Origin of the sequence: Bordetella sp. 15P40C-2, assembly GCF_009763235.1 — a bacterium.
Classification (GTDB): domain Bacteria; phylum Pseudomonadota; class Gammaproteobacteria; order Burkholderiales; family Burkholderiaceae_B; genus Bordetella_A.
The window spans coordinates 1-57671 of the sequence record NZ_WSJA01000034.1 but is presented as its reverse complement, the minus strand read 5'-3'; the positions used below and the strand labels follow the sequence as shown (position 1 = coordinate 57671).

At 60.2% G+C, this 57671-nt stretch carries 48 protein-coding genes and 2 pseudogenes (1 of these 50 running past the window's edge); 26 read left to right on the top strand and 24 right to left on the bottom strand.

The annotated features are described in order from the left end of the window. A protein-coding gene (locus GOQ25_RS14645; protein ID WP_160351221.1) for a phage integrase family protein crosses the window boundary here: on the top strand, window positions 1–1497 show its 3' portion. It extends 465 nt beyond the left edge of the window; the window shows 1497 of its 1962 coding nt (coding positions 466–1962); its start codon lies off the left edge, out of view; its stop codon occupies window positions 1495–1497. A gap of 201 nt (window positions 1498–1698) precedes the next feature. After that, window positions 1699–2436 carry a 5'-methylthioadenosine/adenosylhomocysteine nucleosidase gene (locus tag GOQ25_RS14640; RefSeq protein WP_160351220.1) on the top strand — a complete coding sequence of 246 codons (738 nt, stop codon included), beginning with the start codon at window positions 1699–1701 and terminating at the stop codon, window positions 2434–2436. A gap of 30 nt (window positions 2437–2466) precedes the next feature. Here the strand turns inward: GOQ25_RS14640 and GOQ25_RS14635 are convergent, their stop codons facing one another. From GOQ25_RS14635 to GOQ25_RS14625, 3 genes are all read right to left on the bottom strand, one after another. Beyond that, window positions 2467–2967 (bottom strand): flavin reductase family protein, encoded by a 501-nt coding sequence (locus GOQ25_RS14635; protein ID WP_160351219.1) that lies wholly within the window; start codon window positions 2965–2967, stop codon window positions 2467–2469. Next, window positions 2964–3650: a 3,4-dihydroxy-2-butanone-4-phosphate synthase gene (gene ribB / locus GOQ25_RS14630; RefSeq protein WP_160351218.1), complete on the bottom strand. Its 687-nt coding sequence runs from the start codon at window positions 3648–3650 to the stop codon at window positions 2964–2966. Before ribB ends, GOQ25_RS14635 begins: the two co-directional genes overlap by 4 nt. A gap of 126 nt (window positions 3651–3776) precedes the next feature. Further along, window positions 3777–4712: a LysR family transcriptional regulator gene (locus GOQ25_RS14625; RefSeq protein ID WP_370519959.1), complete on the bottom strand. Its 936-nt coding sequence runs from the start codon at window positions 4710–4712 to the stop codon at window positions 3777–3779. A 105-nt stretch (window positions 4713–4817) separates the two neighbouring features. Here GOQ25_RS14625 and GOQ25_RS14620 point away from each other — a divergent pair, with 105 nt between their 5' ends. The 10 genes from GOQ25_RS14620 (at window position 4818) to GOQ25_RS14575 (ending at window position 18276) form a co-directional block, all read left to right on the top strand. After that, on the top strand, window positions 4818–6179 hold the full coding sequence (locus GOQ25_RS14620) for an LLM class flavin-dependent oxidoreductase (protein ID WP_160351216.1): 1362 nt from the start codon (window positions 4818–4820) through the stop codon (window positions 6177–6179). A gap of 15 nt (window positions 6180–6194) precedes the next feature. Next, window positions 6195–7559: an acyclic terpene utilization AtuA family protein gene (locus GOQ25_RS14615; protein WP_160351215.1), complete on the top strand. Its 1365-nt coding sequence runs from the start codon at window positions 6195–6197 to the stop codon at window positions 7557–7559. An 8-nt stretch (window positions 7560–7567) separates the two neighbouring features. After that, window positions 7568–7891: a DUF4387 domain-containing protein gene (locus GOQ25_RS14610; RefSeq protein ID WP_160351214.1), complete on the top strand. Its 324-nt coding sequence runs from the start codon at window positions 7568–7570 to the stop codon at window positions 7889–7891. Window positions 7892–8032: 141 nt separating this feature from the next. Then, window positions 8033–8995, top strand: a complete 963-nt coding sequence (locus GOQ25_RS14605) for a tripartite tricarboxylate transporter substrate binding protein (protein WP_160351213.1) — start codon at window positions 8033–8035, stop codon at window positions 8993–8995. Window positions 8996–9184: 189 nt separating this feature from the next. Further along, entirely contained in the window at window positions 9185–10009 is an 825-nt protein-coding gene (gene panB, locus GOQ25_RS14600; RefSeq protein ID WP_160351212.1) for a 3-methyl-2-oxobutanoate hydroxymethyltransferase, read from the top strand. Between the two features lie 45 nt (window positions 10010–10054). Beyond that, window positions 10055–11089: an RNA methyltransferase gene (locus tag GOQ25_RS14595; RefSeq protein WP_160351211.1), complete on the top strand. Its 1035-nt coding sequence runs from the start codon at window positions 10055–10057 to the stop codon at window positions 11087–11089. Between the two features lie 162 nt (window positions 11090–11251). Then, a complete protein-coding gene (locus GOQ25_RS14590; protein WP_160351210.1) occupies window positions 11252–13462 on the top strand; it encodes an ankyrin repeat domain-containing protein in 2211 nt (736 codons plus the stop codon). 1061 nt (window positions 13463–14523) lie between these two features. Next, on the top strand, window positions 14524–15927 hold the full coding sequence (locus GOQ25_RS14585) for a replication initiation protein (RefSeq protein WP_160351209.1): 1404 nt from the start codon (window positions 14524–14526) through the stop codon (window positions 15925–15927). A gap of 148 nt (window positions 15928–16075) precedes the next feature. After that, the gene (locus GOQ25_RS14580) at window positions 16076–17275 is read left to right on the top strand and encodes a ParA family protein (RefSeq protein WP_160351208.1); all 1200 of its coding nucleotides are present in this window, start codon (window positions 16076–16078) and stop codon (window positions 17273–17275) included. Then, window positions 17272–18276, top strand: a complete 1005-nt coding sequence (locus tag GOQ25_RS14575; RefSeq protein WP_160351207.1) for a ParB/RepB/Spo0J family partition protein — start codon at window positions 17272–17274, stop codon at window positions 18274–18276. The genes GOQ25_RS14580 and GOQ25_RS14575 overlap by 4 nt, the downstream gene beginning before the upstream one ends. 753 nt (window positions 18277–19029) lie before the next feature. Here GOQ25_RS14575 and GOQ25_RS14570 read toward each other — a convergent pair. Continuing rightward, window positions 19030–19986, bottom strand: coding sequence for a zinc-binding dehydrogenase (locus tag GOQ25_RS14570; protein ID WP_160351206.1), 957 nt, complete (start codon window positions 19984–19986; stop codon window positions 19030–19032). A 17-nt stretch (window positions 19987–20003) separates the two neighbouring features. Continuing rightward, the gene (locus GOQ25_RS14565; RefSeq protein WP_160351205.1) at window positions 20004–20936 is read right to left on the bottom strand and encodes a LysR family transcriptional regulator; all 933 of its coding nucleotides are present in this window, start codon (window positions 20934–20936) and stop codon (window positions 20004–20006) included. 96 nt (window positions 20937–21032) lie between these two features. Here GOQ25_RS14565 and GOQ25_RS14560 point away from each other — a divergent pair, with 96 nt between their 5' ends. The 4 genes from GOQ25_RS14560 (at window position 21033) to GOQ25_RS14545 (ending at window position 24734) form a co-directional block, all read left to right on the top strand. Continuing rightward, window positions 21033–21827 (top strand): SDR family NAD(P)-dependent oxidoreductase, encoded by a 795-nt coding sequence (locus tag GOQ25_RS14560; protein WP_160351294.1) that lies wholly within the window; start codon window positions 21033–21035, stop codon window positions 21825–21827. 57 nt (window positions 21828–21884) lie between these two features. Continuing rightward, window positions 21885–22682 (top strand): SDR family NAD(P)-dependent oxidoreductase, encoded by a 798-nt coding sequence (locus GOQ25_RS14555; RefSeq protein WP_202109487.1) that lies wholly within the window; start codon window positions 21885–21887, stop codon window positions 22680–22682. A gap of 103 nt (window positions 22683–22785) precedes the next feature. Beyond that, complete coding sequence (locus GOQ25_RS14550; protein WP_160351203.1) at window positions 22786–23748, top strand: tripartite tricarboxylate transporter substrate binding protein; 963 nt, start codon at window positions 22786–22788, stop codon at window positions 23746–23748. A gap of 53 nt (window positions 23749–23801) precedes the next feature. Continuing rightward, window positions 23802–24734, top strand: a complete 933-nt coding sequence (locus GOQ25_RS14545) for a 3-keto-5-aminohexanoate cleavage protein (RefSeq protein ID WP_160351202.1) — start codon at window positions 23802–23804, stop codon at window positions 24732–24734. A gap of 100 nt (window positions 24735–24834) precedes the next feature. On the opposite strand, the gene GOQ25_RS14540 is transcribed toward GOQ25_RS14545, so the two are convergent. The 6 genes from GOQ25_RS14540 to GOQ25_RS14515 all read right to left on the bottom strand — a co-directional run bounded on the left by GOQ25_RS14540 (window position 24835) and on the right by GOQ25_RS14515 (window position 31296). Further along, on the bottom strand, window positions 24835–25359 hold the full coding sequence (locus GOQ25_RS14540; protein ID WP_160351201.1) for a carboxymuconolactone decarboxylase family protein: 525 nt from the start codon (window positions 25357–25359) through the stop codon (window positions 24835–24837). A 622-nt stretch (window positions 25360–25981) separates the two neighbouring features. Beyond that, window positions 25982–26896 (bottom strand): dihydrodipicolinate synthase family protein, encoded by a 915-nt coding sequence (locus GOQ25_RS14535; RefSeq protein WP_160351200.1) that lies wholly within the window; start codon window positions 26894–26896, stop codon window positions 25982–25984. A gap of 96 nt (window positions 26897–26992) precedes the next feature. Continuing rightward, window positions 26993–28141, bottom strand: coding sequence for a mandelate racemase/muconate lactonizing enzyme family protein (locus GOQ25_RS14530; RefSeq protein ID WP_160351199.1), 1149 nt, complete (start codon window positions 28139–28141; stop codon window positions 26993–26995). 75 nt (window positions 28142–28216) lie between these two features. Continuing rightward, entirely contained in the window at window positions 28217–29191 is a 975-nt protein-coding gene (locus GOQ25_RS14525; protein ID WP_160351198.1) for a tripartite tricarboxylate transporter substrate binding protein, read from the bottom strand. 112 nt (window positions 29192–29303) lie between these two features. Then, window positions 29304–30230 carry a LysR family transcriptional regulator gene (locus GOQ25_RS14520; RefSeq protein WP_160351197.1) on the bottom strand — a complete coding sequence of 309 codons (927 nt, stop codon included), beginning with the start codon at window positions 30228–30230 and terminating at the stop codon, window positions 29304–29306. Between the two features lie 157 nt (window positions 30231–30387). Next, window positions 30388–31296 (bottom strand): CoA ester lyase, encoded by a 909-nt coding sequence (locus GOQ25_RS14515; RefSeq protein WP_160351196.1) that lies wholly within the window; start codon window positions 31294–31296, stop codon window positions 30388–30390. Window positions 31297–31479: 183 nt separating this feature from the next. Here GOQ25_RS14515 and GOQ25_RS14510 point away from each other — a divergent pair, with 183 nt between their 5' ends. Further along, window positions 31480–33387: a phage integrase family protein gene (locus GOQ25_RS14510; protein WP_160351195.1), complete on the top strand. Its 1908-nt coding sequence runs from the start codon at window positions 31480–31482 to the stop codon at window positions 33385–33387. On the opposite strand, the gene GOQ25_RS14505 is transcribed toward GOQ25_RS14510, so the two are convergent. The 3 genes from GOQ25_RS14505 to GOQ25_RS14495 all read right to left on the bottom strand — a co-directional run bounded on the left by GOQ25_RS14505 (window position 33384) and on the right by GOQ25_RS14495 (window position 36077). Next, window positions 33384–33824: an Rrf2 family transcriptional regulator gene (locus tag GOQ25_RS14505; RefSeq protein ID WP_160351194.1), complete on the bottom strand. Its 441-nt coding sequence runs from the start codon at window positions 33822–33824 to the stop codon at window positions 33384–33386. The two genes, GOQ25_RS14510 and GOQ25_RS14505, sit on opposite strands and share 4 nt — an antisense overlap. A gap of 16 nt (window positions 33825–33840) precedes the next feature. After that, window positions 33841–35058 carry an NO-inducible flavohemoprotein gene (hmpA, locus tag GOQ25_RS14500; RefSeq protein WP_160351193.1) on the bottom strand — a complete coding sequence of 406 codons (1218 nt, stop codon included), beginning with the start codon at window positions 35056–35058 and terminating at the stop codon, window positions 33841–33843. Between the two features lie 161 nt (window positions 35059–35219). Then, window positions 35220–36077 (bottom strand): LysR substrate-binding domain-containing protein, encoded by an 858-nt coding sequence (locus tag GOQ25_RS14495; protein ID WP_160351192.1) that lies wholly within the window; start codon window positions 36075–36077, stop codon window positions 35220–35222. Between the two features lie 149 nt (window positions 36078–36226). Here GOQ25_RS14495 and GOQ25_RS14490 point away from each other — a divergent pair, with 149 nt between their 5' ends. The 4 genes from GOQ25_RS14490 to metC all read left to right on the top strand — a co-directional run bounded on the left by GOQ25_RS14490 (window position 36227) and on the right by metC (window position 40757). Further along, window positions 36227–36763, top strand: a complete 537-nt coding sequence (locus tag GOQ25_RS14490) for a hypothetical protein (protein ID WP_370519964.1) — start codon at window positions 36227–36229, stop codon at window positions 36761–36763. A 90-nt stretch (window positions 36764–36853) separates the two neighbouring features. Further along, on the top strand, window positions 36854–38425 hold the full coding sequence (locus GOQ25_RS14485; RefSeq protein WP_160351190.1) for a rhodanese-like domain-containing protein: 1572 nt from the start codon (window positions 36854–36856) through the stop codon (window positions 38423–38425). Window positions 38426–38485: 60 nt separating this feature from the next. After that, on the top strand, window positions 38486–39499 hold the full coding sequence (locus GOQ25_RS14480; RefSeq protein ID WP_370519958.1) for a Bug family tripartite tricarboxylate transporter substrate binding protein: 1014 nt from the start codon (window positions 38486–38488) through the stop codon (window positions 39497–39499). Between the two features lie 79 nt (window positions 39500–39578). Beyond that, window positions 39579–40757: a cystathionine beta-lyase gene (gene metC / locus GOQ25_RS14475; RefSeq protein ID WP_160351189.1), complete on the top strand. Its 1179-nt coding sequence runs from the start codon at window positions 39579–39581 to the stop codon at window positions 40755–40757. Between the two features lie 15 nt (window positions 40758–40772). On the opposite strand, the pseudogene GOQ25_RS14470 reads toward metC, so the two are convergent. Beyond that, window positions 40773–41026, bottom strand: a pseudogene (locus GOQ25_RS14470) (SDR family oxidoreductase); the annotation flags it as partial. 91 nt (window positions 41027–41117) lie between these two features. Here GOQ25_RS14470 and GOQ25_RS14465 point away from each other — a divergent pair. Next, entirely contained in the window at window positions 41118–42785 is a 1668-nt protein-coding gene (locus GOQ25_RS14465; RefSeq protein WP_160351188.1) for an isovaleryl-CoA dehydrogenase, read from the top strand. 36 nt (window positions 42786–42821) lie between these two features. Here the strand turns inward: GOQ25_RS14465 and GOQ25_RS14460 are convergent, their stop codons facing one another. The 8 genes from GOQ25_RS14460 to GOQ25_RS14425 all read right to left on the bottom strand — a co-directional run bounded on the left by GOQ25_RS14460 (window position 42822) and on the right by GOQ25_RS14425 (window position 50112). Continuing rightward, window positions 42822–43256, bottom strand: a complete 435-nt coding sequence (locus GOQ25_RS14460; protein WP_160351187.1) for a carboxypeptidase-like regulatory domain-containing protein — start codon at window positions 43254–43256, stop codon at window positions 42822–42824. A 193-nt stretch (window positions 43257–43449) separates the two neighbouring features. Then, entirely contained in the window at window positions 43450–43782 is a 333-nt protein-coding gene (locus GOQ25_RS14455; protein WP_160351186.1) for a carboxymuconolactone decarboxylase family protein, read from the bottom strand. Between the two features lie 23 nt (window positions 43783–43805). Next, entirely contained in the window at window positions 43806–44390 is a 585-nt protein-coding gene (locus tag GOQ25_RS14450; protein ID WP_160351185.1) for a cysteine dioxygenase, read from the bottom strand. Between the two features lie 9 nt (window positions 44391–44399). Further along, window positions 44400–45752, bottom strand: a complete 1353-nt coding sequence (gene purB, locus GOQ25_RS14445) for an adenylosuccinate lyase (protein WP_160351184.1) — start codon at window positions 45750–45752, stop codon at window positions 44400–44402. Between the two features lie 33 nt (window positions 45753–45785). Beyond that, window positions 45786–47156: an MmgE/PrpD family protein gene (locus GOQ25_RS14440; protein WP_160351183.1), complete on the bottom strand. Its 1371-nt coding sequence runs from the start codon at window positions 47154–47156 to the stop codon at window positions 45786–45788. Further along, window positions 47153–48655 (bottom strand): tripartite tricarboxylate transporter permease, encoded by a 1503-nt coding sequence (locus GOQ25_RS14435; protein WP_160351182.1) that lies wholly within the window; start codon window positions 48653–48655, stop codon window positions 47153–47155. Before GOQ25_RS14435 ends, GOQ25_RS14440 begins: the two co-directional genes overlap by 4 nt. Before the next feature lie 9 nt (window positions 48656–48664). Further along, the gene (locus GOQ25_RS14430; RefSeq protein ID WP_160351181.1) at window positions 48665–49120 is read right to left on the bottom strand and encodes a tripartite tricarboxylate transporter TctB family protein; all 456 of its coding nucleotides are present in this window, start codon (window positions 49118–49120) and stop codon (window positions 48665–48667) included. Further along, entirely contained in the window at window positions 49117–50112 is a 996-nt protein-coding gene (locus GOQ25_RS14425) for a tripartite tricarboxylate transporter substrate binding protein (RefSeq protein WP_160351180.1), read from the bottom strand. The genes GOQ25_RS14430 and GOQ25_RS14425 overlap by 4 nt, the downstream gene beginning before the upstream one ends. Before the next feature lie 351 nt (window positions 50113–50463). Between GOQ25_RS14425 and GOQ25_RS14420 the strand changes: the two genes are divergently transcribed. Both GOQ25_RS14420 and GOQ25_RS14415 read left to right on the top strand, forming a co-directional pair. Beyond that, window positions 50464–51618, top strand: a complete 1155-nt coding sequence (locus tag GOQ25_RS14420; RefSeq protein WP_160351179.1) for a CaiB/BaiF CoA-transferase family protein — start codon at window positions 50464–50466, stop codon at window positions 51616–51618. A gap of 13 nt (window positions 51619–51631) precedes the next feature. Continuing rightward, complete coding sequence (locus GOQ25_RS14415; protein ID WP_160351178.1) at window positions 51632–52351, top strand: enoyl-CoA hydratase/isomerase family protein; 720 nt, start codon at window positions 51632–51634, stop codon at window positions 52349–52351. Here the strand turns inward: GOQ25_RS14415 and GOQ25_RS14410 are convergent. Beyond that, complete coding sequence (locus GOQ25_RS14410) at window positions 52332–53111, bottom strand: IclR family transcriptional regulator (RefSeq protein WP_160351177.1); 780 nt, start codon at window positions 53109–53111, stop codon at window positions 52332–52334. The genes GOQ25_RS14415 and GOQ25_RS14410 overlap by 20 nt on opposite strands. 311 nt (window positions 53112–53422) lie before the next feature. On the opposite strand from GOQ25_RS14410, the gene GOQ25_RS14405 reads away from it, so the two are divergent. Together GOQ25_RS14405 and GOQ25_RS19415 are read left to right on the top strand one after the other, a co-directional pair. Beyond that, the gene (locus GOQ25_RS14405; protein ID WP_202109486.1) at window positions 53423–56281 is read left to right on the top strand and encodes a hypothetical protein; all 2859 of its coding nucleotides are present in this window, start codon (window positions 53423–53425) and stop codon (window positions 56279–56281) included. Beyond that, a pseudogene (locus GOQ25_RS19415) lies at window positions 56278–57671 on the top strand (autotransporter outer membrane beta-barrel domain-containing protein); the annotation flags it as partial. The gene GOQ25_RS14405 and the pseudogene GOQ25_RS19415, both read left to right, overlap by 4 nt.

Sequence of the window (57671 nt, the reverse complement as noted above, 5' to 3'; positions counted from 1 at the left end):
AACGCTATAGGTTATCTTTGGTACAAAAGCGTGCCACGCCTGGGTCCGACACGCGCCGCGCGCCTGAACGATTGGTTCAAACGCCATAACGAGGCGCTAGGCGATCTGTTTACGCCTTTCGCTCTCACGCCAAAGCGCTTGCTGCCCAAAGAGCAAAGGCAACCTTGGACCGGCTCCGCGGTGTCACGAGCGCCATACGGCGTCAAACCCCGATCACCGTTTCTTGCCAGTCGCGATGGGTTCTACCTGCCCCCGGCCGAACTCGATGGCTCGCGAGGAAGGAACCGGGCGCCGCTCGCGGAAAACCGCAGCGGCGCAGCCAACGACTACGAAGCAATCCAGGCCTGGCTCAACCTCTACAAAGAGCCACAGCATAAGCACACCCTGCGCGCTTATCGCACCTCGGCCGAACGCCTGCTGCTCTGGTGCGTTTTTGCCAAGCAAAAAGCCCTGTCGAGCCTGACCACGCAAGACGTGCTGGAATACAAGGCGTTCCTGGCTGACCCGAAGCCATACGATCTCTGGGTGAGCGACGTCATGCACCCGCGTTACGATCCGGACTGGCGTCCCTTCATTTGGCGCCGGCGTCCGAAGGCGCAGCGCTTTCACATCCCCAATCGTGCGATCGAGCCGCCAAACGCGCGCGTCAACGCCGCCGGCGAACCTTTGGTCGCCGGACTGTCTGCCGACAGCGTGAAATACGCCCTCACTGTCGCGGCAAAGCTCTGCACGTGGCTGGTGGGCCAGCGCTATTTGGACTACAACCCCTTTTCTGGCCTGGCGCGAAAAAAGGCCCGCACCCAAATCAACGTCGGGCGCAGTCTGACGCGGCAGCAATGGGACTACGTCATGCAATTCGCGGCGTCCCTGCCTGACGACAGTTTGAAAACACTACGTCTGAGGTTTGTGCTGCACCTTGCCTTCTCCACTGGCCTTCGCTTGTCCGAACTGGTGAACGCCAAGGCCGCCGACATCAGTATCCAGGATCTCGGCGACGATATGCGGCCGATGGTGCTTCATGTCGTAGGCAAGGGCCAAGAGCCCAGAGAAGTCTTCCTGCCGCAGTCGCTGCAGCGCACCCTGGCGCAATATCTCAGCGCCCGCGGCCTGCCCGACGATCCGCGTGCCTGTCCGCCCGAAACGCCTCTGATCGCCAAGCTTTACAGCACCCGTTGGGGCGATGCAATGACCGATTCCGCCCTATACCGTGTCTTGACGACCTTCTTCGAATCGGCCGCGAACGCTATTGCCGATGCGCAGACCTCAGTGCGCGGGCGCGAGGATCGCTATCGCCTGCTGCAAGCCAGCACCCACTGGCTTCGCCATACGCACGGCTCGCACGCTGCGGCACGCGGCACATCCCTGGCGGTTATCCAACAAAACCTCGGACACAAATCGCTCACTACGACGTCTGTCTACGTCAAGGCGGAAGCCCGATTACGCGCCGAGCAGATGGAGGCCTTTGACCAGGCTGTGTTCGGGCAAAAGGACGCATAGCATCCATCAACCGAAACTGCATGTCGCGCACTTCGAGCCTCAGCGGGCTCGCATCGCGCCTAGGTCCATCACTACAATCACTGGTTCAAGCTAATAGATGGCCGAGCCGGGCAAATTTCCTGCTCAGGTCCGCGCTAGATTCCGATTCACCCTACACATACCGCCTCTGTCGTGACTATCCTTGTTAAACGATTAGCCATCATGGCCGCGATGCCCAAAGAATTAGAGGGTCTGGTCACAGCGATGGGAGATTCGGTCTCGATCACGCGGATTGCCATGCGCGATTTTTACGTTGGGGAGATCGCAGGCTGCCCGTGTGTGGTGGTCTTGAGCCGTATCGGCAAAGTCGCGGCTGCCGCCACGACCACCGTATTAATTGAGACGTTCAAGGCAACATCGATCGTATTTGTAGGCTTGGCGGGCGGACTACATTCGAGCATCCGCGTGGGCGATATCGTCGTGGCCAGTCTCCTGATGCAGCATGATCTTGATGCACGCCCTTTATTTGCGCGCTATGAAGTGCCAATGTTGGGATTAAGTCGTTTCACGCCGGATGCCTCGCTGAGTGCCGCGTTGTTGTCGCACGCTCGGGCTTATCTCGCAGAACAATCGCGTTCTGGTAGTGCACATGGCGTAGCGAGCGTCGACAGACCTTCCACCGCCCATCACGGCCTTATCGTAACGGGCGATGTGTTCGTCAGCGAGCCATCACGTCACCGAGCCATCCAGCAGCAGCTGCCAGACGCACTGTGTGTGGAGATGGAAGGCGCAGCCATGGCTCAAGTCTGTTTTGAGTTCGGCGTTCCCTTTGCCGTCATGCGGGTCATCTCGGACCACGCGGATCACAACGCAGACGTGGATCTTTCGGACTTCTTAGAAAAAAAAGCGAGCCTCTATACCTGCGGTGTGCTGTTCAAATTCTTAGCGACGCTGCGCTGACCGATAAGATCCGTTGACGCGTCGCCAGCGTCAAGCCGCGGCGAGCATCTCATGCGCAACCGGCACGACATACCTGCCCTCTCCAAACGCCAACGGCCGGTTCTCGCTGCGATACATCCGTTCGACTTGTCCAATATAGATGTCATGATCGCCACCAGGATGGACCGCGACCTTGACACACTCCAGATACGCGCTGCAGTCATCGATAATCGGCACGCCACCCAAGCCCTCATTGACCATGACGCCCTGAAACTTATTGCCGCCTGACCGCGCGAACTGATTGGAAATATGGATCTGGTGGTCCGCCAGGATATTCACCACGAAACGCTCACAATTCTTAAACGCCGCGTAACTACTCGAGGTCCGTGCCTGGCTCCACAGTATCAAAGGAGGATCCAGCGACACGGAACTAAATGAATTCGCCGTCACGCCATACTGATTGCCGTCTTCGTCCACCGTCGTCATGATGGTGACGCCCGTCGTAAACGCGCCCAGGACGCGGCGAAATTCTTTGCTGTCAAAAGTGTTCATGCTTGGGCCTCGTTTACAGATTGAACTCGGGATTGGCGATAAGCGATCAAGTCCGCGATCGAAATGATGGTCAGATCATGGCTAAGCGCAAATGCAATCAGGTCCGCACGGCGCGCCATGCTGCCATCGTCGTTGACCAGCTCACACAACACGCCTCCCACGCCCCGCCCGGCGAGAGCCACCAAATCATGAGCGGCTTCGGTATGCCCGGGCCGTTCCAGCACCCCACCCGCCCTGCTGCGCAGCGGGAAAATATGCCCGGGACGCACGAAATCGTCTGCCTTGGCGGCCGGGTCGGCCAGGGCGCGCAACGTGGCGGCGCGATCGGCCGCCGAAATTCCCGTGCTGACACCTAGCCGCAGGTCCACGCTCACTGTAAAAGCCGTTCTGAAAGGATCGGCGTTGTTTGTCACCATCGGCGGTAACTCAAGACGGTCCAACACCTCGCCCGGCAACGAAACGCACACCACGCCGCTCGTATGACGCACCATGAAGGCCATCTTTTCCGGTGTGACCGCGTTCGCGGCGATGATAAGGTCGCCCTCGTTTTCGCGCGTCTCGTCATCGACCACCAGCACGAACTCGCCGCGGCGCATCGCGTCTATGGCCGTTTCGACGGAATCAAATGCGCGTTCCGACCGCGCTTGGGTAACACGCGAGACGGCTTGGGCTACGACAGACATAACCAACTCCTGTAATCAGACTAGCGACAGTCTAGGAGGGCTACCGTCTACAAACAATTTGCAGAATTGAATTTATCTATAACCAACGGGAATAAGTGGCGCGTGTGCACCGGCCCTGCCCCGCGATCACGCCAGTTTTGCGAGCTGGGTTTTAAAGTTTTTGCTCAGGAAGTCCTGGAAATTCTGTCCGGCCACATTTAATTCGGCGTTGCGCGCAACCACCATCCCGTAGCAGCGCATGATTGTCAGATCCTTGACGTCAATAGTCTTGCGTACCCCGCGCGCATTGTCATGCGCCATGGACTGCGGCAAAAACGTAATGCAGTTGCCGGCATCGACCATGCCAAGCAATGTCGGCAAGGTGATCGTGATCGCTGGATTAAATGGCGCGCCGCGACGCTCGAATTCTGCCTGCAGCTGTTTGCGCAGCGCCTGATAGCGATCCAGTAGCATGAGCGGGTACGGAAAAATCTGCTCTAAATCCACCGATTCGGCGTTCGCCAGCGGATGCCGGGCCGGTACGACCAAGGTCATTTTTTCTTCGGCCAAGGATTTAAAACCCACTCCGCGCGGCGCGCTATCCAGGGCAGCGACCGCCATATCCGCATTGCCTTCGACCACACTGCGTATGACCTGCTCATAGGGCAGATCCCGCAGCACAATGCTCACGTCGGGATAGCGCTCGTTATAGGCATGGATCAGGGCGGGCATGACGGTAGCCGCCAGCATGGGCGTGACCACGACGGTCACCCGATTGCGATCGACATCGGAGACCGCCTGAAATTTTCTCAGCACGTCGCGCAAGCCCGCTACCGCCTGCTCGGCGGCATCGCGCAGCAAGATGCCATCCGGTGTGGGTTCGACCCGGCGCGTGGTGCGCAGCAAAAGTTTGACGTGCAGCTTGTCTTCCAGACGACGCACCCGGTTGGTCACCGCGGGCTGGGACAAATGCAGCTTGCGCGCTGCCACGCTGAAACTGCCCTCTCGCACCACCCAAAGAAAGGTCTCGAGTTCGGCGATTTCCAGACGGGTCAACGAGGGGGGATCGATCAATTTATTCACGGTCGTTATGAATGTATCACAGGGCGGAAATTGTGCCGCAGGCAGTCTGCACCAATACTGGCGGTCAGTTTTTTGTTCGAAACCACGCAACGACATAGGCTAGACATGAGTAAATCCCCACGCCAAATGACCTTGGTTGCTTTTTTGCAAGCGCAAAACTGCTCGAACTATGCGGGCTCTTGGCGTCACGCCTCCAGTATGACGGACTACTTGTCGCCCGAATACTATCAACGTATTGCCCGTACCTTGGAAGCCGGCAAGTTCGACATGGCGTTCTTCGACGACCGGCTGGCCATGCCGGACATCTACGGCGATGGCCACCAAGACACGGTCAAGTACGGTGTGCGTCCCATCAAGTTGGATCCCACCACCGTGCTCATGGCCATGGCCATGGCGACCTCCAAGCTGGGTCTGGGGGCCACTTACTCGACGACTTACTACGAACCGTTCCACGTCGCCCGGCTGTTTGCCTCACTGGACTTGATGACCAAGGGCCGCGTCGCCTGGAACGTCGTCACTTCGATGAACAACTCCGAGGCGGCCAACTTCGGTCGCTCGGAACACCTGGAACATGACCTGCGCTACGATCGCGCCGACGAATTCATGGAAGTCGTCATGGGCCATTGGGACACCTGGCAAGAAGGCGCCATCATCGCCGACAAGGCCGCGGAAATCTTCGCCGACCCCGAGATGGTCAAGCGCCTGGATCATCAAGGACAGTATTTCAACTCGCGCGGTCCGCTGACGGTGCCGCGTTCCCCGCAAGGCCATCCGGTGATTTTGCAAGCCGGTCAAAGCGGCCGGGGTCTGGCCTTCGCCGCGCGCTGGGCCGAAGTGGTGTTCTGCAAATACCCCGCCCTGGAAAACGGCAAGAAACAGTACCAGGCCCTCAAAGACGGCGTGGCCAATGCGGGACGCGATCCCGACTCGCTGAAGATCGCGCCGGAACTCAAAATCATCGTCGCCGAAACCGAGAGCCAGGCCAAGGAACAGCGCGACTACATCGCCAGCTTGTCACGTCCTATCGATGGTTTGATCATGATGGGCGAAACGCTGAACATCGACTTCTCGGGGCGCCCCTACGAGCTGCCCTTCACCGATGAAGAACTGGCAGCAATGTCATGGCAAGGTCTGCGCGACAAGGTCATCCAGATCAGCGGCAAAAAGAATCCCTCGGTCAAGGACTTCGTCGAGGCCTCCGGCCGTGGCACGCTCAACGACGGGCCCGTGTTCTGCGGCACCGGCGCACAGGTCGCCGACCAGATGGAAGAATGGTTCAAATCGGCCTGCGACGGATTTGTACTGTCGGCCACGTCGGTGCCCGGCACCTACGAAGATATCGTCCGCCTGGTTGTGCCCGAACTGCAAAAACGTGGCCTCTTCCGCAAGGAATATACGGACACCACGCTGCGCGGCAACGTCGGCCTGGCCAAGCCGCGTGCCGGCGACTGGCGCCGCAAAAACTAAAAGGAGGCTCGAACCATGACGCAAAAGACCGTTCGCATGATGTCGGCAAGCGGCATCCTGGGCTACGGCTTTCCCGAAAGCTCGCTACAGGCCGCGCTGGCGCTCAAACCCCATATGATTGGCGTCGATGGCGGCAGCAGCGATCCGGGCCCGCATTACCTGGGCTCGGGCAAGACGCTCAACTCTCGCCTGGCGATGAAGCGCGATCTGTCGCTGCTGTTGCGCGGCGCCATTGCCAACGGCATTCCGATGATGGTCGGGACTTGCGGGGGTGCCGGTGGCACGCCGCATCTGCAGGCTTGCGCCGATATCATCCGCGAGATCGCCGCCGAGCATGGCCTGCACTTCAAGATGGCGCTCATCGATTCGGAGCAGGACAAGGGCTTTCTGCTGGAGCAATTGCAGGCCGGCAAGATCAAGCCGCTGAGCAACGCCCCGCAAATCCGCGCCGAAGACATCGAGCAAGCCGTGCGTATCGTCGGCATGATGGGCCCGGAACCCTACCGCGAGGCACTGGCTGCCGGGGCACAGGTCATCCTCGGCGGGCGCGGCACCGACCCGGCGCCTTGGGTCGCACTCGCCATGCATCATGGCTTGCCGGAAGCCCCAGCCTGGTACGCGGGCAAGATCCTCGAATGCGCCTGCAATGCCGCCATTCCCAAGAAGCACGATTGCTTGATGGTCACGGTGGGCGAAGACTTCGTCGAAACCGAACCCCTGAATCCGGAGTTGCGCTGCACGCCGATGTCGGTAGCCGTCCAGGCCCTGCACGAAACCTCCAGCCCGATCATTCGCTACGAACCGGGTGGCGTGGTGGACGCGAGCGAATGCGTAATCGAAGCGCTGACCGAGCGGCGCGTGCGTATCACCGGCATGCGTTGGATTCCCAAGCCCTACAGCATCAAGCTCGAGGGCGCGCGCATGGCCGGCTATAGCGCGATCACCATCGCCGCCACACGCGACCCGGGCCTCATCGGTCAGCTCGACAGCTTTATGGCGTTCGTGCGTGAATCCACCGCGACGAAAGTCAGCGCGCTGGGGATCGATCCCTCCACCTACCAGCTGGTACTGCGCCTGTATGGCCAGGACGGCGTGATGGGCGCCTGGGAACCGAAAAAAGACAGCGTGCCGACCGAGGTTGCCATCATTGCCGAGGTCGTGGCCGACACCCAAGAAATTGCCAATGCGGCCTTGTCGCTGGCACGGGTGACCCTGCTTCACTCTGACTTCGCCGGACGGATGTGTCGCGAAGGGAATATGGCCTTCCCATTTTCCCCGTCCGATATCGAACGTGGGCCGATCTACGAATTCATGCTTCAACACGTGCTTGAAATCGATGATCCGCTGCGCATGTTCCCCATTCATTACGAAGAAGTCTAGGAGCCCACATGGTCAAGCTGAAGCAAATCGCCAAAGCCTGCAAGAGCAAAAACGCCGGCCCCTTTCACATCACGTTGGACATCATGTTCGACAACGCGGACCTGTTCGAACAGGTGCGAGACTCCGGCGTGATCTGCCCCGAACTCATTGCTTCGCTCTACGGTGTCAAGCCGCAGGATGTGCTCTTTACCGAGTACCCCCCTGCCCTCGCGTGGAAAGCGACATTGCCGCGGCGCATTCCGTCGGGCGCCATCGGCGATACCGATATTTATGGCGCCCAGCAACATGCGCCGTTGCTGGATATCGAGATTCCCATCGACATCGCTAAATAGAAGCCGCGATCCCAACGTATGCACCCTGCCTCGCGCGCGAGGCAGTATTTCATGGCGCAGGTATGGACGAGACACAAACGCCGTTACTGCGCGGCAAAGAACGATATGCAGGTTCAATAAGCTAATAGGAGACCACGAAAAATGAAAATATGGAAAAAAGGGGTGATCGCGATCGCCCTGCAACTCGTTGCAGTCAACGCAATCGCGCAAGATTTCCCGGAAGGGAAAACCTTGAATATGGTGCTGGGTTTCGCACCTGGCGGCGCGACCGATGCGATGGCCCGTATCGTCGCCAAGAAAGTATCGGAAAACACCGGGCAGTCGATCGCCGTGGTCAATAAACCGGGCGCGGGCGGCAACATTGCTCAGCAGTACGTCGTGTCGGCCGAACCGGACGGCTCGACCATTCTGGTCGGCAGTATCGGATCGCTCACGATCAATCCTCACCTCATGACGTTTTCGTATGATCCGCTAAAGGACCTGGCACCCATCACCATGGGTGTGGCCTATCCGCTGGTGCTGGTCGTCAATCCGCAAGTCGGCGCGAAAAACGTAAAAGACCTTGTCAACATTGCCAAAACCAAACAGCTGGATTTCGCCTCCAGTGGTGTGGGGTCCGCCACGCATATGGCAGGGGAAATGCTGAATCAGCGGGCGGGCATCAATATGGTGCATGTGCCCTACAAGGGCGGCGGCCCCGCGATGATCGACCTGCTAGGCGGCCGCATCGACGCCTACTATGCCTCGCCGACCTCTGCCGCGCAGCACATCAAGAATGGGCAGCTCACGGCCTTGGCCACTACCGGCCCGACGCGCGCAGAGATCCTGCCCGAGGTGCCGACGGTCGCCGAGTCCGGATACCCCGGCTACAACGCGTTGAATTGGTACGCGTTCCTGGCGCCCGCCAAAACCCCCAAGCCCGTGATCGACCGCTGGAATCAGGAAATCGTCAAAGCCCTCAAGTCCCCGGACGTCATCAAGCTGCTGGAGGAACAAGGCTTGACCCCGATGCCCGGCACGCCTGAAGAGCTTGCACAGTTCATGCAGACCGAATCGGACAACTGGGCCAAAGTGGTCAAAGAGGGCAAGATCACGCTGCAATAAGCGCCTTGCATAACGGGCGCTGCTTTTCTCTCAGCGCCCTGATATTCACGACTCTCCATGCGCGGGCTTTAGGAGCGTGCAGCTTCCTAAAGCCTGATTGCATCGCCGTCTTTGCGCTAAGCCGGGAATGCACGGCCCTCCGCCGCCGTACTATAGTTCGATCCCCATCACCGCAGCAGGAAGGCATGCATGAGCGTCCAACAGGCCATCACACGCAAAACCATTTCCGCCATCCGCCAGTCCAAGGGACGCGGCAACATCGTGGCATTAACCGCATACACCACGCCCATGGCGCGGCACCTGGACGCACACGCCGATCTGCTGCTGGTAGGCGATTCGCTGGGCATGGTGGTGTACGGCCTGCCCAGCACGCTGGCCGTGACCCTGGACATGATGATCGCGCATGGCGCGGCCGTCGTGCGCGGATCGACGCAGGCGTGCGTCGTGGTCGACCTGCCCTTCGGCAGCTACCAGGCATCGCCCCAGCAGGCATTCGCTGCGGCGGCCCGGGTGCTGGCCGAAACCGGTGCACAAGCGGTCAAGCTCGAAGGTGGCATCGAGATGGCAGAGACGGTGCAATTCCTGACCGTGCGCGGCGTGCCCGTTATCAGCCATATCGGCTTGATGCCACAACAGTTCAACGCCGTAGGTGGCTACAAAGCCCAGGGCATGCAGGCCGACGCCGGTGAACGCATCCTGAATGACGCGAAGGCGCTCGAACAAGCAGGCGCCTTTGCCCTGGTGGTGGAATGCACGGCCGAGGCCGTGGGTCGCCGCGTCACCGAAGCGCTGAGCATTCCCGTCATCGGCATAGGTGCGTCGCCGGCGTGCGATGGTCAGATCCTGGTTACCGAAGACATGCTGGGCATGTCGGGCACCCGGGTCCCGCGCTTCGTAAAGCAATATCTTCAAATGGGCACGATGATCGAACAGGCCGCCGCGAGCTACGCGCAGGAGGTGCGCAGCGGCGCGTTCCCGGCGATCGAGCATTGCTTCGGCACCAAGTCCAGCTGACCTCGCAGCGGTGAAATTCAGGCGGCGGGGTAAAATCCGCTCCCCATGCGCTATACCGACTTCGACCAACGCCTCGTCGCCCTCGACGCCCTGCCCGTCCATCGCGGCAGGATCATGCGCGTCTGGCTGCAAGGGCAAGCGCTAGACCACGGCACGCGGCGGCGGCAGTCCGAGCATTTCCTGCCGCTGGCATTGCGCAACGCGGTGCCGGCTTTGACGGCCGAGCTGGACGGCCTTGCACGCGTGCGCGCCGAACATACCGGCAACGACGGCTCGCGCCTGCTTGTCGAGCTTGCCGACGGCCAGATGGTGGAAAGCGTGCTGCTGCCGCGCGACGGGCTTTGCGTGTCGACCCAGGTGGGATGCGCGGTCGGCTGCCGTTTTTGCATGACCGGCAAGAGCGGCTTGATCCGCCAAATCACCAGCATGGAAATTCTCGCGCAAGTGGTGTTGGCGCGACGTTTGCGTGCGGTGAAGAAAGTCGTGTTCATGGGGATGGGCGAGCCGGCACACAATCTCGACAACGTGCTCGAAGCCATCGATCTGCTAGGCACCGAAGGCAATATCGGCCATAAAAATCTGGTGTTTTCCACGGTTGGCGACCGGCGCGTGTTCGACGCCCTGCCCAGGCAACGCATCAAGCCCGCATTGGCTCTGTCACTGCACACGACCAAGGCCGACTTGCGCGCACAACTGCTACCGCGCGCGCCCAAAATGACGCCCGAAGAATTAGTCGAACTCGGCGAAGCGTACGCCCGGGACACCGGCTATCCCATCCAGTATCAATGGACGCTGCTCAAAGGCGTCAACGACGGCGACGACGAACTCGACGCCGTCGTGCACTTGCTCAAGGGCAAGTACGGCGTGCTCAACCTGATCCCCTTCAATAGTCTGGAAGGCGACGACTACCAGCGCCCCGATCTCGAACGGATTCGCGATATCGTGCGCTATCTGCACGGCCGCGGCGTACTGACGAAGGTCCGAAACAGTGCTGGCCAGGACGTGGAGGCCGGCTGTGGGCAGTTGCGAGCTCGGGCGGTGGAAACCGCCCACGTCATACAAGTAAAACGGCGCTCCTAACCCAAACGCGGTGTATTGCCGTGTCACTCGGTCCGATTCAAGGAATCGTCCAAAGCGACGAGAGGGAATCGTGTTGTATTGGCACCCTTATCAAGATTACCCAACCTCTAATCTTGCTCGGAGTCCTACTTGATACCTCGCAGCGTTGCCACACCATATCGCTTGACTTCCCACCTCCCGAATAGCGTAGCCCCTCCGCCCACAAGCGGCCTTTCAAAAAGCACCATCGCTCAACTCATCGAAACCGGCCCTCAGCGAGCATTCGAATTACTCGTCGAGCAACAGTCTGTCAATGTCGCAGGGATAGGCTTTGAGAATGGACAAAACTGTCTGCACTTGGCCATCGCCGCCGGGCACACCGGCGTCGCCTATTATTTACTGAAACAGGCCCCCGATTGCGCCGAAAAACTGGTGACCGGTACGGATTTCAACGGAAATACCCCTTTGATGTATGCCGTGACCAACCCACTGCAGACGCCTGCCGACTTAATCGATAAGCTCATCGCCGCCGGGGCGCGCGATGAGCTGCACGAAGCACTGGCACGCTCGGTCATGCTCATGGGGCACACCGCGATCTCCGAGCGCTTGATTGCAAACGGTGCGAACGCCGCCGCCGCGCTGGCATGGTTATGCTCAGCGGAAGATCTGTTTCGCGAGAATGTATGCGAGGCCGTTGAGTATTTGCTTAGCCGCGGCGCCGATCCGCAATCCGTCTTTGACTATGCAATAGAACGGGATTTGTGGCGCGCAATATTGGAGCTGACTCTTCTCGGCTACAGCGCTTCCGATCAGCTTATCAAAGCGGCCCAACGCGCGGATAGAGTGACAAGCGCATACTTGGTGAGTGGCGGCGTCGATACCGTGCCCGTGCTGATGCACCTTGCGACATTGCCCGAGTCGCAAGCGTCGGGCACCTCGGTGACATCGTTCGTGCCATCAAATCCTCTTTCAATGATTAATCTCATTATTCAAGAGTTGAAGATTCCGCCGACTGGGCCAAAGCTGGCGCTGTTCAAACTCGCCCGTCATGAGGATCTGACGCCTCTGCGGCGGCTCGCGGAAACGGTAGTTTGCGGCCCACTCACCCTGTGCGAGCTGTCGAAGTACCGGGCCGAGGCGCTAAAAATCCTCCACGATGTCGGATTGGTGCCCCCCCATGCACTGGAGTGGCTGGTCCGGGATGGCAACCTGGCGCAAGCGCAGAAGCTCGTGATGGCAGGCGTATCGACCGACGAACTCATGCATAAACTCGAGCATGAGGCGTACGCCGAGGAGAGCTGGCAACAACGCGCTAGCGCGGCGGCGATGATGCTATTGCTCGCGGCGGGGGCTAAGCCGCACAAGCTTCGCCCCGAAACCTCCGCAATGGTGAAGTTACATCGCCAACGTGTTCTTAGTGCAGCGGCAACGCCCGGCCGACTTAAGGAGACGTTGCGCGCCGCCGCGTTGCAGGGCAAGGTGTGCGACCTGCATGTCCTGCTTAGTCGGGCGGAGAATCGAAATACAGCGCGGGACGTAATGAAGGACCTGGTCGCTGAAGGCCGCATCGTCGCCGCCTCCATGTTCGTAAAGAGCGGGCTGGAAGTAGGCAAAATAATTCCGCAGACTATCCTCGCATGCAACGACACGGCGACCGCCCATGCAATGGTTATCGCCGCCGATGCCGTCACCTATCCCGACGCTGTAACGCTGGAACGCCTGTCAGGCGATTTCGGCAGGTTTTCCCAGGCCACCCTCGCCCTCCTTGAACTGCTTAAAACGGAACACCGGCAATGGGGCCGCCAGGTCATTCCGGCTCTGACGGACGGAGCCTGGGCCGTCGTGGAATGCGCCTCAACCGATACGGAGGAAAGCCGCCAGCTGGTCGGGCAGCTACGCGACATGAAAGCCGATCTTTGCGCCGCGGTATTTCTCGCCTTCCGAGTGGTGCAATACGAAACCGCTGTCAGGCTGATCCGCTGGGAGCCCCAGATCGTGCATGAAGCGTTGATGCGTACCTTTATCGACTTGGAAGTGGACCCGTGTGTCAGAGAACTGGCGCAAAGCGCCTTGCTCCTGGCTGGCGCCACCTATACCTCTGCCCTCCTCGAGGCCGCCAAGGCCGTCCAGCCGGAAGCGGCAAAACGCTTGCTCAGGCACCACCGCGCGGCGGGGCCCAATTTGATCCAAACGCTGTGCGAGGAACCACCGAGCGAGCCGAATCGGGCGATATGCCGGTTCCTTTTAGACGTCGGGGCAGATCCGCAAGAGGTGTCCCAGCGCCTTATGGATGCAGTGCAGGAGCCCGGCAACCGACAAAGGCTCAAAAATCTCGCGGGATTATTGGTGAAGGACCCCGCATACGTTTCAAAGGCAAGCTTTTTCCTCGACTGATCCGGTGGTCCACGGCCTGAGGGATCGATGGTGCCTTAAATTGTTCTCTGCAACGGTCCCTAAAACGCAAGGTGCCTGAAATTGTCCCCGGCTGCCCCGGCATGATCGCCAGTATTTCGCCAGCACCATGCCCGGTGGCGCTCCGTGAAGGTACCCATAATTGTCAGAGGATGACGCGCGTGTATGGCCGCAGCTCCTTGAGGCGCCTTATTCAGATCGTGCACCCCGCCATCGCACCGGCAAGCGGGCTGTTCCGACTCGGAACGCTCCCTTCCACGTCTCTACGTTGATAGGCGCATAGCAGCGTAACGGTTTACCGCGCCTTCAAGGTACCCAAATTTGTGCCAACCCTCTCGCCCCTCAGCAAGGTGCCCGAATTTGTCCCCTCTTCGTTTCACTTACGCGCGGAAATACAAATTTCGGCGCGCGCACGCGGGTTATGCAGCTCGATGAGCCGGCTGGCGTGAAATGCAGGGAAAATTGCGTGTTCCGACTCGGAACAACAGCCGACTCCAGGCAACAAAATTCACTTAAACGAGCTTGGCGGAAGAAAGCCGCGGCTGATACACAACAAATCTGGGTACCTTCCGCTCTCCGCTCCCGTCCACATCATCCGATGGAGCAGCGGGCAATCATATCCAGGCACCTTGCGTGTGGAGCGACACAAATTCGGGCACTATTAAGACCACAAAAATGACATATCCCGCAGTCGCATCAACGCGTTACGCTAGATAAGAACAAAGTTGGGCACCATCGATCTACACCTAACATATTCAGGCACCATAGAAGACAATTCCGGACACCGAATAACAATCTCGGGCACTTCTCCAGACAATACCGGGTACCTAAGGGACGAATCTGGGCACCTTTGCAAGCTAAGTGTTTGAAATAGAACGGAACTTACTTTGCTGTAAGTATGTAGGTCAGTCTGAAAAAACAAACTTACCTGACAGAACGACAAAATCGAGTCACCAAAAATTTATCAAAAGGTGCCCGATATTGTTTTGACGCGCCACCTTGTATGCGCGATACTGGCGCCCGTATCCGTTTAGGCCGTCCCAATGACCGCGCTCCCGACTTCGCCTCCATCCCCCGATAACGCCCCGCCTAAGAACGATGGTAAAGCGATGCAGCTTGCGCTGTCGCTCTTTAGCGAACTGGGCGCACACGGTGCCGGGGCAGATCATTTGCCAGTGCAAGTCGGTTTTCACAAAAACAATCTGTTCATCAACATCGTCGACATGAGCTTATCGGCACGTCGCGCGATCGATGTGCTGTACTTCATTACCGCTCAAGACCCCGAGTACAAAAGTGGGTACCGTATTGACCTGAACATCTTCAAATGGTTGATGGGGTACACCAGCAATAACCGAAAGCACTTGCAGTCGATCCTGCGCGAGGCACAAAAAGCCGCCGTGCAGATCGAATCCTCGGGCCCGGACGCCACCACCGACGAACCCTGGGCCTCCATACCCATGCTCGGACCGGTAGCAATCGCCAACGGCAAAATATTTTTCGAGATTCACCATCGACTGCAGGCAGAAATCAAGAGTCCCGCCGCGAGTCACTTTCTCAGCCTGCGCTACGTCTTCAAATCGATTCACGCCAAGATCCTGTTCGACCGCCTACAACTTTTTATCGCGCAAGGCACCACGGGTTGGATATCGCTCGATGAGTTACGCGGGTGGTGGGGATTCAAAGCGGACGAGTACGCCGAGTTCAAGAAAATGCGTCAGCGCGTGATTGAAAAAGCGGTGAGCCAGATCAATGAGGTCACCGGCCTGCACGTCAGCTATGACACCAAGAACGTGCCTGGGTCCAAGCGCGTCGGGAATATCCGATTCCAAATAGAGAAAACCGCGCAATTCGACGCACCCCAAGCCTCGATGATCGCACTGAAAGCGCAATATGAGGTACTACGCAACGAGTTTGGGTTAAATGGCGCACAGCTGGACGAAATCATCAGCCACCGCGATGAATGGGACGATGATCGCCTGCAGAAAGCCATTGAGTACACCCGTTACCAAATCGCCCAAGGCAAGGTCAAAAGATCGGTCGCCGGTTACTTCATGAAGGCCGTGCGTGAAGCCTATGCCCTCGGTACCGCGCAATTGCAAATCGATGCCATCGCCGCCTCGAATGACATCGCGGTTCCCCCGGGTCCGCTCCAGCAAGCCGTTGCCGCGCGCGAACAAGCCATTCAAGCCGAAGTAGACCAATTGGAAACACTCGGCCAATCGGGCTATGAAGCCTACCTTGCCATGGAGCCGGCACAACGCGCCGAAGTGCTGCGCGAATTCATCCGTTCCTTACCTGCACGGACGCTGGCCGTGCAATTGCATATTGAGCCCGCGATGCTAGCCACGCTGGTGGGCGACAACAAAGACGTGCAAACCCAATTGGGCGCCTTCGTGGCAATGCGTACCGTCCGCACCACGCGCCGCCGCCGGGTTGCGATTCCCTGAGCGTGGCCGGGTGCTCTGCCCCGGATGAGGCGAGGGCGGCCGCTTAGCCTTCAAAGCACCTGGCAAGGCGGTCACAATTTCGTGCTTCCTTTAATTTTCCACTCTGTATAAAATTCGCCGCAAAGTGATTAATCGATAAGGGAACGCGATGGTAGCTAACTTGCAAGTAAAGATCGACCGACGTGTGGACTTGGCGCAGGTCGCCGATTTTGCAAGGCGGTTGGAGACCGTCACGAACGAACTGCGCGATCAAATTCTCTCGCCCAGACCCCGGAAAACGCCGCCCGTTTTTACTTCGGCACAAGTTGCCGATATGTGCGGCATTGAACGGTCGCGATTGAATTACTTGCTCAACCGTGAAGGCACCTCGTTGCCTCAAGGCGAAGTGCGAGGCAACCGCAGCCGCATTTTCACATTGCCCGAGGCACGTCAATGCGTGCAGCAAATCTCCGACATCGAGAAATCGCCTTTGCTCGTCGGCAAACCCGGCTCGGCCAAAATATTGGTAGTTGCCAACTTTAAGGGCGGATCAACGAAGACGACCACCGCGATGAACATCGCACAGGGCTTGTCACTGCTCGGGCGCAAATGCCTGCTTATCGATTTGGATCCCCAATCCTCTGCCACGGAACTGTGCGGCTTGTATGCCGAGCAAGACGTGCGCGAGGAACATACCATCCTGCCCTTTATCTATGAAGGAAACGTCGCCGACCTGGATGCGGTGATTCAAACCACCTATTGGGATGGCCTCGATCTCATCCCCGCGCACACCGCTCTGTTCTCGGCCGAGTTTCACTTGCCCGCCATGACGTCGCGCGATCCGGGTTTCCGGTTCTGGAACGTGCTGCGCAACGGCCTGGATCATTTGCGCGACCGCTACGACTATATCGTGCTGGATTCCGCGCCGTCGTTGTCGTATATGACAATCAATGCCTTGATGGCCGCCGACGCGATGGTCATGCCGCTCGTGCCAGAAAGCCTGGATTTTATGAGCTCGGTGTCGTTCTGGAGCCTGTTTTCCGACATGGGCACCACTTTTGTCGAGCGCGGAGAGCAAAAAACCTTTGATTTCATCTCGGTGCTGCTCTCTCGCGTTGACCGCGGGGCCGCCTCGGCCGCGCCTGTCGTACGCTCCTGGGCGCAGCGCGCCTATGCCGATTGGATGCACACCATCGAGGTGCCCGCCAGCTCCGTGGCCAGCACCATCGGGTTGGCGTTGGGAACCGTGCATGATTTGTCCAAAGGCGACGTCGATGACCGCGCGTTGGCGCGCGCCAAAGAACCGTTGACCGCTTATTGCCAGTGGATCGACGAACAATACACCGATCACTGGAGGGCTTCGAAATGAGGCGCAATCTACGCGAAGAGATGTTGAACAAGACGGCGAGCCTGCGTTCCACCGCCGAGGTGCCGCGCCCCGTTTTGGAGCCCGCCGTAGCGCCGGACCCGTCTCGCCTCCCCCGCACCGGCCCCGGCCAGCTCGCGGCGTTAACCACCGCCCAACAGCGTATCAAAGAGCTCGAAGAAAAACTGGCCAGCGGTGGTGCCCGAAGCAAACTGCCGGTGAGTGTGCTGGAACGTAATCCCTGGCAACCTCGCCGCTATTTCGATCAGGCGGCACTCGATGAACTGGGACAAAACATCGAGATCAACGGCCAACTGCAGCCCATCATTGTGCGCGTGCATCCCGAGCAACCGGCTCGCTATCAGATCGCCATGGGCGAACGGCGATGGTTGAGCCGTAAGAACCGCGGACATGCCGAGATTGATGTGGTCGTGGTGGACTACTCTGACGAGCAGATGGCCATCACCGCGTTAAGCGAAAACTTGCAGCGCGAAGAGCTCTCGGATTACGAGATCAGCTTGTCTCTGGCCACGATCGAAAAAGCGTTCGCCAAACGCAAGGATATCGCCGAAGCCATCGGTATTTCGCGCACGCAATTGTTTCGTTTGTCTGCCTTCCAGAAACTGCCCGATTTCGTCTTGGAAGACCTGGACACCCACCCCAGGCTGTTAGGTGCATCGGCCGCCGGTGACATTGCTTCCGTTTTAGGTCGGCATGGTCAAGAAGGCACCAACGCCCTGCGCGAGCTATGGCCGCGGGTGCGCCAAGGCCAATTGGAGCAAGGGCGTGTCGCGAAGGAAATCGACGTGCTGGTGTCGCGCCATCGCGACGCGTCGCCTCGCAGGGACGGCTATCTGCGCACGTTCTACCGGAATGGGAAGAAAGCCGCGGACATCCGACGCGATGGCAAGCATCTGATGATACGAGTGCATCAGACCGTGTTGGACGACAAGACGGAGAAGTCGATCAAAGACTTCATGGATAAGTTGTTCCCGCAGGATTGATTGTGAAATCAGGCGACGTCGAACGTCGCCCATGCGACTGGTTAGCCGGGCCTCGCTGTTGAAGGGACAGCGAGGCCCTTTTGTTCAGATGGACGCGGAGAGATAGGGGCCTAGGCGCGCTTGCGTGTCCGCGATGTCCAAACGGGTGCGAAGCGGGCACGCGCGCGAAAAGTGTTCCGACTCGGAACACTGGTAGGAGAATAGCGGGTACGGTGAAGCACCATCCATGCTCTGGACGTTCCGACTCGGAACACCCTCTGGAACGCTATGTAGATTATCCGCTCGCTGGGCGGGACGCCGCGGCATCGGAACGCATTACGATCCCCGCCGGCCGTACCAGCCGTGATCAGCAGAGAGCATGTTCCGACTCGGAACATCCAACACAGGTCGGTTCCTGGCCTAAGGATGAAACCAAGGAAGGCGGTGCGCCCCACAGTGTTCCGAGTCGGAACGTTGGTTTTCGACCCAGAAGCCGAGGGCTTAACGGATGAATAAAGCGCACGCCGTCGCCGCAGAGCGAGGCGGGATGCCCGCTTTGCGTGCCGGCGCACCCGCAAATAGCGTGAGCACCCCAGCCCATTAGGCGTCCGGACTGTTCCGACTCGGAACATCCTTCGGAACGGGGTCCGGGATATCGAGGCCAAAACACCGTCCGCGGACATGCGTGGCAACTCTCTCCGGGCCGCGCCGTGATCCTGCAGCGGTTGTGGTCGACCAAATCGGTGCGTGTCTCAGGCCGACCACCTGCTCCACTTAGTGATCAATGCGCAGCGTGATCTTGCCGAAATGCTGGTTCGCTTTCATGCGCTCGTACGCCTGCGCGGCGTCAGCGAGCGCGAAGTCTCGATCCAGCGGGATGAACAACTCGCCGCAGGCCAGCGCCGCCGACAGATCCCTATGCATCCGTTCGGTAATCTGCTGGATTTCCGCTGAGCTGCGGGTTCTAAACGTTACCCCGATATAGCTCAACCGCTTCACCGCATGCGTTTCAAAATCGAACGCCCCGCTCGCACCCCCCAGGCGTCCCACGTTTACGATCCGCCCGAGAATGGCCGCCACCTGGATCAGGTCGTTGAAATGCGCACCGGCAACCTGGTCGACAATGACATTAAACCCGTCCCCCGCGGTGAGGCCCAAGGCTTGTTCCGGCCAGCGCGGATCATCACTATCGAGCACCGCGTCAAAGCCGTTCTCGAGCAATGCAGCGCGCCTTGCCGGATCGCGCGAGGTACCCATGACAAAGCTAGCGCCGCAGGCACGGGCGATTTTTGCCCCCATCAGGCCTACGCTGGAGGCCGCGCCATGAATCAGCACCCGATCCCCTCTCTCGATGCGCCCGTGCGTGACGATCGCATCGTGCATCGTCTGTTGCGCCAGCATGACTGAAGAGGCCTCACGATAGGAAATCTTTTCAGCCGGGATTTTCATCGTGCGCCCTACGTCAGCCCCGGCGTATTCGGCAAACGCTGCCTTGCCCGAGCACATCACTCTGTCACCGACTCTGAAGGCCGTAACGTCCGGGGCCGCCTCGACGACTTCCCCCGCCCACTCCATGCCCAGCACGGTATTCTCGCCCAACTGAAGAGTGCGCAGATCGGCGCGATTTAGCGCGGCGGCATGAACGCGGACCAAGAGTTGACCGGTACCGACGGAGGGTGTGGGCAGATCTCCTAACAGTGCGCCTGCCGGGGTTGCGAGTACTGCCTTCATCTGCATCTCCTTGATTTTTACGTGATGGCGTTTTCTGGCATTGCGTGCGTCGCCCCGAGTTGGAGGCTCGCATACGTCCTGACCCATTCAATCGCCTTGGTAGCCAGGGCCGACAATCCCGACTCGTGTCGGGTGATGATTCCTATGGTTCGTTCCGGGGCATCGCTCAGCCGGGCGATGTATAGCCCGGGCTCGAACACGAGCTGCGCCGCAGAGAGCGGCAGCAGCGCCAGGCCACAGCCCTGCGTCACGAATTTGCCTATGGTGGATAGCCCTTGGATTTCGAGAAACGGCCGAAACTGTTTGCCGCGCTTCATGAAGGCCAAATCGATATGCATGCGGGTCCCGGTACCGCGTGGCATCGAAATAATGGGCAAACGCTCCAGTTCCGACTCGGACCAGTGCGTGAGCGTGCGCCCTTCCTGAATCACGTCGGAGCCCAGGAGGACAAAGGGTTCACGCATGATTTCGATGTACGACAGGTCGCGATGCACCACGTCCAGCCCCGAGAGCGCAAAGTCGACTTTGCGCATGCGCAGCAGGTCCAGAGCGGTATCGTTGATGACATCGTGAATGTTGATGATCAAGTTCGGCGATTCCTGTCGAAGTTCGGCGATCAACGGTGGCAATAACGTGGCAGCCAGGGAAGGCAGCGCGGCGATGGCGAGTTTTTGCGACCCCCTGCGGGCTACTTCGGTCAGCTCCGCGAGGCCGGCCTCGTAGTCCTCGATGATGCGGCCAGCCAGCTCCAGCAGGGTTTGCCCCTCGCGCGTCAGCGTAACCGTGCGCGTGGTGCGCTCGAACAGTTTGACGCCCAGCTTGTCCTCAATGCTTTTCACCATCTTGCTCATGGTGGGCTGTGTCACGAAGAACTTGTCGGCGGTCTGGACAAAGCTCAGTGAGCTCGCCAAGGATACAAAGATCCGCAGCTCGCGGGGGGTTAGATTCATTCCAATTTCCCATCAATGGCAGCAAAAACGGAATTTCTCGCGCAAGTCCTGAGCTTCTACCATAGTCCACACAACAATCGCCAGATGAGGGTCGGCATGCTCAGGTTGGACAACAAGGTTGCATTGGTCACGGGATGTGGCTCTTTGGGAGAAGGATGGGGCAACGGGCAGGCGATCGCGGTGTTACTCGCGCGTCAGGGCGCGCAGGTGTTCGGCACCGACCTGAATGAAGCGGCGGGACAGCGCACCGCGGACATTATTCGCCAGGAAGGCGGCAGCGTTGACGTGGTGGTCAGCGACTCGACGGATCCCGCACAGGTAGAGGCTGCCGTGGCCGCCTGCCTGGCTCGCCATGGACGTATCGACATTCTGATCAATAACGTTGGGCGTTCTGAACCCGGCGGACCCGTGGAACTGACCGAGCAGGCATGGGAGGATCAACTGAGCGTGAACGTGACTTCGGCGTTTCTCGCCTGCAAGCACGTGCTACCCATCATGGAAAAGCAAGGCGGGGGCTCGGTGGTAAGCATTTCTTCGATTGCGGGATTGCGTTATGCCGGCAAGCCCCAGGTGGGCTATGCGGCGGCCAAGGCGGCGCTCATGCAGTTCACCCGAACCACTGCCGTCATGTACGCGCCAAAGGGGATACGCCTGAATTGCGTGGTGCCCGGGCTGGTCTTTACCCCGCTGGTGAAACGACTGGCGGACAAGTACGCCGGGGGGGACTTTGATGGATTTGTCGCGCATCGCCATCGTCAGGTGCCGATGGGGCACATGGGCGACGCGTGGGATGTGGCGCACACCGCGTTGTTCCTCGCTGCTGATGAGAGCAAGTACATCACCGCGCAGGAGATCGTGGTCGACGGCGGCATCACGGCGGCGACGCGCTAGGCGGCGATGAGCGTCCTAGGGCGCGTGCACGTGGGTAAAAATCAAAGAGGAGACGTCATGGGTAGGCTGGAAGGCAAGGTGGCAATCGTGACCGGCGCGGGGTGCGTCGGTCCGGGCTGGGGAAACGGCCGGGCGATCGTCTATCGGTTTGTCCAAGAGGGCGCGCGCGTTTTCGCGGTGGACCGCGACGCAGCCGCCATGGGCGAAACCGTGGACAGGGTGCGGGAAGCAGGCGGCGAGGTCTGCACTCATGAGTGCGATGTGACCGATACGGCCGCGGTGCAAGACATGGTGCGCGCTTGTCTCGACACCTACGGCACGGTCGACATTCTCGTCAACAACGTGGGCGGCCCGCGCCCCGGTGGCGCCACAGCGCTCTCCGAGGAGGATTGGGACCAGCAGATCGCCTTGAACCTCAAGACCGTTTTCGTCGTCAGCAAGGCGGTGATTCCCACCATGGAAAGCCAGGGATCGGGCGCCATTGTGAACATCGCCTCCACCTCGGCGATTCGCTGGACTGGCGCACCGCAGATTGGCTACGCGGCTGCCAAAGGTGCTGTGGTCCAGTATGGCCGCGTGGCCGCCGTCGAGCTCGCCCACAAAGGCATCCGGGTCAACTCGGTGCTTCCGGGCCTGATGCACACCCCTTTGGTCGATGCAGTGTTGGCGAAGACGCAGGCCCAGGGCGATGTGCAGGCTTTGCTCGCGCGGCGTTTAAAGCGCATTCCGCTCAATTTCATGGGCGACGGCCTGGATACGGCCAACGCCGTGCTGTTTCTGGCTTCGGACGAAGCGCGCTTCATCACAGGCACTGAGCTGGTCGTCGATGGCGGCATGAGCGCACGCTGCGATTGATCTCGCCTCGCTCGGTTCAGCCGTTAAACCGGATAAGCATGCCGTCGCCGGCGCGGCGGCATGACGCAGATGTAGCACCACTCGAACTAAAACGGAGACAATAATGCGCATCAAATGGTTGATCACACTCTGCACCGCGGCACTGACCTCGACCGCCGCCACGGGCGCGCTGGCCGCTACCGATTTCCCCGTGCGCCCCATTCAGGTCGTCATCCCGTTTCAACCTGGCGACACCGACAATATGCTGCGCCCGTTTCTGGAGCGGATGAACGAATTCCTGAAGCAGCCCATGGTGCTGCAATACAAACCCGGCGCGGGCGGCGGTGTGGGCGCGGGTGCTGTCGTAACCAGCGCGCCCGACGGTTATACCCTGGTGGGCACGTCGCCCGGTTCGATCGTGGTGGTGCCCTTGGCCAACGAAGAGGTGAAGTACACACCAGAGGATTTCACGCCGGTCGCGGCGCTCTCTGAGGGCGGCCTGATGATTGTCGTGCCGTCGAGCTCACGCTGGAAATCGATTGACGATCTGGTCAAGTATTCCAAGAGTCATCCGGAAACGATCACCTTCACCAGCTCTGGCGCTTTAGGCATCACGCATCTGCTGGCGGAAGCCTTTACCAACACGGCCGGCGTGAAATGGCGTCATATCCCCTACAAAGGCAGCGCCCCGGCGATCACGGCCTTGCTGGGCGGTCATGTGGACATGGCGTCGACCGCCATCGCGCCGGCTCAGGCGCACATTCAGGCCGGCACGTTGCGTCCATTGGCGGTGTTCGGCGAGACGCGGCTGAAGGCGTATCCGGATGTCCCCACGCTCAAGGAGCTGGGATATGACATCGGCAGTCCGACGTATTACGGCATTTCAGCGCCCAAGGGAACGCCGCCGGAGGTCGTGAACAAGATCTACGAGGCCGCCAAGCAGGTCTCCGACAAGTACGGGGATGAGATCGCCAAGAATTTGGCCACATTCGGTGCCCAGCCCATGGTGCTCGGGCCCCAGGAGTACAAGGACTATCTGCAGGGCCAGAAAGCCCTGTTCTCGGCCACGATCCAGAAAATGCAATGAGATAAACGGGCGTCCCTTGCGGTCCGGGGACGCTTGTCGCACAAGGAATTGCCATGGCAGCTCAACGGAAAGTCATCATCAGTTGCGCCGTGACGGGCGCAATTCATACCCCCTCTATGTCGCCCCATCTCCCGGTGACCGCGGACGAGATCGTCAGAGATTCTCTCGCCGCCGCCGAAGCGGGCGCGGCGATTCTGCATCTGCATGCGCGCGACCCCAAGGACGGCCGTCCGACTCAGGACCCGGCGTTTTTCCGCGCTTTCCTGCCTCGGATCAAGGCCGAGACGAACGCGGTGATCAATATCACGACCGGCGGCAGTCCCCATATGACGGTCGAGGAACGCATGCGCCCGGCCATGGAGTTCGCGCCCGAGGTGGCCTCGCTCAACATGGGGTCGATGAATTTTGGCCTGTTTCCGATGTTGCAGCGCTTTAGCGAGCTGCGGCATCCATGGGAACGCGACCATCTGGAGAACAGTCGCGATCTGGTGTTCAAAAATACGTACCGGGATATCGAGGTGATCCTCACCCGGGGCAGTGCGAATGGCACGCGGTTCGAGTTCGAATGCTATGACACCAATCACCTGTACAACCTCGCCCACTTTGTGGACCGCGGGCTGGTGCCGGGCAAGCCGTTTGTTCAGACCGTATTTGGCATTCTGGGTGGGATAGGGCCCCATCCCGAGGATTTGCTGCATATGCGGCGGACGGCGGACCGACTGTTTGGGAAGGATTACGAATGGTCGGTTCTGGGAGCTGGGCGTAATCAGATGCCGCTGGCGACGATAGGACTCGCGTCCGGGTCTCATGTGCGGGTCGGGCTGGAAGATTCGCTGTGGATTGGGCCAGGACAGCTGGCCGCTTCGAACGCGGATCAGGTCAAGCGGATCCGCCTGATTGCAGAGGCGTTGAACTTGCAGATTGCTACGCCGGACGAGGCCAGAGAGATCCTCGGACTGAAAGGCGGCGGCAACGTGGCGTTCTAAGGGCTTTAGCGGGCTTCTGGCGCGTTTATTTCTGGCGGGTGGGCCCAGGGCCCGGTAGGCCTCTACACGGGCTCTCCGGGCTTTTTTTTGCATTGCGGGGTTATCGCGGGTCGTCGGAATGGATTCCCAAGGCTTCCAAAAAGCGCGAAACCATGTTGTAGGCGGCCACGGTGGCCACCAGTTCCACGATTTCTTGGTTGTCAAAATCCGATTTCAGGCCTTCAACGAGCTTGGGGTCGACATGGACCTGCCGGGTCATCTGGTCTGTCAGGGCGAGCACGCGCTTTTCGGTCTCGTTAAAGGCATTGGATCGCTCCCAGTCTGCCAGGTCGTCGACCTGCTGCTGCGTCACGCCCTCCTTCAAAGCGATCGGGATATGCTGATCCGCTTCGTACTGAGCCCCGTTGATCTGCGCGACTCGTACGATGACGAGCTCTCGAATCGCGCCGTTGAGCTTGGCCTTTTGGCGCACCGCTGTCAGGTAATTGAGCCAGCCCTCGGCGATCGGGGGGCTATTCAAAAGCATTTGATACAGGTGCAGGACGCTGCCGCGTTCTGCCACGATGCGATCAACTAAAGGCTTGACGTCGCCACTGTTCAAGTCTGCATAAGGGATACGAGCCACGGTTTTCCTTCCTCCTTGTTAGCGTGGCTTGACTGTACATGGACTGTTGTCCACGGAGAAATTCCGGGTTTGCGGGCAGAGATTCCCAGGGCGAATGAATGTGGGGGAGGGAGAACAATATTGGGTACTTTGCCTGGGCGAGGGTGATTGCCAGTCTGGGGTTGGTGGCGTGCGGCTAACTTACGACTCGGTAGGGGAGGGTGCTGAGGCCGTAAACGTGCCACTGTCGCATGGGGAATGGGGTTCGAGAAGGTGCCGACCAAGCGAAATAGCATTGTTGATAACTAATATTATCAACAATGATATTTACATGAGATTTTTCCGACACCCCGGATTTGCGCTGGTATGTAACAGGGTGAAGCCGGGGGTTCACCATGGGTTCGAAGGCGAGCTTTGAGAAATGGGCGCGCGTTGGGCGGCGGGAAAGAAGTGGGCCAGGGGAAGGTTAGACGATGGCCATTACAGCCAGACCCGGCGCGTCAGGCCGGGCACGGTAAACATTTTTCGGAGAAGTCGGCAATTGCCCTATGTCGGCAGTTGTCCGTCGCGCAGCGCCCAGGTGGCTACAAAGCGCAAGAAGATTCAGTAGCCGCCGCGGCTGGGGCTTGATCAATAGCGTCTTTCATACCAGACCTGGCATGCTAAATCCGGTCTCCTTTAGACTGCTTATCAGCTCCGCCTCTTGTTCCTGCGTCAGTTCGACCAGCGGTGGACGAACACGGCGCCATTCAGCGTCATTGGCCCAATGTGCCACAGCGGCCTTCAGCGCAGGAATCATTGCAAAGCGCTGGAAGATACCGCGAGTGCGATCGAGGTCGTTTTGAAGTTGGTCGGCCTCGAGTGTCTGCCACTGTTCATACACGCGGTAGATCGCGGCTGGATTAACGTTTGCCGTTGCGCTGATGCAGCCGATCGCGCCATGTCGCAGGCCTTTCAACAAGAAAACTTCGCTGCCCGGGAAAACATCGAAATTTCGATCTTTAAACTGCACTAGCATGGACTGCATGTTGTTCCAGTCACCAGAGGAATCCTTGATACCGGCGATGCTGCCTGGATAGCGGGTGAGTAGTTTGTCGATCAAATCGAGACTGATGCCGACGTGTGTGGCGGGCGGGATGTGATAGAGATAGATTCGCAGGCGTTGGTCACCGACCTGTTCGATGAGTTCGGCGAAAAATCGGAACAAACCCTCGTCGCTTACCCCTTTGTAGTAAAACGGTGGCAACGTCAACACCCCCGCGCAACCGGCTTGGGCAGCCTTGCGGCTCAAGCGCACGGCGGTGGGGAGGTCGCAGGCGCCGGTGCCGGGCATCATCACACCGGGGCTGATACCGGATTCCAGCAACGCGTCGATCATTTCGATACGCTCGCCAGGAGAGAGCGAGTTCGCTTCGGAATTGGTGCCCAAGAACGCCAGGCCGACATGATGGGTTTGCAGCCAATGGCAGTGGCGTATGAATCGCTGCAAATCAACGCGGCCGTTCTGCCGAAAAGGCGTGACCACGGGGGATAGTACGCCACGAATTTTCTCGCTCATCTGGATGCTCCGTCGAGGTGGATCAGAAGCCGGGAGGCGGGGAAACATCAGTCCCCCGGCTTTCACGTTGGTGGTCGCGGTCCGGCGTCTGCGCTTTCAACGAACGGTGATCCAGGCGGCGTCCTCGCCGCGATACACCACGCCGTAGCGCGCGATGGCCTCATCATCGAACTGAAAGCCCAGGCCGGGTCCCTGTGGCAGAAGCAAGTTGCCGTCTTCTGCCACCAGTTGCTGGTCAATGACGCGGCGGAAGTTCACGATATGGTCATCGGGCATCCATTCGACGTATGTGCAATTGGGGGTCGCCGCGACCAGATGGATATGGACGTCATGCCACGCATGGGGTTCTACGGTCAGGCCGTGGCTGGCCGCCGTAGCGGCAATGCGTTTCCATTCGGTGATGCCGCCGCAGACGGTTGCATCCGTCTGTAGCAGGGTGGTGGCACCGGTCGTGATGAGATCTTTGAATCGCCAGCGTCCCGCTTCAACCTCGCCAGTGGCGATGGTAATCGGCGTTGCCGCTGCGAGCCGGGCATGATTGTCGAGGTCATCCGGGGAGAAGGGCTCTTCAAGCCAGAACGGGTTGAATGGCTCGAAGCATCGCGCGTATTCCAACGCCGTGGGCAGGTCGCGCCAAGCGTTGTTGGCATCCAGCATCAGACGTACGTCATCACCGATGGCTTCGCGGACGGCCTGCATACGCTGGCGTTCCTCTGCTACCGACTTGAGGCCGACCTTCATCTTCACGGCTTTGAATCCGTCCCTGACGTGGGCGCTCATCTCGGCGGCGAGGTCATCATTGGATTTGCCAGGCAGGTAATAACCACCGCTGGCGTAACCGGGCACGCGGTCAAGCGCCTTGGCGCCTAGATATCGATAGAGCGGCAGGCCGGTCGTACGTGCGTTCAGATCCCATAGCGCGATGTCAATCGCCGACAAGACTCGCATCACCGCCCCGGCACGTCCCATCAGCAGCGCGTCCTGGTACATCTCGGCCCATAGACCTTCGACACGGTGACTGTCTTCCCCGATCAAGCGCGGTGCTAGCAATTCCGTGGCCGCCATCGACAACAGGCGGCCAGCGCTGTTGACCGCGTAACAGTAGCCCAGCCCCTCGTGGCCGTCACGGCTACGAACCCGGATGAGACAGTACTCACGCGCCGTTACCTGGCGCGTTGAAAAACTGACGGGGTTGTCCAAGGGGACTCTGGCAATGCATACAGAAACGGACTCGATAACAGGCATATATGTGAACTCCTTAGGCATAGGGCAATCCGGCGCCCTGCAAGATCGTCGCGCCGGTGCTAATAGGCAGCGGGCTTACTGCAAGCTGATGTTGGCGATCTTGATCACCTCGGCCCATTTCTTTTTCTCGCTTTCGAGCAACGCCGCGAATGCTTCGGGCGTGCTGCCCACGGGGGTAAGGCCCATCTCTTCCAGTCTGCCCCTGATGGGTTGATTCGAGATGATGTCGACGATTTCCTTATTCAGCAGCTGCACGACGGTATCCGGTGTGTTGGCAGGCGCGACAATGCCGAACCACACGTTGGCGTCATACCCGGTTAACCCCGACTCGGTGAAGGTGGGGATGTCAGGCAGTTGTGGAAGCCGCTTTGGCGAAGTGACGCCTAGCGCTTTGAGCTGACCGTTTTTGAGGAATGGCAGGCTTTGTGTGGGGGTGGCAAAGATCACCGGGATGACGCCGCCGATCAGGTCTGCTTGCGCAGGGGCCCCCCCTTTATAGGGCACGTGATTCATTTTGGTGCCGGCCATCTGGTCCATCAACTCCATGGCAATATGCTGTGTCGAACCCATGCCGGGGGTGCCGAAATCAATCGTGCGTTCTTTGTTTGATTTGGCGTATTTGATGAATTCGCTGACGTTGTTGGGCTTGAACTTGGGATTCGCCACCAACACGAAAGGTGTTTCGGCGATAACAGTGACGGGCTTGAAGTCTTCCAGCTTGTAGTTGAGTTGCGAGAACAGCATGGTGTTGGTTACGTGCGATGAGATCACCAGCATGAGGTTGTAACCATCCGGTTGCGCGCGAGCCACTTCCGCAGTGGCGATGGTGCTGTTGGCGCCAGGCTTGTTCTCGACGATAAACGGCTGGTGGAGACGCTCTTGCAGCGCGCTGCCAATTAGTCGCGCGATGGTGTCGTTCGATCCGCCCGGTGCCATGCCGACCATAATGCGTACGGGTTTTTCGGGATAAATCTGTGCCACCGCGAGGCCGGCACTCAATACCGAAGTGGCGAGGCAAAGCGTGACCAACGAACGTGCGAACTTACGCATGGCATGTCTCCTGTCTATTATTGGAAGCCTTATCGCAACAGAAGGAGGATATGCGCTAAATTTCAGTCAATAGATCGATTCTTTCGATGTATTAAGTGAAAAGTTGGCTAAATCACCCTGAGGCCAGCGCGTCTGTGTACAGCGCTTCGAGTTCGCGCGCGAAACGTTCGCGCACCACCTGCATAAACGCGGCAGCGGCCAGGGAGGGTTCGCGATGTTTGTGGCGTAGCAAGCAGATGCCCCGGCGTTCCAGGGGCAGGTCGATGGGGATGATTCGAAGGCCGAACACCTGAAACTGACGCACGCCCAGTGTTGGAACAATAGTCGCACCCAGGCCCGCGGCGACCAATCCAGCGGCCGACGATAGATTGTTGACCTCGTAAGACTTGCGCCAGTGCAACGGGTAGATCGCAGCGTCCAAATGCTGTCGAATACTGCTGGCCTGGTCATAGACAATGATGGGGAACGCTTGTTGCACTTCGGTGTGTGTCAGGCGACGTCTTCCCGCGAGAGGATGCCGCGGATGGCAGACGAAGTGAAAGCGGTCCGACGCCAGCGTTTCCATAACGAGTTCGCCGCCTTGAAACGTCGCCGCGCACAATGCGAAGTCCATGCGCCGCTGTCTCACTTGTTCGATGCAGGTAGCATTGGCGACGTCTTCGATGATCAACTCGATGTCGGGGTGTGCCGCATGAAAGGTTTCGATCAAGGCGGGCAAGATGGACGAGCAGATGGTGGGCAGTGCCGCAATCGCAACCTTGCCGCGCTTTAGTACGGCCTGGTCCCGCATCATTTCCAACGCTCGTTCGGTTTCCGGAAGCAGTGATTTGACGATATTCAGAAAGGCCTCGCCCTCGCTGGTGAGGTCCACATTGCGAGTATTGCGCGCGAATAGTTTCAGGCCTAAACCGTCTTCGAGATTGGCGATCAGCGCGCTGAAGGCGGACTGCGTGAGGTGACATTCCTCGGCGGCGCGGGTGAAATTCCGAGCGCTAGCCAAGGCGGCGAACGCACGCATATGTCGTAGAGATAGATTCATGTGATCGTCACGATGGTCGATGCCGTGCCCGCTTCCGATCGTGGGCAGCAGGGTCGTATTGATGTGACCTATGCCGGGGCCGAACCGCTATCCGTGGTTTCCCTAGTTTTTCGTGATCACAGAGACGAACAGCCTAGATACTTAATGCTCGGCCGGCTTACAGATATTCCCGCAGTTTGCGCTCAGCAATCTCCAGGTGTAGCCGCTCGACCATCGTACCGTCCAGATTGATAACCCCCGCGTTTTGGTTTTCGGGTCGTGCGTAAGCTGCCACGATTTTCCGCCACCATGCGATTTGTTCTTCGTTGGGACTAAACGCCTTGTTCACGGTGTCCACTTGCGCCGGATGAATGATGCTTTTGCCATTCATCCCTAATGCGCGCGCCACATCGCATTCGGCTTGCAACGCGTCGAGACTCTTGATGTCGTTCAACACACCGTCGATCACAGCGACATCAAAGGCTTTGGCCACCAGCATGACATGACTGAACCACGGGACAAGATTGCAGCGATTCTTTCCAGGCTCCATATCGCTGTCCTTCACTAGGTCATTAGTGCCCAAGACAAGACATTCAAGCCCGAACGATTTGCCGGTTTCCACAATGCTATCCAGCCGCAAGATTCCCAGCGGATTTTCAATCATCGCCCAGAATTTTGGGATGTGACTGCCGCTTGCCGTTAGCCGCGCGTAGGTTTCCTGGATGTGCTGTGGAGACGTCACCTTGGGTAGCAGTACGGCATCCGGCAGAATGTCCGCGATCACAGCGATGTCGTCTTTCCAGTATTCGGTATCGCTGGCATTGATTCGAATCACCAGATACTTGCCCGCAAAACTCGCGCGCTCCTTAGCCAAGAAGGTGGCGAGGCTAGATCTTGCCAAGGCTTTTTGTTCCGGAAACACACTGTCTTCCAGATCAAAGATCACGGCATCGACGGTCAGACCCGCCGCCTTGCGCATAGCTTTTTCATTGGTGGCTGGAACGTAAAGAACAGTGCGAAGTTTTTTGCTCATCTTTTTCCCTTGAAGTGACGCTTCCAGGATATACGCTAAGTAAATGTGTTTCACAAGAGAGCCCCATGCACCACACCGCTGGGGTCAGGCTCGCCGTGATTGAGGCACGCTTGCCGGTAGAATAAGAGCCGGCGTGAATGGCGACTGCGGGGCTTGCGCACCCCGGCTGCCGGAATTTTTAATGTTCCGACTTGGAACATTCATGAAGGACTGCCGGAACGGGGCAGGGGAGAGCACGTGGTCGTACGCAAACTTGGGCTGCAGCAGGTGGCGTTTTTCCGGGCCGCATTCGAGTCCAACTTGGAGCTGTCTGAGCTGGCGGTGCGTTACCTGGGCGCCGAGGTCAGCCTGCCGGCGGCCAAGCGAACGCTACAGGCTGTGCAGGACGCATTGGTGCAAGCCTCCAAACGGCGGGGCAAGCACGGGGCGGCTGCGTTGCTGCGTATCCCGCGCGGGCGGCTGTCGTCCAAACTGCCCGCCGCGGCCGCCGATGATCCGCCGGCGCGCTACCGTCCTTCGCTGGAAGAGTACCGGGACGAGGTCGATCCCGCCGGGTTTTATTCGGAATCCGAACTCCTCTTGATGTACGAGGATGAGTACGGGCCCGAAGATGCGGCGCAGCCCGGCCCCGTAGATCGGCGGCTGTTGCGCAATGCGCGGCTGCTAGAAAAGAAAATCCGGCTGATTAATGCCCTGGCCGCGGAGATCGCTGAGCCACCTCGGCCGGAGGATCAGATCGAGGGTTGGTTTGATGCGCCGCTTGCGGCCAGATTGACGAGTGCCGGGTTGAACACGCTGCAAGATCTGGTGCGTTTCATGAACCATCGTGGTTATCGGTGGTTTGCGCTGATACCGGGGTTAGGGGAAAAACGCGCGACGCAAGTGGTCGCGTTTTTCCAAGCCAGTGACATGGCCACCGCGCTGGATGGCTATGCGACCACGCCGATGCGCGCGTATCGCAGCCAACGGCGCGAGCGTCATCCCTTGATGGCGCCGGCAGGCGCGATCGTTCCTTTGGAAAAATTCCGCAGCCCGACGATGCTCGACGGCAGCCAGGGCACGAATCGCATGCCCGCGGCGCGCAACAAGCTGGACGTGCACAACGACTTGGAGGCTATCCATGCGTGGCTGCGTCTTTACGCGAACAAGCCCAATACCGAACGCGCCTATAGAAAGGAAGCCGAGCGATTATTGTTATGGGCGATCTTTGCCAAGCGCCGGGCATTTTCCAGTCTGAACACACAAGACGTCGCTGACTATGTACAGTTCTTGGCGCGGCCGGAGCCCGCGCCGCTATGGGTGGCGGATCGACGCTATGACCGCTTTCATGCAGCATGGCGGCCGTTTGTGAAAGGCGGGCTAAGCCCGCGCAGCATTGCCTATGCAGTTCAGGTGCTGTCGGGGATGTGTTCCTGGCTGGTCGGACAGCGGTATCTGGATAGCAACCCGTTCGAGGGGCTGCCGCGCATGGATCGCGGCAATATGAAGCCCACCCATCGCAGCTTGTCGTTCCAGCAGTGGGGCATGGTGCGCGAGTATCTGGGGGCATTGCCCACGGGTTTGGCGGCCACGCGGTTGCGATACTTGATGATGTTGTTATATGCCACTGGCTTGCGTCGCAGCGAAGTGGCCAAGGCCCGTCTGGGCGATTTGCGTCTGCGGCACTTTGGGGAGAAGTCCGCTTGGTTTCTGCATGTGGTCGGCAAGGGCGGGCGCGAACGCGAGGTGCCCTTTGTGCGACCGGTTATGAATGCCCTGCATGTTTATTTAAAAGAAAGAGCACATCAGTTCGACAGCGTGTTGGATTTGCCACGCGAACTGCCTTTAATTGCCGCGCTCGAAGATTCGCGGCGGGCCTTGTCCGAGAACGCCATTTATATCCACCTGAAGGAGTGCTTCCGGGACGTGTCGGACTGGGCGTTCGGGCAGGATAAGGAAGCCTCGGCGGTGTTCGCGCGGGCCAGCACGCATTGGCTGCGTCACACGCATGCGACGCATGCCTTGCGTCGCGGCGTGGGTCTGGAAAGCGTGCGGGACAACTTAGGTCATGCGTCGATTGCGGTGAGCAGTATGTATATCGATACGGCGAGCGAAGCGCAGCACAAAGAGACCGAAGCGTTTGTCGAGGGCGTGTTGGGACCCTAGTAGGGCGAGCGGTACAACTGCACGATCGCCTCGCCCGTGGGCGCGCGCACCAGATCCGCGAGAGTATGCTGGTTTAGCGTATCGAAAAAAACCTGCAGGCTGTCGGCTAGTACGCCGGCCAATCGGCACATGCCCGCCAGCGCGCAAGGCGGCTCTGCGCAGTTGACCAGCATGCTTTGGTGTTCCAGCGTTCGCACGAGGTCGCCGAGCCGGTATGTCGAGGGCGGGCGGGCGAGTCGCAGACCGCCGCCCTTGCCACGTGTGGTGGCTACCCAGCCTTGCTGACCCAGAAAGTGCACCACCTTGACAATGTGATTACGCGACACCGCGAAGCGTTCGGTAATCTCGGTGATCGTCACGGGTGTTTCGCGCGCGCCGGCCTGCGTCAGGTACATCATGACGCGCAGGCCGAAGTCGGTGTATCGGGTCAATTGCATAGGCGGAACTATACCGCTACTCGCCCGGCCCTCCGGTGCCGAACGCCTCCGCATGAATGCGGTGTAGGGGCACGCCTAGTTCCACCAACGCACGGCGCTGTTCGCGCATAAAGGGCAGCGGCCCGCACAGGTAGTAATCGGCATCGGGCAGCACCGCAGCTTCACGGATCGCATGCAGGTCAATGCGGCCAGCATAGTCGTAGTCGATGCCGGGTTGGTCCTGGGCGCCGATGGCTTCGTAGTAGACGAACTTGCGCACGTTGGGGCGCGACTGCGCCACGGCGTTGACGTGCTGCTTCATCGCATGCACCGAGCTGTCGCGGCATGCATGTACAAAACGGATCTGGCGACCATCGTCACGCGCCACCAGATAATTCAACATCGACACCATGGGCGTCAGGCCCACGCCGCCGCTGAGTAACACCACGGGTGCGTCGCGCTGATCATCGAGTATGAAATCGCCCTGCGGCGGCGCGAGGTCGACGACATCGCCTGCGTTCATGCGCTGATGCAGCACGTTCGATACGCTGCCGGCGGGCGCGCCGTTGACACCGTCCTCGCGCTTGACCGAGATGCGCAGATGACCCTGGCCCGGTGCGTCGGACAGACTGTACTGACGCGGTTGCATCAAGCCTAACTCGGGGACGTAGACGCGCAGGGATATGTATTGGCCCGGCCGATAGTCGGGCACCGTCCCGCCGTCGGCGGGCACCAGGTAGAACGAGGTGATTTCCGTGCTTTCCGGGACTTTGCGGTCGATGCGGAATGCGCGCCAGCCGGTCCAGCCGCCTTCTTTGGTGGCCGATTCGGCATACAGGCGGGATTCTTCGGCGATCAGCAAGTTGGCCAATTGTCCGTAGGCGGCGGCCCAGGCGTCGATGAGTTCATCAGTCGCGGCTTCCCCCAACACTTCGCGTATCGATGCGAGTAGATGCTTGCCGACGATCGCGTAGTGCTCGGCGCGGATGCCCAGACTGACGTGTTTGTGCACGATGCGCGTGACCACCGGCGCCAGTACCGAAGGATCGTCGATATGTTCCGCGTAGGCCGCCACGGCCGTGGCCAAGGCTTGCTGCTGCTGTCCGCCTTGCTGGTGACCTTGGTTGAATATCTGCTTGAGTTCCGGGTTGTGACGGAACATACGGGCATAGAAGTGGGTGGTCAGTGCCTTGCCGTGGGTGTGAAGAACAGGCGCGGTAGATTTCACCAGCGCGCGAATTTCCGGGCTCAACATGCGGACAGCTCCTGTGTCGCTTAAAAAACTTTAAAGATGTATTGAATATACATCTTTAAAGCGGACTTGTCTGGCCGGTGCCACGCTGTGACCGGATGGGGCACGTGCGGAACCGACCCGCGGCGGACTTTAAAGGGGCCTATTAAGCGGCGAACGGAGGATTACCGGGCGAACGTCATCCGCGTTCTGAGACGTTGGAAAATCTGACGTATCACCGGGTTGACCACGTGGCTGCGGACATAAAGCCGATACACCAGATCCGGCAGTGCGGGCATGCCGTCACCGGCTCCTAATACTCGTAGCCCCGGATCCAGCTGCTCCACGCCCCGGGCCGTCACACCGAGTCCGGCACGCAATGCGGAGCGGATGCCGGCCAGGCTGGTCGAGGTGTGCCGCGGTAGCCACTCGATGCCGGCGGCGTCGAGCGCATCGCATGCGATACGGCGGAATATGCTTGGGCCATCGGCCATCACCAGCGGGATGGGCTTGGCCGGGTCATGTCCGTAGTTGGCGCCACACAGCCATACGGTGGGACTGGATCGCAGCACGAAGCTTTCGAACGACGGATCGTCGCGGTTAGAGATGACGATATCCATTTCCCCCGCTTTAAGCGATTCCATCAAGAATGGGCTGCGACCGATATGCAGCTCGAACTGCACGCCGGGAAAGCCAAGGGTAATTTCCTGCAGGACCGGCGGCAACATCGTATCGGCCGTGTCGTGCGGGGCACCGATACGAATCAGACCTTGCAGCGCATGTTGCTGCAGACTGCGCCATGCTTCGTCATGGATCGCCAGCAACTGCTGCGCGTAACCGAGCAATCGTTGACCGTGTTCCGTCAGTCGTTTCTGTCGACCCTGTTTCTCAAAGAGAGGATAGCCGACGCGGTCCTCGAGGCGTTGGACCTGCTGTGTGATAGCCGCTTGCGACCGGCCCATCTGCACCGCCGCCGCAGCGAAGCTACCTTTGCTGACGATGGTGGAAAACGTGCGCAGCAGATCGAGTTCGAGAGTCTCCATACTTAAATTATATTTATATATTTATTCCTAGCGTTGCATTGTTGTCAGCCGGTCGGAAGGCTAAAGTTAGCCTCATTGATGAAGAGGAGCTTGTCTTGACTACGAAGACTGCGCAACGCCAAGAGGCGGTCACCGCGGCGATATCCGCCATGAAAACTGCAATCGGCTCCGGCCCCGCGACGCGGGACAGCCTGGCCGTCGTGTTGGAGCAACTGCTGGGCTTGGCGGCAAACCGCGAATTCTGGAACGATGGGGATTTCCCGGCGCCAGAGCCGGGCGAATATCAGAACCGTTATCTGATCTCGGAAGACCCCGACCAGACCTATGCGCTGTATTTGAACGTGATGCGTCCCGGCAAACGCATCGTCCCGCACAACCACACGACATGGGCCTGTATCGCGGCGGTCGAGGGCACCGAGCACAACCGGGTCTATGAACGAATAGACGATGGCTCTGTCCCCGGTGTGGGCAAGCTGCGCGAGACCCAGCTTGTGGTGGTCGAGCCGGGCCGTGGGATCGCACTGATGCCAGATGACATCCATTCCGTAGAGATTCATGGCGAACAGGTGATCCGGCATTTGCACATGTACGGTCGCGCGCTTGAAACGCTGACGGAACGCACGAGCTATGACCTCGCAGCCGGCACCTGCAAGCAGATGGATATCGGCGTGCAGACGCGCCGCTAGCCACCGCTAGCCCCCATTTGAGTTGCGTTATAGACGCGCGCCCAGGCGGCGCGCGGGGGACTCTTTTCGCCTATTTTTCTTAAGTATTCCATGTCCAAAACGATTACCGCGGTTGAATTAAAGTCCGCGCTGCATGACGGCGGCGAGATCGCCCTGCTTGATGTACGCGAGCATGGCCAGTTCGGCGAAGCCCACCTGTTTTATGCCACGCCATTGCCGTACAGCCGGCTGGAGTTGGAGATCCATCGTCTCGTGCCGCGCAAGTCGATCCGTGTGGTGGTGTATGACAGCGGCGATGCACAATCTGATAGCGTGGCCACGCGCGCCGCGCTGCGTCTGGAGGCGCTCGGCTATGTCAATGTCATGATTCTGGAAGGCGGGACGCGGGCTTGGGCCCAGGCTGGCTACAAGCTGTTTGCGGGCGTGAATCTGCCGTCCAAAACGTTTGGTGAACTGGTCGAGCATGCTTACCATACGCCGCGCATTTCCGCGCAGGAACTCGCGCGCAAGCAAGCGGCCGGTGAGCCGCTGGCGGTCTTCGATGGACGACCAACGGCCGAGTTTCGCAAGATGAATATTCCAGGCGCAGTCTGCTGTCCGAATGGCGAGCTGGCCTATCGCATCAAGGATCTTGTGCCCGATGACACGACGCCCATTGTCATCAACTGCGCAGGCCGGACGCGGTCGATCATCGGGGCCCAGACCCTGATTAATTTGGGCATACCGAATCCGGTGTACGCGTTGGAAAATGGTACGCAAGGGTGGTATTTGGCCGATCTGCCTCTGCAGCACGGCCGTAGCGAACGTTATGGCGATGAGACGGGCAGCACGGCCTTGCTTGCGCAAGCTCGGGCCTTGGCTGAACGCTTCGATGTGCCTTACGTCACCGCTCAGACCGTGCGGAATTGGGAAGGCGACGCCACTCGCTCCCTGTTTCTCTGTGATGTGCGCACGCCTGAGGAATTTCAGGCAGGCTCGCTGCCCGGCGCGCAACACACGCCCGGTGGTCAGCTGATTCAAGCCATTGATCAATACGTGGGCGTGCGCGGGGCGCGCCTGGTGATATTCGACAACGATGGCGTGCGTGCGCCGGTGGTCGCCAGCTGGCTACGTCAGATGGGGCACGATGCCAACGTGCTGATCGATGGTCTGTCCAGCGGCCTGGCCTTGCAGGCGCAGGTGGAATCTGAGCTGCCTACGCTAGCGCCTATCACGGTTGCTCAGTTGAAAAGACGGATGGAGCAGGACGACGTTGCCGTGGTCGATATCCGTGCGGGCATGCAGTACCGCAAAGCCCATATCCCCGGCGCCCGCTGGTCGATCCGGCCCCGTCTAGCAAGCGATTTGCGCCATGAAAACCGAGAAATTGTGTTGGTCGCCGACGAGCTGGCAGTAGCGCAGCTGGCGGCCACCGAACTTGATCGCGCGGTGCTGGTACTCGAGGGCGGGATGGCGGCCTGGCAGGCCGCCGGCCATGCCGTCGTATCAACGCCCGACCGCCCCAGTGACGAAGAATGCATCGATTACCTGTTCTTCGTGCACGACCGGCATGACGGCAACAAGGAGGCCGCCCGCCAATACCTCGCATGGGAAACCGGGCTGGTGGCGCAACTCGACGCCTCGGAGCGCGGCAATTTTTCTCTGCCCGCTACGTATAGCTGACCAGCCATAAGCGATCTGCTCGACGCGGAATCATAAAAGTCCACGATAAACAGGAGAATGATGATGTTTGGATCTCGGTTCACTCGGTTGATCATGCTGGGTGCGGCGACCGCCTGCACCGCAATCGCGACGTTGTCCCATGCGCAGTCTGTCCAGCCCTTGCCCGCGCGCGACGGTTACCCAACCGAGCCTATCCGGTTTGTCTCGCCGTTTCCCCCCGGCGGCGGTAACGATGCCACAACGCGTTGGGTGACTTCGCGCTTGATGGAGGCGACGGGTCAACCGGCCGTTGTGGAGAACCGCGGCGGCGCGGGCGGCAACATCGGCGCCAAGGCGGTGGCGACGGCCAGGCCAGATGGCTATACCGTGTTGACCGGCCAGGTGTCGCTAATGGCCGTGAATCCTGCCCTCTATAGCGATGCGGGCTTCGATCCGCTGAAAGACTTCAAGCCGATTACGCAGGTCAACGCGGCACCGCTGGCGATCGTGGTGCCCGCGAACTCGCCTATCAAGGATTTCAAGGATCTGGTGGCGCAAGCGAAAGCGAATCCGGGCCGCCTCACCTACGCCAGCCCGGGTAACGGTACGCTGTCGCATTTGGTGGGCGTGGTATTGGCCAAGGAGCATGACGTTCCGCTGACCCATATCCCTTACCGGGGCGCGGGGCCGGCCATCAACGATCTGCTGGGTAAACAGGTCGACGCGTTGGTGACGTCCACCTCGTCCGCCGCAGGTCTGATCCAAAGCGGGCAATTGCGCGCATTGGCCGTAACCAGCCCGCGGCGCATCGGCGTTTTCAAGCAGGTGCCCACGCTGGAAGAACTGGGTTTGAAAGGCGCGCGCTTTGAAGACTGGTATGGATTCTTTGTGCCGGCCGGGACGCCACCGGAACGCGTGGCCTACTTGCACGAAGCCATCACCCGCACACTGCGTTCGCCCGAAGTCAGCCGGCTGATCGTCGAAGGCGGCAGCGAGGTCGTGGCCAGTTCGCCGGAAGACTTCAATAGACAGGTGCGTGAAGACATTGAACGTTGGGCACATGTTGTACAACTCGCAGGTGCAAAGGTGGATTGAGGCAAAGTCGGCGTCGTGTTGCTGCAAGCAAACCGCCGTGCCGTGACACGACGCCCATACCGCGGCAGGATGAACAAACATGTCAAATAAAGGGTTACAGACCCGCTTAGTCGCGGCCGGCAAGGCGCCGCGCTATGAGGGCGGATCCGCCGTCAATCCATCCATCGTGCGAGCTAGCACCGTGGTCTTTCAGAACACGGCGCAACAACGCGAGATGCGCGAGCGACGCGGTCACGACCGGCTCTTCACGTATGGCGCGCGCGGCACGCCCACTGCCTTTGCGCTGGAAGACGCCGTGAGTGAACTCGAAGGCGCGTACCGCACGCGCCTGCTTCCCACCGGGCTGGCAGCGATTGCGATGACCTTGCTCAGTTATCTGCGCCCGGGTGATCACGTGCTGATTTCCGATAGCGCCTATCAGCCGGTGCGCCAACTGGCGCATCAGTTTCTCGAACCCTATGGCATCGCGTTCTCATTTTTCGCAGCCGACGGTAGCGATGTCGAGGCCAAATGGCGGCCTAATACGCAGTTGCTTTATGTGGAAAGCCCAGGATCGCTGGTCTACGAGATGTGCGATCTGCCCGCGCTGGCCGAGATCGCCCATGCCAGGGGCGCGTGGGTGGCGGCGGACAATACTTGGGGGTCGGGATGTCAGTACAGGCCTTTAGCGCTGGGCGCGGATATTTCCGTGATGGCCGCCACCAAGTATCTATCGGGACACTCCGACGTCATGATGGGTACGGTGGCCACGACCCGAGACGCCTGGGAGCCGTTGGCGCAGCGTTGCGATGCGTTCGGCATGACGGTCAGCCCGGACGATGCGTGGCTGGTATTGCGCGGTATCCGAACACTGATACCGCGACTGGCCATGCATGAGCGGCAGGCGTTGAAGGTCGCGCAATGGCTTGCCAGTCAACGCGGGGTGACAACCCTGTTCTGTCCGGCTTTGACCTCGCACCCCGGCCACGATTTGTGGCAACGCGATTGTCAGGGGACGAATGGATTGATTTCCTTCGAACTGACTCCGGGCACGTCGCAGGCCACCGTCGACCGTTTCATCGACAGCCTGGAACTGTTTGGTATCGGCGCATCCTGGGGCGGCCATGAAAGTCTGGTGACCCAGGCCCATATGACCCAGGCGCGTAGTGTGACGGACTGGAGTCAGCGCGGGCCGGTAGTCCGCCTGCATATCGGACTCGAGGATCCGAACGATCTGATCGACGATTTGGCGCGCGCGCTCGAGCGAGCCGGCATGTAGCCCGCTCCCGCGTTATTACACGCTGCGCATCAGGCCGCCATCGACACGGATATTCTGGCCGGTGTATAGCCCGCACCCCCTGACACCAGAAACGCGATGGTGGCGGCGATTTCCTCGGCCTTGCCATATCGACCCATGGGAACGTTGGTGCGCCGCTCCTCACGCTCGGGCAGACTGTCGATCCAGCCGGGCAGCACGTTGTTCATCCGAACGTTCTTGGCCGCATAAGTGTCGGCAAAGATTTTCGTAAAGCTGGCCAGACCGGCGCGACCAGGAAAACCTCCGTACGTTGTGTTGCCTCGCAATTTAAACGATGCTTATGGTGATAAACCACCGTATCCCTATACGGGAGGAGGCCATATGTCACCGTTCCAGACCCACGAGGTCGTCAATCAGGTACCTCCGCTCGAAGATTATTCCCTCTACGACACTGATACGGTATTGCGCGAGGCTGTGCAACGGGAAGGGGCGAGCGGTTTTGAGGCGGTCTTGCGAGAACATGGGACATGGTTGGGGCGGGCGACGACCCTCGCCCTAGGTGAGCGCGCCAATCGCTTCCCGCCACTCTGGAAGGGCTACGATGCCTGCGGACATCGTATGGATCAGATCGAGTTCGATCCAGCCTGGCATGCCCTGATGGCGGGCATCGTGGCGCGCGGGCTGCAAAGCAAGGCATGGATCCATCCGGCGCCCGGCGCACAGGTGGCACGTGCGGCGGCTTATCTGATGCAAGGTCAGGTCGAGGCCGGTACCTTGTGCCCGACCACGATGACCCACGCGGCGGTGCCGCTATTACAGCAAGAACCGGCGGGCGCCATTGATTTCGCTAGGGACTGGCTGCCAGCGCTGGCGTCCCCAGACTACGATGCTTCCGATACGCCATTGCCCGGCAAAACCAGCGCGCTGATAGGAATGGGGCTCACGGAAAAGCAAGGCGGCTCTGACTTGCGCGCCATTACAACGCGTGCCGATCCGGTGAGTGAAGGGAAAAGGGGGGCAGTCTATCGACTCACCGGGCATAAATGGTTTTTCTCGGTGCCGCAGGCCGATGCGCATCTGGTGCTCGCCAATACCGAGGATGGACCGGGATGCTTCTTCGTCCCGCGCTGGATCCCTGACGGCGGACGCAACGCCGTGCGCATTCGCCGTTTGAAAGACAAGCTAGGTAATCGCAGCAATGCCAGCGGGGAAGTCGAATTCGAACAGGCGTGGGGGATGCTGATGGGAGAGCCAGGCCGCGGATTGTCGTTGCTGCTGCGAATGGCGGCGATGACGCGCTTGGATTGCGTGCTCGGTAGCGCCGCGCTGCTGCGTCAGGCGGTGGTGCAGGCCGCGCATCATGCTGCGCATCGGCGGGCATTTGGCCTGCCTTTGGCGGATCAGCCGCTCATGCGCAATCTGTTGGCGGATCTGGCACTGGAAAGCGAAGCTGCTACGGTACTGGCCCTGCGTCTGGCTCGCGCGGTTGATGAACGAGATAATCCGGCATCTCTCGCGCTGTTACGCGTGGGGACGCCAGCCGCAAAACTTTGGGTCTGTAAACGTGCGATCGCTGCGATCGCGGAGTGTATGGAGGTGTGGGGCGGTAATGGCTACGTCGAGACCGGTCCGCTGCCTCGCCTATACCGCGAGGCCCCCGTGAATTCCATCTGGGAGGGGTCCGGCAACATGATGGCGCTGGATGTGTCGCGCGCATTACAGCGCGACACCGCCTGCCTCGCTGCGCTGCACGACGAGCTCGACGGCGCGCGAGGGGCGTTTCGCGACTACGATCACGCATGGGCTGCGTGGCAAAAACAGATGAACACCCAGCTGCAAAGTCAGTCGGCCGATACCGGGCTTGCGCGCGGCTGGGCTGCGGGCTTAGCGAGGCTATGGCAAGCAGCCCTGCTGATCCGCCACGCCCCGGCACCCGTGGCGCATGCGTTCGTGACGAGTCGGTTGGGGCTCCCGACCGGTATCGCGGGCGAGCTCCCGGTCGGCGTGAATGTCGAGTTCGTCCTGGCTCGCGCCTGGCCGGCCGGATGACAGTTGCCGTGTCACCGTTCCGGTCGGCCGAGGGCATCAGGTATTCCAGGTAAAACCCGCCCGCGCCGTGCCGCTGCGCGGCACCGAAATCTGGCGCGTCTGCTCTTTACCGTTGAACGTGGCCGAGACCTTATAGCGACCGGCGGGCAGCTTCACCAGTACGTAAGGTCCACCCGTGGTGTCGAGTACGGTGTTGCCACGCGCATCGGTAATCCTCACCTTCACATTAGCGACATACGCTCCGCCTTGCGTCGACGAGAAGGTCAGCGCCAGAGGATATTGGCTGCTGGCGGCCTTGATGGCGTTCGATTCATCGGCACCGAAGCCGCCAGTCAGAAATTCAACCTGGCCTTGTTGCTGCACAGGCGGTAAGGCCGGCAAGTTCTGAGCGACGGCCGACAAGGTAGCAAAAGCCAGACAGCCGGCAGCGAGGGCGCCGGCCAGACGCGAGGGTTTATGGCTCGTGTTCATGGGCATACTCCAACATTCCCGGCGCCAGGCGCGGCCGGGATCGCGTGCCCCGGCCCCCCGGGGCATAATGCTTAGATGATAGGTTCCGCCCGAGGTTCCACACGGCACAGGTTGCAACCGGTGTTTCTGCCCGTGTCGAAATGCTGGTGCATGCCCGACGCTGTTTGCTCGCTCTGTTACAACTTGCCCCGCATCAGAACTGCCCGAATGCTTCCAAGGCGCGGGTCGAATACACATAAGCCGCGCCAGCATTCAATGCAATGGCCGTGCCGAGCGCTTCAGCAAGTTCGGCTTCTGTTACGCCTGCTTTGCGCGCCGCTGCGGCATGGGAAGAAATGCAGCCGTCGCATCGTGTGGTGACAGCGACCGCCAGCGCAATCAACTCACGCGTTTTCGCATCCAGGACAGAGCCGCCATTGACGGCTTCGTTCAAGCCTCGGTATGCCGCGGCCACTGTCGGGTTTTCTTGCGCGAGCTTGCTTCCGGCTTGACGCAGATTTGTCAGGGTTTCAGGCCAGTTGTTCATCGTGATGTCTCCTTAGTCAGGGGTTATACGCCTGGCGCCCACAGATTGGGGACCAGAACGTTTGAGTATCCGGATACAAACGGCTTGCGCCGGCCGGTTTCGGGATCGAATACGTGGCGATTGATGCGACCGATGTTGCCGCCATACAGATGGATGCTGATGGAGACTTTGTCGTCGTGATAGTTGCTGACACGATGTATATCCCCAATGGATGGCGACACAAAGGCCACTTCGCCAGGGCGCAGTGTCTTTTCTTCCCCGATGGCCTGGAGTCTGTCGTCCTCCATACTGAAGGACTGTTCGACTTCCGCGCCGCGCAGCATGGCGATTACGCCCCACACTGTGTGGTCATGGACCGGCGTGCGCTGTCCTGGGCCCCAGACGAAGCTCACCAGGGAGAACCGATCCAAGGGATCGCCATAAAGCAGATACTGCCGGTAGTATTCCGGATGCGGTTGCGCCATGGCGTCGGGCAGCCAGTCATCCGTCGTGACGAGGTCGGCCATGATGCGGCCTGCATCCTGCAGGATGTCGGGCTCGGCGAGGTCGCCGCGCGCGGTCAGACGGCACAGCGCCGTGACCGCATTCAACACTTTCTGTTCGGCCATGTGGGCTCCTTAACCCGCCAGGGGTACCGCGAGCACGCGGTCGACAAACACGCCGGCCTGACCGGTATAGGCGTAAGGCTCCAGCATGCGGTCGATTTCCGCCTCGGTGAGATTGGCGGAGACCGTATCGTTCTGCATCAGCGCTTCCTTGAGGGATCCGCCTTTTTCGAACACGTCCATGCAGATCTGATAGATGACCTCGTGCGCTTCCTGGCGGCCAAAACGGTCGCTCATCGCCATCATCACGGCTTCGGACATCAGCAGGCCTTTTTGAATGTAGAGGTTTTTCTCCATGTTCTCGACGCGAACGCTCAGACCGGCGGTGACGAACGCCATTTTCTTGAGCGCGACGTGGACCATGTTGAAGATGCGCCCGATGTATTCGCGCTCGGCCTGTAATACGACCTTGTCGCGCTCGTGATCGGCGACAATGCCTTCTATGGCCAGCGGGACGGTGGCGCGCACCAGGCGGTTGACGGCGATGACGCCTTCGCACACAGGTGGGTTGCGCTTGTGGGGCATGGTGCTGCTGCCAACTTTGCCGGGCATGAAGGGCTCTTCCAGCTCCGCGGTCTCGGTTTTTTGCAGGCTGAATATCTCGTGCGCGATCTTTCCAGCGGTGCCGCACGCGATGGCCAGCACACTGATCAATTCAGCGATGTTGTCGCGCGAGGTGTGCCACGTGATATTCGGGCATGCCAGACCCAGCTCATCGAACAATCGGTTTTGCACCTCAATGCCGTCATTGCCCAAGGCAGCGAGCGTGCCGACCGCGCCAGAGAACTGGCCCACTAATACGCGTTCGCGCATCTGGCGCAGCCGCGTGAAATTGCGGCGCAGTTCCTCCGCCCATCCCGCGGCCTTAAAGCCGAAGGTAATCGGCAAGGCATGCTGGCCGTGGCTGCGACCCACCATTACCTGATCGCGGTACTTGCGAGCGAGCGTGCAGACGTTATCGTAAAGCTCGCGATATGCCGTCTCGATCTGATCGAGGCCGTCGCGCACCTGCAGGATGGTGCCCGTGTCCATGATGTCCTGCGTGGTGGCACCCCAATGAATGTATTCCCCCGCCTCGCCGCTGCAGACCTTTTTCATGGCGCGCAGCAGGGGCACGATCGGGTGCGCCGTGCGATCCATCTCGGCTTTTAGTTGCGCAAGATCGAGGTTCTCGACTTTGCATTTGCGTTGGATCTCCTCGGCTGCCGCGGCCGGGATGACGCCCATGTTCCCCTGCACCCTGGCGAGCGCGGCCTCCACGTCCAGCCATCGCTGCACGGTTGCTTCGTCGCTGAAGATAGCGCGCATCGGCTCCGTGCCGAACTGGTCGCGAAACAACGCGCTGTCTATTACGTAAGTTGCCATCCTCTACTCCTGTCGTGATATTTGGTATTCAACTCAGCGCAGCGCCTTTGCCAGGCAAGCGCCATAATCCTTTGCCCATTGTGTTAACGAAGGGGCGTGGGCGATATCGTGCATGTGCTGTTGCAGTTCAGTGATGCGGTGGGAGTGCAGCCCTGCCTCGGTGAGCAAGGCGCGTGACTTCGCCGTCAGGCGAGCGGATTGAACGCCCAGGTCGCGTTCAGGCTGGCTCGCATCGACCGTTTCCGAGCGGCGTTCGCCTGATTTCCAGCGCATATCGACACGCGCGCAGGCTCGTTTCATCTCGGCGTCTGCCTGCACCTGGATGCGCTCGCGCCATGCTTTCAACTCGGGGTTATCGAGGGTCTCTTTCGAGTACGAACGGCTATCGGCGGTGTCATATCCCGCTAAGGCCAACGCGACCATGTGTTTGATGCTGAACTTTGCCTGGGTGTCGCTTTTGGGATCGGCGATGTTGCACACGGACATGTACTGCGGCTCGATAGCGACGACGATGTCGGCGATGTCCCGGCGGTGCAGCGTGCCGAAACGTAGGGCCGCTTCCACGGGTGCTTGGGTGCCGTAGCAGGAAGCGTGGTATTTAAAGACGATGTCGCGGATAGCCCAGTGGTCGGGTTCGAGATCAATCGCCCGCGAATGGAGCTCAGCGGCATGCACGCGGGCATAACCCGTCTCGCCATCGAGCACGTCGAGCGGGGCGTTAAAGCCGGTTTCGGCAAGTTCGGCAGCCAACAAGCCGTTGGCGCTGGCGCGCGCGACTTGAAAGGGTTTTACCGCCGAGCCGAACGCTTTATGCATGCCTGAAGCCAGGGATGCCACGATGCCGAATGCGCGGCAGATCCCATCATGGTCGAGAGCTTTGAGCCTGCTGATTGCTGCCGCGGCGCCGAAAGCGCCCAGTGTCGCTGTGTTGTGCCAGCCTTGCCGGTAATGACTTTCGCCCATGACCCTTGCGAGACGAGATTGGACCTCGACCCCGGCGACGAACGCGGCCAGCGCTTGACGGCCGGACAGGGCCTCCCGCTCGGCATAAGCCATGATCGCCGGCCATAGCGGTACGGCGGGGTGTACACGGGACTTGAGATGGGCATCGTCGAAGTCCAGGATGTGACCGGCCGTCCCGTTGACCAGGACGGCAGCTTCCATGCCGCAGCGTTGACCGTTGCCGAACGAAGTTGCGGTTTCGACGGTTGCGCCGCGTGTCGCGCATGTCAGCAGGCGCTGCACATCCGGCGCCCGCCATCCCGCGGCGACGAGCGACAGCCAGTCCATCAGGCTATGTTGCGCCCAGACGAGCGTGTCGTCGGGCAAACTGTCCGCGGTTGCCTGCAGCGCCCGCTGCGCGAGCCAGCCGGTCAGTGTGTCGTGCTTGATCGTCGTGCTCACGACGCGACTCCCGGTTGCGCCGTGCGCAGGCGCGCTGTTTTTCTCATGCGCAACAGGGGCAGTACGAACGACAACAGGGCGCACGTCAGCAGCACGACGGCGATCGGGTGCGTGAAAAAGAACAGGTAATCGCCGTTGCCAATGACCAGTGCCTGGCGATAGTTGGTTTCCGCCATGGGCACCAGTACCAGCGCGAGCACGATGGGAGCCAGCGGGATATCGGCCTTTCTAAGCACATAGCCGAGCAGACCAAAGATCAACGTGATGTAGACGGGAAACATTGCGTTGTCAGAGGCGTATGCCCCGACTAACGAAATGCTGACGATGACCGGAATCAAGATGCTGTTGGGCACTCTGACCACTTGCGCCCACAGCTTTGCCCCGAGCAGGCCAACCAATACCATGATCGGTACGCCGATCAGCAGTGAAGCGAAGATCGAATAGGGAGTCTCGGGGTTGCGCACGAACAGCAATGGCCCGGGCTGTATCCCTTGGATCATCAGGGCCCCCACCAGCACCGCGGCGGTCGCCGATCCGGGGATACCCAGCGCGAGCAATGGCGCGAGCGACCCCGCGACCGCCGAGTTGTTGGCCGCCTCCGAGCTCGCGACGCCCTCGGGATTGCCTTGTCCGAATGTCTCGGGCGATTTGGAGGTGCGCTTGGCTTCGTTGTAGGCGATGAGGCTCGCGATCGAGGCACCGGCACCCGGGATGACGCCCACGATATACCCGATCGCCGTACTGCGCAGGATGCTGCGCCACATGCCGCGATAGCGGGACATCGAGATGCCGAGCACCTTGCCGACTTTGGTCTTGACGGCCAGTGCCGTGCTGCCTTCCAAGAGCACCAGGGCTTCCGAAATCGCATAAAGCCCCAGCAACGCTGGCACCAACGGAATGCCTTCGAACAGGTCCGGGGTGAAGGCAAAACGCGGCGTGCCGTTTTCCGGATCCATCCCGATGCACGCGATGGCCACACCCAATGCCAGCGCCAGCATGCCACGACCAATGGATCGACCGCTCAGGCTGCTGACCAGACTCAAACCGAACAACGCGAGCGCGAAGTACTCGGTGGGGCCGAACTGCAGCGCGAATTCCGACAACGGGACGGCGGTGAGTATCAACAGTATGCCGCCGAAAAACGCGGCGATTCCCGAGCTAACGATGGAGACATGCAAGGCAAATCCTGCCTCGCCGCGTTTCGCCATTGGATAACCGTCCCAGGCGGTAGCGACGGCCGCAGCGGTTCCCGGGGTGTTCAGCAGTATCGCGGTAATGGCGCCGCCATATTCGGCCGCCATATAGAGACTGACCAACGCGACCATCGCTACCACCGGGTCCACCCCGTACGTGAACGGCACCAGTAGCGCCACGCCCAGACTGGGCCCGAGCCCCGGCATGGCGCCAATGATATAGCCGATCACCGTCCCGCCTATAAGCGCTATCAGAACTTGCGGTTCAAGCACGAGCTGAACGCCCGCCAGAAATTCAGCAATCACAAGCGCCTCCTAGGGGAACTGGACGTCCAAGATCAGATCGAAGCAGACGTAGACGAACAAACAGACCGACACTGCGGTCGTCAACAGCACCCACGCTCGATGTTCGCCGCTCGCGGCCATCAATATCGCTACTGCGACAAACGAGGTGGGATAGAAGCCGAATACCGGCATCAGCATTACGTAAGCGCCAATGGCTATCACGCCGCTCAGAACGCGTAATGGCCGCCCAATCTCGGTCTGACCACGGAGCTGTCGCGCCGTCCAGTACAACCAGCAGCAGGCCAGCATGCCTAGCACGGCGGCCATGGTGGGCAGTTGAGCGGGCCCTACGTCGGCCTCGTTGAATGGAGGCGGAAACGACCGCGCCACCCACGCGATGTACGCAAATGCCATCGCACTGATTAACGCCACGAAGCGGTTGAGCTGACGTTCGCTGATATGCAGAACGCAAGACTGGCCGATCATTGTGTCACTCCGAGCTGCTGCAGCCACTTGTAGCCAACCTGATCCATCTCATCGACAAATGCCGCGTACTCGACGGTTTTTTTATCGCCGGCGATCTGCGCCGAGGTCTCCATATATTTTTGGAAGGAGGGCGCTTCCATGGCCTTGAAGAAACCGGCAGCGAGCTTTTCCTGGATATCCATCGGAATGTCTTTGGGCCCGAAAATGCCCCGGATCTGTTTCCACGACGTGTTCACGTCGTAACCGGCTTCTTTATAGGTCGGGGTATCGGGCAAGGAGCTGGCGCGCTGATCATCGAGAATCCCCAACACCCTGACGCGCCCAGCCTCTGCGAACTGCAAAGCAGGCCCCGGATTGGTGTTGACGACGTCGATATGTTTGCCCAGCAGTGCCGTCATGGCCTGCGGCCCGCCGGTATAGCTGACCCAGGTCATGGGCATGTCGGCCTTTTCGGCGAGCATATTGAACGCAATATTGTGCGCTGCGCCTACTGTGCCAAATCCCCCGACTTTGAGAGTTGTGCCGGGCTTTTTGCCCGCTTCGACGAGGTCTGAAAGCGTCTTATATGGGCTGTCGGCGGCCACTACCGTGATGTAGGGATCCAGCTGGTTCAGAGTGATCCAAGAGAAGTCCTGCCATTTGTACACGTCCTTCAAATTGGTGCGCATGGCCGTCAGATGCGAGGCGGTGTTCACGCCCACCGTGTAGCCGTCCGGCTTGGCCTCTTTGAGTAACGCCATCTGCGTGGCGCCGCTGCCGCCTGGCCGGTTGACCACCACCACGGGTTTGCCGAAGACCGGTTCGGCGGCCATCGCCAGTTCGCGCGCAAAGATATCGGTGGATGATCCCGGCCCCGTATGCACCACGATCGTGATCGGCTTGGTGGGAAAGGAGGCGGCCGCCTCAGCGGCGTGAGTGTTGGCCGCCGGGCTCAATATCCAAAGCGCGGTGCAGGCGGCCGCCGGCAGGGCATGTGGCCAGAATTTTTTCATTACCGTCTCCTATTTCCTAATAGTTAGGATGTATATCCCATGTTTATTGAGAAAATAATACGGAGACGCCGTTCACCGTGTCAAGGCGAAATCCCTCTTGCCAGGGGAATATAGGGATTACACTAGGAAATAAAGGGATTTTTATAGGAGACTTAGCCTTGACCGTCGGGCAAAATTTAGAACGGCCACAGGTATTTAACAGTCCCAATATATAGGATATACAAACCAGAAATTGAAATTTATTAGGATAGTGTTTATGCTGAGCCGACTTTTAGGGTGTCGCCAGCACGACTTGCGGCATTCGGACAGACCCATCACCACAGCCGTACCCTGGGCTTTACGGGAGCAACCATGATTCAGGAATCGACGCTAAATGGAATTCGCGTCATCGAAATATGCAATGTGGCAGCAGGCCCTTTCTGCGGGATGTTGCTTGCCGACATGGGAGCCGATGTCATAAAGATCGAGCAACCCGGCACGGGCGATACCCTGCGCAGCTGGGCACCCATCACAGACGGCTACAGCGAAAATTTTGCTTCTTTGAACCGCAACAAGCGCTCGGTCACGCTGGATTTGAAAAACCCGTCCGATCGTCAGATCGCCCAGGACCTGATCGCCGACGCCGATGTGCTGATCGAAAACAATCGACCAGGTGTTATGCGTCGATTGGAACTGGACTACGAAACCATGCGGGTGAAGAATCCGCGTCTGATTTATTGTTCTATCTCTGCCTATGGGCAGAATGGGCCGCGCAGTCACGAAGGCGGATTCGATCTGACGCTGCAAGCGATGAGCGGCTTGATGAGTGTGACGGGCGAGCCGGGTGGGGCGCCCGTAAAGAGCGGTGTGCCGATATGCGATTTCGCGGCGGGACTTTATGGTGCATTCTCGGTCGCAGCCGCGCTACGTCAGGCGACCGCTACCGGGCAGGGCACGCACATCGATGTGTCTATGCTGGGCGCCACTTTGGGCATCGCAGCCTTGCAGACCTCGCAATATTTCGGCACCGGTATCGATCCGGAAAAGCTGGGATCCGCGCATCCGCGAAACGCGCCATACCAGGTTTTCCATTGCAAGGGCGGTTACTTTGGCATGGCCGCCGGCAACGACTCCCTATGGAGATCCGTATGCCGGGTCGTGGGACGCGAGGACTTGATCGAGCATCCGGATTTCTTGCGAACCACGGATCGCGCCACCAACCAGACTGCATTGCGCGAGATTTTGGAAGCGGTGTTTGTCACCGAGGACAGTCAGACCTGGTTGGAAAGATTCCGGGAAGCGGGTGTGCCCTGCGCGCCGGTGAACCGTTACTCCGAAGTCTTGCGCGACCCGCAGGTCGAACATATGCAATGGGTGCGCGAACTGGAGCTGCCCAACGGCGCTCGTACGCAGACCTTTGTGTCGCCCGTACGCTTCGATTCGCGTACCGCGCCCATTCTGCGCAGGCCGCCTGCGTTAGGGGAACATAACGAAGAAGTCCTCGCCGAATTACAGCGGTCCGTCTGACCCGGAGCATCACATGGCTAAAACGCTTTTGGTCGAAAAGACCGCGACGCGCTGGACTTTTCGCCTCAATCGACCCGAGAAACGCAATGCGTTATCGGCCGGGATGGTCGAGGCGCTCATCACCGAGCTGCAAGCCGCCGAGGCCGCCGCCATACCGTTATGGGTGTTTGTCGGCGAGGGCAAGAATTTCAGTGCGGGATTCGACTTTACCGAATATGAAACATGTAGCGAGGCAGACCTGGCGCTGCGATTCATCCGCATCGAAGAGATGCTTCAGCGGATTGCCTGCAGTCGCGCACTCACTATCGGTCTGGCGCACGGGCGCAATTTCGGCGCGGGCGTAGACCTGTTTGCGGCGTGCAAGCTGCGTGCATGCGCCCCGGATGCGACCTTTCGCATGCCGGGGTTGCTGTTTGGTCTGGTGTTGGGAACGAGACGTCTACGTCATCTCATAGGCGCCACACAGGCTCAGCGCGTGCTCAATAACGCGGAAACTTTTGGGGCGGAGCCTGCCTTGAACATGGGCTTCGTTCAGTCCGTCCAAGATAGCGCGCAGTGGCCCGCGCTATTGGACCAAGCCGAAAAAACCGCCACGCTGCTAGACAGTGACACCCGCCAGACTCTCTACGCAATGCTGTATCCCCAGGGCGAGGCGGACTCGGACCTCGCGGCCCTGGTGCGCTCAGCGACCCGCCCCGGTCTGAAATCCCGAATCAAGGCTTATTTGGCGTAACCCCGAAATAGTCGCCGCGATACCCCATCTGCGCGGAAATTTCCATCGCGGCGCGCTTCAACGGCGCCGCGTGTTCGGACATCGCTCTTTTATTCAAGCGCTCCAACGGCCCGGAAATGCCCAGCGCGGCGACAGCACGGTCCATGCCGTTGAAAATCGGCGCCGCCACACCGCCAATTCCGCCTCGCCATTCTCCACGATTGATCGCATAGCCAATGCGCGCGACGTCCGCCAGCTCTTGCTTGAGCAAAGGCAGCGACACCAGCGTTGCGTCGGTATGCGGAGTGATGGCGTCCATGTAGTGGTCCAGATAGTCGGGCTCTTGAAACGCCAGCAGCGCTTTACCGGTCGCTACGGCATAAGCCGGCGCGCGGCCACCGATGGTGGAGTACGCCAGCAAGGGCTGCGCGCTATCTATCTTGTCGATGTAAACCACATCGAGGCCATCCAGTACGGACAGGTGCACGGTTTCGTGGGTCGTGCGCGCCAGCATGCGCATATACGGCAATGCCACGCGTCTGACGTCCATGGTCGCCAGTTGCCGCGAACCCAGTTCGAACATCTTCATCGTGCATTGATAGCAGCCGGTAGCGGGATCGCGGCGGACATAGCCGGCGTGGGCCAGGGTTTGCAGCGTGCGGTGCGTATTGCTACGCGTCAGGCCAACCTCGGCAGCAATTTGGTCAAGGGTGTAGGTTCCGTTATCGAAGTGGCTCATCACTTCCAACACGTTCAGCCCCTTCAGCAACGTTTTGTCCATTTCATGTCCTCAGTCATTACGCTACAGTATGCGCGCTGACCCGCAGGAGATCAAGAATTGGGACTCAAATATCAAATTTTGATTGCCTGTATGGATTATCTGAGTTTTCCGCCTTTGGGAGGCAATTCGGCACGCTTATTTATGTATCGAAATATGACCAAACCTGCGCACATTTCTGTCAGGGATATCACTAGCAACGGCCGAAAAATGTTGTGTCATTGCATACTAGATACGCATAATCGGACAGCCATTTGCCATTGCACGCCTGGTTCGAACGGTTGAAGTACGTCTGTCCAGGCTTCTGGACTCTCATGAAAACAACCCGAAAAAAACAGTCCGTGTCTGTACGCCATTCCGTTCTGAAGCGCCAAAACGCCCTGTATCTGGCCATCCTTTCCGCGCTAGGCGCCTATGGCGGCACGTTTTCAAGTGCGACGCAAGCCGGAGAATGTCTGTCCAATGCCGGGGATAACCCGCCGAATGGCAATTATCTCTATACAGAATGTGCTGGCGACGCGGGAACGAAGGATAGTAAGCCGGGCGGCGCCAGTCCGGCGGTAACCATCACTCAGTCACTGGACCTGTCGGCCGATTCGACCATCGTCAGCGCGGGCCAGAACGCACCCGGATTTTTCGGCACGCCTGGCGTGGTGACTGGCTTTGCCGTGGGCGGTCAAGGCCATGACGAGGCATCGGGGGGTGATGGGGGCACTGTCACCATCACGAACGATGCCCGGATCACCTACAACGGGTCCACCAGCAACACCTTCAACAGCTTGATCCAGGCCCGTTCCGTGGGCGGCGCGGGCGACCCGGATAACGGTAATAACGACTCCAATGGCGGTCACGGCGGTCTGGGGCAATCGGTGACGGTCACGAACAACAGCACTGGCGTCCTGACCATGAACAGCACGGCGGTGCCTTCTGATGCCGGTTTGTACGGTATCTATGCGGCCGCCATCGGCGGTATGGGCGGCGACCAGAACAACCCTGTGCTGAATTACGGCGATCAAATCGGCGGCGCGGGCGGCAATGCGAGCACGGTCACCGTGGTTGACTCTGGCACGATCAATCTCGGTAGCAGCGCGGCGCGGTTGTACACCAACGCGGTTGGCGGAGCGATCTACGCGGGATCAATTGGCGGGCAAGGCGGTGACAACAATGGCGACGCGGGCACGGGCGGTACGGTGCTCGTGCAGCATCACGGTGACATGGCCAGCTATTGGCAGACCTGGGATGATGCAAAAGTCTTTGGCATCAAGGCCGAAAGCGTAGCCGGGGATGGCACCACCTCCACCGATAACAGCGACAATGGCGGCGCGGGCGGCGGCAATTCGGCGGCTTGGACTCAACAAGTCACGGTCGATACCTACGGGTCCATCCTCGTCGATGTGGCGGCCAACAATGGCGATGCCATGGTCCAGGGAGCGGGGGTCATTGCCCGGGCCGCCGGTGGCAAGGGCGGCACAGGACCGTCCAAGGATCATTCGGGAGGCAATGGCGGCGCGGGTGGACCCGTGACGGTCAACATGTATTCCGGCTCTGTCACCACGCGCGGCGACAACATACTGGGGGTCGTGGCGCAAAGCCTGGGGGGCCAGGGCGGTGACGGCGGTGATGGCACGGCGCTGGCAGGCACCGGCGGAGGCGGCGGTTTTGGCGGTAATGGCGGGAACGTCCAGATCGTGACAGAGCCGGGGGTCTCGATCAGTACCTCCGGCCAATACGCCACGGGCGTGCTGGCGCAATCGCTGGGTGGGGGCGGCGGTACGGGCAGTGACTTCGTCGCGGTACTCGGGGGGCAGGGCGGTAACGGCGGTAATGGCGGTAACGCTGGCACGGTGTCCATGATCCTGCAGGGCTCCAGTATTTCCACCGGCGGCGATCATGCTTATGGCGTGCTGGCTCAGTCCATCGCGGGCAGCGGCGGCGCCGGCGGTGCCGACACTTCAACGGCCGTGGCGCTCGGTGGCGATGGCGCGGGCGGCGGGACCGCCAATACCGTTTCGATTACGAGTTCCGGACAGATCAATACGTCGGGCTATGGCTCGCACGGCATCGTGGCGCAATCGATCGGGGGCGGTGGCGGGGCTTCCGGCAGCGCCACCGGCTTGCTGAGCGTGGGCGGTAATTCCGCCGGCGAAACGCCGTCTGATGGCAGCACGGTCACGGTTTCCAATGCGGGGGCCATCACGACCCGAGGCAATGCCGCGGTAGGGATGTTGGCCCAATCCATCGGTGGTGGCGGTGGCAGCGGCGGCGATAGCGTGGGGGTGGTCGGCGTCGGCGGCGCGGGCGCGAGCGCGGGCAGCGGCGGCGCTGTGTCGCTGTTGTATGAGCTGGGGAACATTCAGACGTATGGGGATTTCAGTCCGGCCGTGCTGGCGCAATCTGTGGGCGGTGGCGGCGGCAATGGCGGCGACACGTTTACGCTATCGGCCGGGGCGTCGCTCGCAATCGGCGGTAGCGGCAACAGCGGTGGGAATGGTGGCTCAGTGTGCATCACCAACCAGAACGCCTGCGCGAATGGGCAGTCCCAAGGCACTGCGAATATCGTGACGCACGGCGCTTATGCGCCCGGTATCGTGGCGCAAAGCGTCGGGGGTGGTGGCGGCAACGGCGGCAGCACCAAGAGCGAAAGCCTGGAGTCGTTTGTCGCGCTGCAACTGGGCGGCAGCGCCGGTGCAGGCGGTGTGGGAGGCGCGTCGGAACTTACCTATAACGGGCTGCAGGTCGGGACGGGCGGTGCGCACTCCAGCGGCGTCATCGTCCAATCTATCGGTGGCGGCGGTGGTAACGGCGGCTCGGCCAATTACTACACCCAGGATCTGGGGTTCACCGCGGCGGTGGTCGTCGGCGGCGCGGGCGGCGACGGTGGCCATGGCGACTCGGCTATCGTCAATCTTACGAACTCGCAGATCGCGACGGGGATGGATTTCGCGAGTCCGGATATCGACCCTGAAACTTACGCGCCCAACGACGCGTTCGGGGTGCTGGCGCAGAGCATCGGCGGCGGCGGTGGCAGCGGCGGCAGTTCGCTGGCCAATGAATTCGTGGCAGCGGTGCCTACGGGGGAAGGTGTCTCCGTGGCGTTCTCGTTTTCGGCGACGGTGGGGGGCTCGGGGGCGCAGGTGGCGATGCCTGCCCGGCCGGGGATACCAGTTGCGTGACGCAAGTCGCGCTGTCGCAGGGGACCTCGATTGGTACCTTGGGCGATGGTTCGCACGCCGTGGTGGCGCAATCGATTGGCGGGGGTGGAGGCAACGGCGGCGATTCGTCCGCGCTCTCCACCATGCTGGGTGATGAGACGACCGTATCCCTGCAGGCTGGCCTGACGCTCGGCGGGCAGGGCGGAAGCGGCGGCGACGGAGGAACGGTGAACGTCAGTTTGGGCGACAGCAACGGTGCATACGCGCCGGCAGCCCCCTTGCTGAGCCTGCCGCCCGCCAGTAGCACACCCGCGAACTCCAGCATCACCACTTACGGCGATTATGCGAATGGTGTGCTTGCTCAGTCCATCGGTGGCGGAGGCGGCAATGGCGGCGTGGGCAGCAGCAACGCTTACGCGCATGGCGGACCCTCGACCTTGAAGCTGACGGTAGGGCTTGGTGGCACGGGCGGAGCTGGCGGCGTGGGCGGTGCGGTCAACGTGACGCTGAACCCTAATTTCACGATCCGCACGCTGGGTTCGGGCTCGCGAGGCATCGTGGCGCAATCCATTGGCGGTGGCGGCGGCGCTTCGCAAGGCGGCACCATGAATGTCTCGGCGGGCGGCGGCGAGGAGCGGCCCTCCGCGCGGCTGCAACTGGGTCTGGGCGCCACGGGTGCGACGGGCGCGGTAGGGGGAAACATCACGGCTAACCTGCAAGGGGCCATCGGCACCGAAGGCGGCGACGCCGACGGCGTGCTGCTGCAATCCATTGGCGGCGGGGGCGGCCTGGGCGGCTCGATTGGCGCGGATGCGTCGTCGAACCCGATTCTCGATCGCATCGGCACCCACAGCGACAACAAAGAGCGCCTGGACGATAGTGGTTCGACCTACGCTTTCGGGGTCGACATCGGCGGCAAGGGGGGAAGCGGCGGGCATGGCGGCAATGTCGACGTGACGTTCGCAGGTAAAATCGCGACCCGTGGCGACTGGGCCGACGGCCTGGTGGCGCAGTCGATTGGCGGGGGCGGTGGCACTGGCGGATCGTCGAGCGCGACCGGCAGCAAGGTCAAAGCGAATGCCATCATCGGTGTCGGCGGCAGCGGCGGCACGGCAGCCAACGGTGGCACGATCAACTATCACTTCGACGGCGATCACAACAACAAGATCTCCACCAGTGGCTACAGCGCCTATGGCGTGTTGCTGCAGTCGATTGGCGGCGGGGGTGGTCAGGGGGCCGACGGCTCGGATCAGGCGCACGGCACGATTACGGTGGGGGCGTCGTTCGGTGGTACGGGTGGCATCGCCGGCGACGGTGGCACGATCCAGATGCTGAACGGCGACACGGCCGGCTGGCTGACGGTCAACACCTCGGGGGACGATTCCCCGGCGATCGCGATGCAGTCCATCGG

Excerpts from the sequence above, each read along its gene's own strand:
- GOQ25_RS14640 (WP_160351220.1), top strand. The coding sequence starts at position 1,699 with ATGGCCGCGATGCCCAAAGAATTAGAGGGTCTGGTCACAGCGATGGGA.
- GOQ25_RS14635 (WP_160351219.1), bottom strand. The coding sequence starts at position 2,967 with ATGAACACTTTTGACAGCAAAGAATTTCGCCGCGTCCTGGGCGCGTTT.
- ribB (WP_160351218.1), bottom strand. The coding sequence starts at position 3,650 with ATGTCTGTCGTAGCCCAAGCCGTCTCGCGTGTTACCCAAGCGCGGTCG.
- GOQ25_RS14620 (WP_160351216.1), top strand. The coding sequence starts at position 4,818 with ATGAGTAAATCCCCACGCCAAATGACCTTGGTTGCTTTTTTGCAAGCG.
- GOQ25_RS14615 (WP_160351215.1), top strand. The coding sequence starts at position 6,195 with ATGACGCAAAAGACCGTTCGCATGATGTCGGCAAGCGGCATCCTGGGC.
- GOQ25_RS14610 (WP_160351214.1), top strand. The coding sequence starts at position 7,568 with ATGGTCAAGCTGAAGCAAATCGCCAAAGCCTGCAAGAGCAAAAACGCC.
- GOQ25_RS14605 (WP_160351213.1), top strand. The coding sequence starts at position 8,033 with ATGAAAATATGGAAAAAAGGGGTGATCGCGATCGCCCTGCAACTCGTT.
- panB (WP_160351212.1), top strand. The coding sequence starts at position 9,185 with ATGAGCGTCCAACAGGCCATCACACGCAAAACCATTTCCGCCATCCGC.
- GOQ25_RS14595 (WP_160351211.1), top strand. The coding sequence starts at position 10,055 with ATGCGCTATACCGACTTCGACCAACGCCTCGTCGCCCTCGACGCCCTG.
- GOQ25_RS14585 (WP_160351209.1), top strand. The coding sequence starts at position 14,524 with ATGACCGCGCTCCCGACTTCGCCTCCATCCCCCGATAACGCCCCGCCT.
- GOQ25_RS14580 (WP_160351208.1), top strand. The coding sequence starts at position 16,076 with ATGGTAGCTAACTTGCAAGTAAAGATCGACCGACGTGTGGACTTGGCG.
- GOQ25_RS14575 (WP_160351207.1), top strand. The coding sequence starts at position 17,272 with ATGAGGCGCAATCTACGCGAAGAGATGTTGAACAAGACGGCGAGCCTG.
- GOQ25_RS14570 (WP_160351206.1), bottom strand. The coding sequence starts at position 19,986 with ATGAAGGCAGTACTCGCAACCCCGGCAGGCGCACTGTTAGGAGATCTG.
- GOQ25_RS14565 (WP_160351205.1), bottom strand. The coding sequence starts at position 20,936 with ATGAATCTAACCCCCCGCGAGCTGCGGATCTTTGTATCCTTGGCGAGC.
- GOQ25_RS14560 (WP_160351294.1), top strand. The coding sequence starts at position 21,033 with ATGCTCAGGTTGGACAACAAGGTTGCATTGGTCACGGGATGTGGCTCT.
- GOQ25_RS14555 (WP_202109487.1), top strand. The coding sequence starts at position 21,885 with ATGGGTAGGCTGGAAGGCAAGGTGGCAATCGTGACCGGCGCGGGGTGC.
- GOQ25_RS14550 (WP_160351203.1), top strand. The coding sequence starts at position 22,786 with ATGCGCATCAAATGGTTGATCACACTCTGCACCGCGGCACTGACCTCG.
- GOQ25_RS14545 (WP_160351202.1), top strand. The coding sequence starts at position 23,802 with ATGGCAGCTCAACGGAAAGTCATCATCAGTTGCGCCGTGACGGGCGCA.
- GOQ25_RS14535 (WP_160351200.1), bottom strand. The coding sequence starts at position 26,896 with ATGAGCGAGAAAATTCGTGGCGTACTATCCCCCGTGGTCACGCCTTTT.
- GOQ25_RS14530 (WP_160351199.1), bottom strand. The coding sequence starts at position 28,141 with ATGCCTGTTATCGAGTCCGTTTCTGTATGCATTGCCAGAGTCCCCTTG.
- GOQ25_RS14525 (WP_160351198.1), bottom strand. The coding sequence starts at position 29,191 with ATGCGTAAGTTCGCACGTTCGTTGGTCACGCTTTGCCTCGCCACTTCG.
- GOQ25_RS14520 (WP_160351197.1), bottom strand. The coding sequence starts at position 30,230 with ATGAATCTATCTCTACGACATATGCGTGCGTTCGCCGCCTTGGCTAGC.
- GOQ25_RS14505 (WP_160351194.1), bottom strand. The coding sequence starts at position 33,824 with ATGCAATTGACCCGATACACCGACTTCGGCCTGCGCGTCATGATGTAC.
- hmpA (WP_160351193.1), bottom strand. The coding sequence starts at position 35,058 with ATGTTGAGCCCGGAAATTCGCGCGCTGGTGAAATCTACCGCGCCTGTT.
- GOQ25_RS14495 (WP_160351192.1), bottom strand. The coding sequence starts at position 36,077 with ATGGAGACTCTCGAACTCGATCTGCTGCGCACGTTTTCCACCATCGTC.
- GOQ25_RS14490 (WP_370519964.1), top strand. The coding sequence starts at position 36,227 with ATGAAAACTGCAATCGGCTCCGGCCCCGCGACGCGGGACAGCCTGGCC.
- GOQ25_RS14485 (WP_160351190.1), top strand. The coding sequence starts at position 36,854 with ATGTCCAAAACGATTACCGCGGTTGAATTAAAGTCCGCGCTGCATGAC.
- GOQ25_RS14480 (WP_370519958.1), top strand. The coding sequence starts at position 38,486 with ATGATGTTTGGATCTCGGTTCACTCGGTTGATCATGCTGGGTGCGGCG.
- metC (WP_160351189.1), top strand. The coding sequence starts at position 39,579 with ATGTCAAATAAAGGGTTACAGACCCGCTTAGTCGCGGCCGGCAAGGCG.
- GOQ25_RS14465 (WP_160351188.1), top strand. The coding sequence starts at position 41,118 with ATGTCACCGTTCCAGACCCACGAGGTCGTCAATCAGGTACCTCCGCTC.
- GOQ25_RS14460 (WP_160351187.1), bottom strand. The coding sequence starts at position 43,256 with ATGAACACGAGCCATAAACCCTCGCGTCTGGCCGGCGCCCTCGCTGCC.
- GOQ25_RS14455 (WP_160351186.1), bottom strand. The coding sequence starts at position 43,782 with ATGAACAACTGGCCTGAAACCCTGACAAATCTGCGTCAAGCCGGAAGC.
- GOQ25_RS14450 (WP_160351185.1), bottom strand. The coding sequence starts at position 44,390 with ATGGCCGAACAGAAAGTGTTGAATGCGGTCACGGCGCTGTGCCGTCTG.
- purB (WP_160351184.1), bottom strand. The coding sequence starts at position 45,752 with ATGGCAACTTACGTAATAGACAGCGCGTTGTTTCGCGACCAGTTCGGC.
- GOQ25_RS14430 (WP_160351181.1), bottom strand. The coding sequence starts at position 49,120 with ATGATCGGCCAGTCTTGCGTTCTGCATATCAGCGAACGTCAGCTCAAC.
- GOQ25_RS14425 (WP_160351180.1), bottom strand. The coding sequence starts at position 50,112 with ATGAAAAAATTCTGGCCACATGCCCTGCCGGCGGCCGCCTGCACCGCG.
- GOQ25_RS14420 (WP_160351179.1), top strand. The coding sequence starts at position 50,464 with ATGATTCAGGAATCGACGCTAAATGGAATTCGCGTCATCGAAATATGC.
- GOQ25_RS14415 (WP_160351178.1), top strand. The coding sequence starts at position 51,632 with ATGGCTAAAACGCTTTTGGTCGAAAAGACCGCGACGCGCTGGACTTTT.
- GOQ25_RS14410 (WP_160351177.1), bottom strand. The coding sequence starts at position 53,111 with ATGGACAAAACGTTGCTGAAGGGGCTGAACGTGTTGGAAGTGATGAGC.
- GOQ25_RS14405 (WP_202109486.1), top strand. The coding sequence starts at position 53,423 with ATGAAAACAACCCGAAAAAAACAGTCCGTGTCTGTACGCCATTCCGTT.